Here is a 54,615-nt window from a genome sequence, read left to right on the forward strand (position 1 = left end):
TCGGTGATGTCGGCCGGTACGGCGAAGGCGGTGCCACCGGCCTCGTGGATCTGCGCTGCGAGCGCATCGAGTCGATCCTGGCGGCGGGCGACCAGCGCGACGGAGGCGCCGCGTGCCGCCAGCGCCCGGGCTGTGGCATGGCCGATGCCACTGCTGGTGCCGGTGACCAGCGCGACGGTGCCGCTGAGAGGGAATGTCATGGCAGTGTCCTGTTGGTATTGAGGGCTGGCAGAATCACGCGTCGTCGCGGGCCAGCGAGGAAGACAGGGCGCGATGCGCGTTGGCTTGATGCTGCAGCAGGTTTGCCTTGGCCTCGAATGCCTGCACGGCATCGGCGCCGGCGGCGAAACGAGCAGGTGGCACGTCGAGGCCCGCGAGTTGCACGATGGCATCGGCCAGCTTGGCGGGGTCCCCGCCTTGCTTGCCGTCCATGCCGCTCCAGGCTTCGACTGTCTGGCGCGTGCGCTCGGCATAGTCATCAATGACCGGCTTTGCGTAGGTGGTCGACTCGGCCGAGAGCAGCTCGGTGCGGAAGAAGCCAGGCTCCACCAGCATCGTGCGGACACCGAAGGGTTCGATCTCCGGCGCCAGCGACTCGACCCAGCCTTCGATGCCGAACTTGGCGGCGGCATAGGCGGTGCAGAACATGCCGCCTGCAATGCCTGCGGTCGACGAAATGGTGAGCAGCAGGCCCGAGCGCTGCTTGCGCATCACGGGCAGCACAGCACGAGCGACGTTCATGGGGCCGAACAGCAGCGTCTCGATTTGGCTGCGCACCTGTTCGGCACTCAGCTCCTCGAAGAAGCCGGCGTAGAAGTTGCCGGCGTTGTTGACCAGCACGTCGATCCGGCCAAACTTGGCAACGGCTGCCTCGACTGCGCCCTGCGCTTCATCGGGCCGGGTTACGTCGAGCTTGACCGCAAGCAGATCGGCGTTTGCGCCGAGCGCGGCCTCTACCTTTGCTGCATCGCGACCCGTCGCAACGACCGCATGCCCGGCGGCCAATGCCGCCTTGGAGATGTCCACGCCCAGGCCACGCCCCGCGCCGGTGATAAGCCAAACTTGTTTGTCAGACATGATGGTGATCCTTCTTCAATGTCTGCAAATTGTGCGCGCCAGGCCAGAAAACAGGCTGCACGGATTGCCGCATTTCTTGCCTGAAATGACGGATCTTCGTTGTGGTCGCTACAGCCGATCGCTGAACAGGGCTCAGACGGAGCGGCCAATGGGTGCGGGCCGGCCGCGACCCCGGCGACAACGATGGCGGCGGCGGTCTGTTCCCTATCGCGTGCGGGCGGGTGCCTGCTCGCCCAGCTGGACCCTGGCTTCCTGCAGCAGTTCTTCGCGGCTTTGTTGCCAGAAAATGCGGCCACGGCGCAGGAACACATGCTGGACAAGGTGACCGCCGCGGGCCTGGACCGCTCTAGCGAACGAGTCGGTCTCCGATTGCTCGAATCGGCTGTTGCCCGTGGTCACCAGCACCACCTCCTTGCCCGTCAGATCGGTCAGCGCCACGTAGGCCCACAGCGGTGTAGCGGGGCGGAACATCCAGGTCGGAGAGACCAGGTAGAGGCGACGAACCGGGCGGAGATCAAGTGGCTCGACCGTGATGTCGGGAAGCTTTCCCTCCGTTGCATCAGAGACCGCCTGGCGCTGCCCGGTCATGTCGCGCGGATAGTCCGCATCGATCCGGGCGATGGGCGCATTGAACAGGCGCGCGGCCTCGCGTGCGACGGCTTCGGAGTGGCCTGAGCGCGAGTAATAAACGACGGCGACCGCCTGGTTGGGCTCGGCCGTGGGTGCGAAAGTCAGGCTGGCCACATAGGTCCGGTCCTTCACGACCATGAGCGTGAAAGCCGCGATTCCGATGGCCACAGCGGTTGCAGCGCAAAACGCCGCGGCCTTCTTCCAGGTCACCATGCCCATCTCGCAATCAATACGTTCAGCCCGTGTTGAGGCAGGGGAACTATCCCGCGGTAGGCATGACGCTCGTGTTCAGGCACAACGGATGACCACTTTCCCGAAGTGCGCGCCGCTGTCGAGATGCGCGAAGGCTGCCTTGGCGTCAGCGAAGTCGAACACGCGGTCGATCACGGGTTTGATGCCAGCGACGTCGATCGCCTGCGCAACGTCAGTGAGCGACTCCCGGCTGCCCACGGTGATGTGCCGGAAGGTCGCGCCGCTCATGAACAGGTCGAGGTAGTTGATGTGACCACCCTCCGGGCTCACGAAGCCGATGAGTGCGACCTCACCGCCCGGTCGCACCGCGCGTAGGCTCTGCGCCAGCGTGCCAGGGCCACCAACCTCCACGATCCGTTGCACACCTTGATCTTGGGTCAACGCACGCACGCGGTCACCCCACTGCGGCTCGTCTCGGTAGTTCACCACCGCGTCAGCGCCGAGTTCCCGCAGCCGTTGCGCTTTCTCTGCGCTGGAGGTCGTGGCAATCACGGTGGCGCCGACGGCCTTGGCCAATTGCAGGGCGAAGATGGAGACGCCCCCGCTGCCCTGGACCAGTACGCTGCCGCCGGCACGAACAGGCGCACCCTCGTTCAGGGCCGTCCAGGCCGTCACGGCTGCGCATGGCAGCGTGGCGGCCTCTTCATAGGACAACGAGTCCGGCACCCGCACGAGCGCCTCCTGGCTAACGACTTTCTGTTCGACCAGCCAGCCATCGATGGCTGCGCCATAGCCGTATTGGAAGAGATTGACAGGCCTGCGCCCGGCGTACCAACGCGGATGGAACGTGCTCATGACGCGATCGCCGACCTTGAAGCTGTCGACGCCTTCGCCGGTGGCGATCACTTCGCCGGCGCCGTCACTGGCAGGGATCAGTCCCTTGGAGTGCGGCACGGGATACTGGTTGCGCACCATCGCGATGTCGCGGAAGTTCAGAGAGACGGCATGAACGCGCACCAAGACCTCGCCACGTTGCGGCTCGGGCACTGACTCGTCGTGCAGGTGCAGGTCGTTGATGCTGGTGAAGTTGTCTAGTCGGTAAGCTCTCATGACTTAGGTGACCTTTAGTGAATCGTAGAAAGAGGCGAGGAACTGGCAGCGCGCCCGAGTTGGTTTCCAGCTGTATCGCGGAGCTACCACCCAAGCTTGGCGGTCTTTCGCGCTCAGGCCTCCGCAGGTCATGCTCGGTAGCAGTCTGGTAGGCATCCCGCCAAAAATGGGTCAATCCACAAGCATGCGACCGTATACCTATCGCGGGTTGTCTGATCTGGGCGATTTCTTGCTTGATCCGACGATAAGCAGAGAGATCAGGCATGAGCCTTTGCGAATGAGCCGCTCCTGGCGTTCAAAGTAATGGTCGCGTGCAAGGCGTCGCACTAGTTGACATGAATGCCGAGGTGGATCTCGGCATTGATCAAGTCACCCCGGCCTTCTCCCATCGTCTGCTGGTGAGGTAGCGCGTGATAGCGCTCTACCCATGATGAGCCGACCTATTTAGTCGTTCTGATCCAACGCGAGATACGGATTGTCCGGCGGCACTTCGGCGAATGCCAAAGAAGCATCTTGAAGAAGATAGCCGTGCAACCGCCGTGACTTCCGCGGGCCCGTGACATTGCAGGTCCAAATGTTCAAGCCGCTGGGTTGTTTACGATGCAATTGAAGTCGCTCAAAGCGCTTCTGGACCCACTGCCAATCCGGCTGATCGTCCTGTTTTGCTAAGGAAGCTATCTGTGGGTGCTCTTGTGCGTATCGTTGAAAAACGCCCGGACTGACCAAGTAGGCGGTATTGCTGACGGTATGCACGAGTGCCTTAGCTTCGTTGATGATCAGGCGGCGCGCCGCAATCCCTTGTTGTAGCCATGAAATGAAATGCTCTCCGGAAGGGTGTGCTACCGAGGAAGTTTTCGTAGCCGCGGGCATAGACGACGAGTGTGACGGCGCGTGCACGGTTGGCACGGGGGGCTTGGCCAATCCAGGCGCTGAGTTTGAGGCGTCCTCCGGATCCTGCGGGATGTTAGGCGAATCGTCCATGCCCACCATCGCCAGCACGTCCTCCATGATGTCGGGTATCTCCCGTACAGCAGGCGATGGAGCCGCGACAGCTGCATCACCGCCCGCCCAGGCCAAGGGTTCATGGCCTTCTTCGGTTTGCTTGTTTGTGGTGATCGCCGGGGCCTCCGAAACATCGGAGCTCTTGTCAGCGGGGGATGTGTCGATCGCCACCTCACCGGCAAACGGTGTCGGCCGTTCCGCAGACTCCCAGATCAGCGCAGGGGACAATCGCAGCAGAGTGAACGAGTGGGACCAGCCAGTGAGACTGGTCACGGTCGCGCGCCAGATTGCCTTGCCGTCCGATGTGGGCTGCAGCATGCCATGGTCCTGAAGCACGTTGAACACTGCGGTGTTATTCGCAGGTATACCTTCAATACCTTGCGACAGTAGATGCGCGCGGAGTTTGTCGGAAACGGTTTTGCTTACCAGCCATAGAGTATCGTCGGTGAGCCATCCATCGGAGGCTTCAGCTTGGTTCAGCTTCAGATCCCCCTTGAGCAGATATCGCAGTCCGTCAAGCAGTTTGCGTTGCAACGCATGTTTGGGCGCGGCCATGGCGCGCGTCGGATCACCGCCCAGGTCCTGGGCCACGGAGGCGCGGTCGGCCTGCACCACAAGCTCGCCCAGTACTCCTGCGTGCTCGTACTGTCCAGCAAGGACATATAGCAGTGGTGCCCACAGGGACGGATATCCGCTGAGCCAATCCAGGAGATCGCGGTCCAGCAGTTGGCGGTAGAGCAAGCCTGTTGCAGCGCTGTGGAGCCGATATTCGCGGTCCTCGCGATAGCGGAAGCGGTAAGGCTGGCGCAGTGGGCCGTGCCACGGGTGCCAAGTGCTGCCATCGGCCAGCTCGACGTGCAGATCCACGGCCACCTTGCCGATGTCGTGCAGCAGGGCCGCGCAGGCGACGGCTGTGGTCCAAGCTTCGGACTGCGCGGCTTGGTCTTCGGGGCTCGCTCCGATGGGGAGTAAATGGGACTGCCGCAGCTTCAGACTGTAGGCAACGATTTCCAGGCCGTGGTCGAGCATGCCGCCGGGGTAGGCGTGGTGGTGCGCCTCGGAGGCTGGGAACGCCTGGACCAGCTCGGCGTAGCGCTCCAGCGGCAGGCGGTACAGAGTGGCGAACTGCCTGCGCGAGAGCGAGGTGCGTTGCCAAATATGCTCCAGCAGCTTCTGCCGGCGGGGGGTAGCCAGCAGCGATGCGGCCGACTCTGGCCGCATCAACCCTTTCGGGAGGTCGGTGACGGGTGCTGGCGACGGCGCGGCAGCGACTGGGAGCCGTTTTCGCTGGAACAAGGAGAGCATGTCGGTGTCCTGATGGCGGGTGGGGCGGGAGGCCTTTTGGCTTTTTCGAGGTAGAGCCTTTCCCCTTGCACCCCATTCCCTTGCCTTTTCGGCCCTTGCCCTTTCGGCCCTTGGCCTTTTACCGTTTGGATATACCGTAGCGCAGCAATCGTTTCGATCATCAATCCGGCATGCGGGTTGCCGTCAAGTTCGATCCCGTGCGACGGCCGATGTAGGAGGCCGCGTACTGCTTTGGCATTGCGCTCCAGGTTGGATGCTCAAATAACGCAATGGCTTTCGCGTAGGCTTGGCAACCGATGTGCCGCCGACATCCGCTAGCACGGTCCGAGGGTCGCCTGTACTTCGTTGCGGAAGCCTACGCACGAAGATTGGCGAATGCGGAGTCGAGCGCGTCTGCCTGCGCGGAAAAATCATGCGGCCTGCGCTTCTCAAATGTCACCAGGTTGGACAGCTTCCACCTAAGTGCGGGAAGTTGCTCTGCATGCTGGCACTGCAGGAGAGACCAATCTGGCTGGGCACGCGCCAGTCCTCGGAGAAAGTCTTTGTGCTTGGTGCTCAGGCGCTTCGGTAGCTCATGCCTCAACTGCTCGCGCGTGCTGATTAGCAGTTCCAGCGGACAGTCGAGTTCCGTCATGCCGACAAAGGCGCGTTCAAATTCACCCGCGATGTCTTTGTCGTTGCCGAACAGCACTTCGTGGATCGGGCGGTTGTGGCCTGCTAGGTAGACAACGAAGCACTCGAGCATCTCATCGGTGATTCCACCTCTGTCGAACAAGCGCCAGACGTCGAATAGATCCCGCGGGTGCTGACGGTCCAGGGCCGCGACCAGCTTGCCGGCATAGAGCTCGGCCACGTCCAGCGTAGGTGCGCAGAGCTCCACCCCGAATAGGTCACTGGTTTTGCGGCTCAAGGGGCGTTGAACAACAGGGAGGACGGTGCCCCGGAACACGACATTGACCTCCACCTTCACCTGACTGGTCTCGTCCTCCGCAATCAGCTTGGTGTCCCCCAGTTCCTTGCTGCGGATCAGGCGGGCTTGGATGCCCAGCGGTTCGACCCGTCGGGCTATTGCGGCCAGTTCTTCGTTGATCGCCTTCAATGCCTCGTCCCGGGGAAGCTGCCAGGGAAGATAGACCACATCGATGTCGACCGACAGGCGTGGCATGTCTTGTACAAACAGGTTGATGGCCGTGCCGCCCTTCATCGCGAAGATGTCGTTGGCGAACACGTCGGGGGTGATGTTCAGTAGGAGGCGAACAGTGTCCGCGTATTGCTTATCCATGGGGTTTGAGGCTCAGCAAGGTGCCATCATTCATGCGGCTCATCCAGCGCTTGGTGCTGCCGGCGCGCACTGGGTACTGCTGTACTAGCGCATCGACATCAACGACGCCGGTCTCACGAGCCCAGGTCAGAAACAGGCGTACGGTTTTTACGCTGGTGCAGCAGGTCAGGAGCTGGCCCAGAAGATCCTTGCGCGGTGAACGCAGGCCGTCGAAGAGATTGCGAACCTCTTCAAGGCTCTGTCGGGTGCCCGCTTCGTACAGCATCTCCAGTACGGCGCGTTCGGGCACCGCCACCTGCAGGCCCTTCGGCTGGCCCGGAGGCGTGTGGAGAGTCTTGTCGGCTAGGCCTGTGTCAGGCCAGTCGAACAGCCGCGCGTTGACGTACCTGGCAGTAAAGCGTGCACTGAACCAGGCCGGCAAGCTGAAACGCGCTTCTCCCCACAGCACCAAGGGCTCGCGTGTGCTCAGATTGTGCCGCACACCTTGCATGGCCAGGGCACTTTTGCCGCCCACGTGCAGGCCGGCGACCCGCTGCTGGAGGAACCGTAGCGCGCCAGTGACATCGAAGTTGTCATTGGGAAAGGAATAGGTTCCATGACCAAGGCGCACCAGCCAGCCGCTGTCCACGTAGCGAGCGGCAAGCTGGGGCGAGACCCCGAAGGTTTCGAGCACCTGCAGGTCGAACGGCGCACCCCGGGGGAGATCCGCTTGCAGATGCTTGATTACCTGATGTCTGGAAAATCCACTCATCAGATAAATATACGTAAAAATCCAATCAAGCGCCACCCTTTAACAGAAAGGTGCAGCAAAAGTAGCCTCTTGATTGAAATTGGCGTATAAATCTAATCGTGGGTGGCCTCTACTGCCCGCACAGCCTTGGCGCCTGAACTGCGTGGCGCCCGTACCGCATTGATGCTCTGCGCCGAACGGCGAGCAGGGCAAACTGGAGCAAACGTATCGCACACGACAGGTGATCGCCATGAACGCAAGGATCCATCGCAGCATCCCAGAACGCATCGGCCACGGGCTCGGACGAGCCTGGCGTGCGGGCGTGCGCACCGAACGGCGCGTATCGGCTTGGCTCGTGCGGCAGGGCATCCCCAAGGGTTTTGCTGTGGCGTTGCTGTGGGCGGTGAAGCTGGCTTGCCTGGGCGTCATGCTGTATGTCGCGTTTTGGGTCGCGTTGCTGCTGGTCCTTCTCTTGGGAGCTGCTCGCGTTGCAGGCGATAGCGCGTCTGGGAAAGAAGACGAGTGGGCCTTTCCGACGACGGATGAGCTGAGCAGAACGCCAGGCTACGATCCGGTCTTCCACAACGACGCCACGCATGTTGACTATGTAGAGGATGACCACCGAGCGTGATCTGGCGCCGAGTTCAGCTCATTTTTTCAAGGCCCCAGATACCGCTCCTGCACCCTTACCACCAGCATTTGCCCCATCTTTGGTGCCCTGAGACAGGCTGTTGGCAATGACGCCCGCCCGAATGCCAACCCAACCCAATGCTGCGACCCAGAACCCCGGTAGCACAAGGAACATCGACGCCATGACGAAGTTCAACAGCATGTCGCCAAAGGCATTGTTCAGCCCCATCACCGGATCGAAGTTCGAGTGCGGCCGGTTCCAGCCCCACCCCCAGCCGTAGAGTGCGTCGAGGATCGTGCTGTCGATCCAGCGGGCGAGCTGGAACCAGAAGTCCACGAAGAAGAGCGAGAACTGCACCACGCTGACCGTCACCACCGTCTTCAGGTCGTAGGTCCCGACCACCAGCACCAGCGGAATGCAGATGACCAGGGCCATCTTTAGCAGTGACAGCACCATAGGGAGCGCCTGGCGCACCACGTCCATGGCCGGGAAGAAGCCCAGCGAGCCCACCGCCAGGCCCACGTCGCCAGCGGCGCGGGTAACGATGTTCGGGAGGGTCTTGTCGATCTGACCGCCGTAGTCGGAGTAGACGGCGCCCTGGTTGAGCTTCTGCTGGCGCGGCGAGGCAATCGCACGGATCACCGAGTCGTCAACCTGGGCGCGGCTCAAGAAGCCGGCCCAGCCAGCCAGCCGATTCATCAGGGTGGGGTCGACTTCGGCAAGCAGCCGCGCACGCAGGCCATTGCCGCCATCGCTCCACCACTGGCTGCAGGTCGGGTAGCCGGCGCCGCTGGGCACCTGCGTCAGGCCTGCATCGCGGTTACTGTCGTAGGCCCAGCCATCGCGAGGTGCTTTGGCGCGGTAGGTGTCGTAGTAGCCACCGGTGTTGACGAAGTAGTTGGAGCCGATCCAGGTGACATCGTGCATCTGGGATTCGTCCAGGCTCGGGCGATTCATGAAGAGCTTGGCCCGTGCCGGCCCATAGCAATCATGGGTGAAGTCCGCGACCTCCTGGGCCAGCACCGGATCGTCGATGCGGGTGGCGTCGATCTCCATCCGCATCTGCCGCAGATCCGTGCCGCATGGAATGGCGGCCACCGACGCGCCGGTGACCGCGCGCGAGAGCGCATGGATGAAGGCCCACCAGACGGGCACTTTGGCACTCTGGTTGTTGAGGGTCGTGAAGGACTGGCTCCAGCCCGTGTCCGAGGGCTGGGGTACGCTCACCTGGCACTGCTGGGAGCGCGAATCGTCCATTCGGATCATGTTGAGATCCACGTCGATGAACGGAATGCCGGCGAACATCACCACGACGATTGCCACCCAGACGCGGTTCTCGATGCGCATCGACGACAACACACCCTTGTTGCCTTCGTCAGCGCCCTCGGCGCGGGCCTTCAACCATTCCTGGATGATGATGGCCACGAAGGGAATGGCGAACACGCCGCTGGAGACCAGGACGGACCAGATACCGTTGTGCACGATCCAGCCCACCAGGGTCAGGTAGTACTCGAGGTAGTCGGTGGTGAAGAGTGTCATGTTCTGGATCCCTCGCTACGCCTGCAGCAGCAGGCTGGCTTCCAGGGCAGCGATGGCGATCGCGCCTGCGATCTCCGCGCGCACCAGGCGGCGACGCGCGTCGGGCCCAGACTCGCGTGCAAGCAGGCGCCGACGCATCCACAGCCAGCCATAGACAGTGGCCGCATAGAGGCAAATCCGCCACGCCAGGAAGTAGCCGGCGGACGCCGACATCCAGCGTTCCCAGCCGGCCACGCTCCCGACCAGGTAAATGCCGGCCACATTGGCGGCCACCGCCAGGCTCAGCAACACCACGGCCCATGCCAGCGCCCTCGCGTTGCGCCGGCTGAACAGCCACCTCAGACGCAGCCACTGCGTACTCATGGCGTGCCACTCGGTGCGGGCCGTTGCAGACGGTTGAGACGGTCGGGCGTGGGGTCACCCTCGAAGACACCGCGTGAACCCGAGGCCCGGGTGCCATGGCGCTGGATGATGGCCATCGGCGAGTTGTTTGCCAGCTCGCGGCGCAGTTCGAGTTCGGTCTTGAGATTCAGGATCTCCCGATCGAGGGTGTCGCTCTCGTGGTTCACCGCTTCGGTGGCCAACTGGTTCGCCGCGACGTTCGGCTCCTTCTTGCCCGTGAGCAGGGTGCGCTGCAGCAGCAGCGCCTTCTCCAGCACAGAGGCCAGAGCTACCTCGGATGCGAGGCGGCGCGCGAGGATGTCTTGGTCCGGTTCGTCACGCAGCGCCTCGACAACGCCACGGGTGATCGGCAGCGAGGTGCTGCCGGCCGCCCGCAGGTTTTCCACGCTGGTGTTCCGGGTGCGGCTGATCAGCTCCTGCAGCACCTCCAGCTTTGTCTCGTATTCCTCCTGGATCAGCGGCGTCAACCCGATGCCCGGGACGGTCTGGGTCTTGGTGCAGCTCTCGCAGGTGCGCTGCTCTTTCTCACCCAGGACACGCGTCGCCCAGTCCGCCGCAGCTTGAGGTGTCGACCAGGTCGCGCAGGCGAGGCTGTTGCAGTTGGCGGTGGCGATCGACGACGTGTCGGTCACGCTGCGGCCGTTGACGAGGTTGTAGCCCGCGCGGGTCACGTCGCCGACCACCTTGATGGAGGCTTGGCCGGAGCCGCCAGCGTTGTTGCCTCCCACCCACGGCACACCGTCGTTGCCGCGGCGGCTCTCCGCCTGCTCGATGGCCGAGACCGCATCGGTGCTGGCAACCGCCTGGCGCAGCGCCATGCCTTCTGCGATCTGGTTCCAGCCGAGCTGGCCGCCGGCTGCGTCCGCCATCCGTTCTGCCATGGCACGGCAGGTCAGCTTGGAACGGTCGAAGTCCAGCCGTGCCTGCAGAACACCGTTGGTCAGAAGGTTGTACAGGCCCGGGTCGGCACGCTGGATGATCAGCGCGGGCAGCGACGCGACTGCGCTGGTCGCGCTCTGGATCACGTTGCTCATGATGTTCTGGAAGCCGTTCGTGAGCCCGTTGAGCTGGTTCTGGATCGTCGTGCTGATGCTCATGTCGCCGCAGATCAGATTGCTGTTCCAACCCACGCCCACACCGATCGAGCGCATACCGGCGGCACCGCTCATCGAGACGGCATTGCCGCCGCCGATCGAGTACATGACCTCATCACCGATCACGCTGCCGCTGTTCTGAAATCCGGCTTGCGCCCAGGTCAGCCCGGTTGCCAACACCAGGGCGCAGGCGAGCAGCGAAGGTTGCCAGCGCACAGGAAAACGGCGAGGCGGACGGACGTTGTCGTGGCGGTTCATGGTGGTGACCTCAGTTGAAATCGACGCTGCCAAGGAAGACCTGGCCCCGACGCTGGCAGCAGCTATAGGGGCGCCACAGCGCCCAGGCGTAGTCGCCTTGCTGGGCTTGGGTCAGCGGACCGTTGTTCGGAAACACCGCGCAGGACGACGACAGCCGGGGGGTGAGCTCCTGCCACTTGCCGGTCGACGCGTCACTTTCCACCAACGCGCCGGCCGGCCAGTAGCCGTCGCGGCTGTTGGCGAGGAGGGGCTGATAGACATGCAACTGGCCACGGCGGGTGACGACATCACCTGCGCGTTGTGCGACCACGGCACCGGACTTGTGGTCGTCGGTCTGGTGCAGGAAGCCACCGCGGGGATAGACCGCGCCCCACAGGTTCAGGCTGGTGCGTGCGCCGATCTCGCGCATGCCGGGGATCAGCGCTTCGGGATACACGGCTTCCGGCACGTTGTAGCGCCATGCGATCGTGTCCAGCGTGCTGAGCAGGTAGGGCATGAATGCCGTTCCCGCGCCCTCACACGCATAGCCCGACGAGCTCGCGAACTGGCTGAACAACTGGCCGCCGGGATGGCCGATGACATCGGCGTTTTTGAACTTGGCCAGGTTGTTCTCGTTGTCGTGGTTGGTCGTGCCATCCCCGCCGGCCTGCGCCGTCGGGTTGGACGTGCTCATCGCGCGCACTTCCGTCCAGGGGTTCTCGCCAGTCTTGGAATAGCTGGACACCACGGCGTCCGGGATGTAGTGCCGCACCTTGATCGAGGTGCGCACCGTGCACCCGGTCCAGGTACAGTAGAGCCAGTAGCAGATGCCGACCACCCGGTACTCCAGGCAGTCGGGCGAGAGCGTGGAGGAGACGATGGTTGCGGTGTTGAGCGCGAAGGTCGAGGTGGCGCCACACAGCAGCGCAGCCGCGGCGCCGATCCGCAGTCGGCGTGGGACACGGGTCATCATGGCTTGTCCTTGCGGTGTTGTGCGACGCGCGCCAAGGCTTTGTCGAGATCGGACTCGCCGTAGACCACGTAGCGTTGGTCCACGACGACGGCCGGGAGTGTGGTGATTCCGAGGCTCCAGGCGTCGGCCACGCCTTGGTAAGCATCGCGCATCCGCTTCTGCAGGGGCTGGCCGCCTTGCTGCAGGCGCTGCTGGACTAGCGCGGCGGCGCGCTGCGGATCGCTCGGCAACTGCGCGGCCAACTCAGCCTCGAAGCACTGCGGCATGTCCAGCTTGATGAGGCGGCTGACGGTGGCCTTGCCCGTCACCGGATTGCCCGAGTTGGTGACGACCCAGACCTCCTGGGCATTGGCCGCCACCGAGCCCAACGTCGCCATCCCGATCAAGGCTTGTCCGAGCAGAAGGCAGAGATTTCGCATGGCATGCGGCCCTGGAAGTGGAAGACCCCAGTAGTGCAACGCAAGGGGCCGCCAAGAGCCACGAAGAATGCGTACCGACCCGCACCCGCATTTTCCGGGCGGATGCGATCAGAGCGGCCATTCCCCAGCTAGGGCTGCGGTAAGGTGATGAAAGACAAACTTTGGAGAGACAGAACCTATGCCCTACGTGATTCAGCCGTGGGAGGCCATCGCCCCGAACTACCGAGGCACCGCCATACTGGGCAATGGCGCCAGCATTGCGGTCAGCCCCAGCTTTTCCTATGGCTCGCTGCTGGAGCATGCGCGAGCCAACGAGCTAATTGCCCCGGACGTCGAGCGACTGTTCGCGTTCTTCGGAACGACGGACTTCGAGCTGATCCTGCGCATCGTGTGGCAGGCATCGAACGTCAATCAATCACTGCAGATCCCGGACCAACGAACGCATGAGGCATACCTGAGGGTTCGAGACTGTCTCATCCAGAGTGTCCAGGACATCCATCCCGAGTTCGACCAGGTCAGTGGGCACTTGCCGGCGATCTACCGATTCCTCAAACACTTCGATACGGTTGCCTCGCTGAACTACGACCTCATCGTCTATTGGGCCTTGATGCATGGTTACGACCATGACGAGGAGCACGCCATCAAGGACTGCTTCGGCGCGGGCGGGTTGTTTCAGGACGATTGGCGAAGACTGAGAACGCCGATTCGGCGTCAGCGATCGACCACATTGGTTTTCTATCCGCATGGCAGCCTGGTGCTGTGCCGCAATCGCGTCGAGCAGGAGCGCAAGATCCACAACGCCGATGCCGGGCTGCTGGAGGCCATCCTGACGCGTTGGCGCAGCGAAGAGGTAGTGCCTCTGTTCGTGAGCGAGGGAACCTGGCAGCAAAAAGTGAGTTCAATCCAGAACAGCTACTACCTCTCCACGGTTTACAGGGAAGTGCTGGGCTCGGAGCGCGAGACGCTCGTCATCTACGGATGGGGGTTGGGAGAGCAGGACCTCCATCTGCTGCAGCGCATGCGAGGTACGGGCATTCGCCGCGTCGCAGTTTCGGTGCACGGCGCTGACCAGATCTATTGCAACCGGGTTCTGCCGATCGTTCAAGGAGCTCTGGGCGTGGTACCAGTAGAGTTTTTCGACAGTCAGAGCGCAGGCTGCTGGAATCACCAAGGGGCTTAGGATGAGGCGATGCGTAGCAGCTAGGGGCAGGCAAGTTTCCGCATCAAGGCATGGCGTTGCTGCGCTAGATGCCAGTTGATGCGGTCCGCCCAGCCCGAGCCGGCCAGATCGGGAAATGGGCGCTTTCCTTGGAATACCTTCCGTCGATGATCGCACCCTGGAGAGAGTGCCAACTCAGGCTATGGGAACGCACGCTACTTGGCATCTGCATTGAGCGCCTCTGCGGGCATCGGAGTTGCCTGAGCTTCATTAGATTGCTCGGAGGCGAGGTAGTCCAGGGCCGACAGCAAGGCATCACCCACAACAGGTCCAGTCAATACCATGGAGCGATCAGTAGCCTGATCGATCAGGCGAATCGAGGGGGTGGCATTGAGGCCATCTTTGCGCGCCTGATCCGCCTGCTGGCGAACCGCCAGCCCGGGACGTTCGCTGTCCAAACAGGCTTGCACCGCCGCGTCGTCTGGATACGCCGTGCCGGGCGGCAGCCCCTGGCCGCCGCCGCGCGTGTGTTGATACATCCAGGCGATAGCCTCCCAGAAGCGAGCATGCCCGAACGTCTCGCCCACGCACTCCACCCAGCGTGCCTCTTCGCTGGCAGCAGGCTCATGCATCGCGAGCGGAAGGTGATGCCACTGCAGATTGACGTCACGGTGCCCATCGACCCACGTTCGCAGCACCGGGGTGTAGGACTGGCAGAACGGGCATTCCAGATCGGCGTAGACAACGATCGTGAAGCGCGCTGAAGCTAGGCCGTAGCGCCAGGGTGGGCCGGCCGCATGCTCAATACCAGGCTGCTCGACAGCGACAGGATCTGCAGGTTGATGCGATGCGAAGAAACCCCACACCAATGCAGCAAGCGCTGCGCCGCCCGCAGCAAGCCACCAAGCGCGCCGGGACTTCTTGAGAACGGGCTTCGGTGTGGTGGTCATGATGGTTCCCCGGCGAACACGTCGTCGTATGGCAGCGGGTCGATGCCGCGGGCACGATCAATCTTTTCGGCGACCTTGAAAGCCGCTTCAAGTTCGCCTATACCGTGCTGCTGCATGAGCTGGAAGCGCTCAGCTTTCTCTTCAGGCTCCGTCTGTGCCAATGCCAGATAGAGGCTGGGCGGGACCGCGCGGAACAGTACTTCCATCGACTTGGAGAGGATCACGCCCTCGCTGAACTTGCCGGCCTCCTTGCGCGCCGAGAGCATCAGCGCCTTCTGCGCAGGGTTCAACTCACGAAAGCGCGCGATCTTCTCGACCTCATCCGGCGGCATCGACAGGCAGATCCACCACTCGATCATGTTGAGCATTGGCTCGGCGGACTTGGGCAGGTCGTCCACGTTCTGTGTGGCGAGCCAGAACCAGGCGCCCAGCTTGCGCCACATCTTGGTGATCTTGACCACGTAGGGCGACAGCAGCGGGTTCTTGGTGATGATGTGACCCTCATCGGTCACATTGACGATGGGCCGGCCCAGGAACTGGTCACGCTCTGCAATGTTGTTGACTGTGCTGATCAACGAGATGTAGGCGATGGACAGCTGGGCGTTGTAGCCCTCGCGGGCATAGGTGGCCAGGTCCACGATCGTGACGTCGGCCTCCGGCCAGGGCGTACCCGGCCGGTCGAACATCTCGCCGTCGGTGCCCTGGCAGAACATGTCCATGGCGTCGGCCATTTCGAGCAGCCGGGAGCGCCGCGTCTCGGGTAGGGTCGTGTCGCGGCCGCGCTCGCGCAAGGCATCGCGCACGTCGCGGGTCAGCACGGTGCGGTTGTTGGCGACACAGCGCTGCGCGGCCTCGAGAATGCACTGGCGGATCAGCGAGCGGTCTGCGCGTGTCATGCGCGCTTCTTCCTTGTCCTCGCCGCCGGTGATCATCAGGCGGGCGGTGATCTCCAACTCGCCGAGCACGTCGCGCTGCTCGTCGGCCTCATTGGCTTCGACCGCTGGCGGTTGCTCCTCGTCCAGCGCGTCAGCGTCGAGGGTCTGCACGTCGCTGGGCGTCTCGATCAGGCGTCGGGCGTCCGCGAAAGGCGCAAGGCTTACCCCGGCGCCCGGCGCGAGCTTGACCCGGTTGACCGTGAGCCCGAGGCGCTTGGCGAAGTCGCCAAACAGGCCGAAGGAGTTGCCTGCCTCGACGATGAACATGCGCGGGCGGTAGATCGCGGCGACCTGATTCAGGATGTTGTTCAGGGTCGCGGACTTGCCCGATCCGGTCGGGCCGAACAGGAACAGATGCGCATTCATCTGCCGGTCCAGGCGGTTGAAGGGGTCGAAGGTGATCACGCCGCCGCCACGGTTGAAGAACGTAATGCCCGGGTGCCCCGTGCCCTGGCTGCGGCCCCAAACCGGCGACAGGTTGGCCGCGTGCTGGGCGAACATCAGTTGGGTGTACCACTGCCTGCGGTCCGCGCCGGGGTTGTAGAGGCAGGGCAACCAGCGCAGGTAGCTGTTGAGCGGCGCAACTTCGTCTTCTTCGCGCACCGGCTGCAGGCCGGCATTGAGCATGACAGTGGCGAGCTGCAGGCCGCGCCTGTCGAGCTCGGCTTCATCACGCCCGCGCAGGTAGAACGACAGCGTGCCGCGGTAGAGCTTGTGGGAACTGCCGATCAGCGAGCGGGCCTCGTGCACATCCTTGAGCGTCTGTTCCGATGCGAGGGTCTCGCCCACGGCCTTCTTGGCGAGATGGTTGAGGTGGGCTTCGAGCACGTCCTGCGGCGTGGCGACCAGGGTCAGGCACAGCGTGGTGTCTTCCGGCATCTGGTCGAACAGGGTGTTGATCGCATCGCCCTTGCGCGTCTCCCCGGTGAGGTGGCCGGTGACCGGCGGCGTGCGCAGCCGGTCGGTCACCATGACCCGATGTGGCATGCCGTCGAAATACCACAACCCCTGTTCGACGTCCGAGCGCGGCTGGCCGAAGAACAGGCGCTGGCTGAAATCTGTGCCGCTGGCCAGCTCGATTTCGTCGATCTCGACGGTCTCGGGGTACGCTGCCAGCTGGTAGAAGCGCTCGCGGTCCCGCGCTTCAGAGCCCAGCGTTGTGGGATGGGGGTTGAACCAGCGCAGCAGCCAGCCATGGATTGCAGGTGCACCCAACCGGCGCGCCTGGATGCCGGCGTTGCTCAGTCCACCGGCCAGGCGATCGCACACGGTGTTGAGGGCCTGTTCCGGCGTCTGGCCGCGCCGACTGCTTTGGCCCATCGCGCGGCGGTACACCACCATGCGTACGCGCCGGCTCTGGCCGCGCCAACGCAGGCGCGTTACCACGGTGTCCTCGAACAGGCCACCTGGCTTGGCGACGGCGCGCAGATGGTGAGCGAAGAACTTCAGGTAGAAATCGCTGAAGCGGGAGCCCTGCGCACGCGGCTGGATGTAGCGGCGCAGCGCATCCAGGTAGTGGTCGAAGCTTGCTTCATCCTGGGCATAGAGCTGGACGACCCAGGGGTTCTCGTCGAGCTCGTCGAAGCTGTCCTGCAGCGCGTTCTCCAGCGCGTCGCGCGCCTGAGCGAGCCAGACTGCCTCACGGCCCTCGGTGCCCAAGGGCGTCAGCTCGAAGAACGCAGCCACCGATTGGCCGTCTTCGAGCAGCATGCACTGGGATTCGGGCAGGAATTCCACCCACGGCAGCAGTGAGACGAACGACGGTGCTACGTCGTAGAGGGCCTGCTCATCGGCCGTCGTCGCGGCGCGCAGCCTCTGAACGGCTTCTCCGGGCATCCGCACACCGGCATCACGCAGCGCCTGCACATGACGCTGCCAGCCATCGGGCTGTGCTTGCTCGGTGGGTGAGGCGCCGGGCAGTTTGCGGCGGCGCCACGGTAGCGTCCAGGCCATCAATAGTCCTCCACACGCTCGCCAGGCATGGCGTACTGGATGCGCTGGTACAGGGGAAACACCGTCGTGTAGCCCGGCACAGGCACCGGATCCGTGCCCGCCAGATGCGGGAACACGTACATCACCAGGTCAGGGTTCGGCAGCCGGTGGAACTGGCGGTAGATCTCGTTTGCCGCCGTGCGGGTATAGCGGGCCTGCTCGGCCGGCGCCGCGGCGATGTCCGCTTCGAGCAGCGGCCGGCGCAGCGTCTGGCGTGCATCGAGCAACTGGCGCCGGGACACCTGGCCCGTACCACCATCGCCACCTTCCTGCTGCCAGATGTCCTGCATGGTCCGTCCACCATGGGTGAGCAAGTCTTCCTTGTTGGTGGCGCAGCCGGTGAGTGTGCCCACCACGAGTGCCAGCACGAGGGGCTTAGTCCAGTTCGAGCGCATGATGGGCTTCTCCTGCACGGTGGTCGACCTTGCGGCCTTCGGGGTCGTAGTCGATGGCGAGCGGCTTCTCCAGGTGGATGGCAACCTTGGCGCCCGGCTGCACGTACACCGCAGCAAAGGCCTGCCCGTAGAGCTTGTTGACCCAGCTCGACATTTCCTGGACACCGCCAGCCAGGATCCGGCCCACGGCTTCCTGACCGGTGATGCCGACGGTACCGATCGAGCCATCGGCGCCGACGTAGGACGCCCGACCGCTGTCGGATTCGATCAGCGAGGCAGCGCCAGCGCCGGCGGCCGTGATCAGAGCCTGGGTGCCCAGGTACTGCTGGGCATTGCTGCGGCGCTCGCCACTGACGCAGGGAATGCCGTGCGGGTCGCTGATCCAGCCGAGGCCGTCCTGCTGATCGCTGTTCTGCTGGTTGCCGTCGCGGTCTTCGGGGATGGTGCGGATCGTGCCGTCGTTGAAGACAAAGGTGATGCTGCGCACCTGGCCGCGAACGCACGAGAGCGTCCAATCACCGGCTGCGGTACCGCTGAACACGGCTCCGGCCACATCCGGAATGTCAATGCCGTTGGCGGTCAGGTTGTCCGGCCCGACGAGCACTTTGAATGGGTACGGGTCGTTCACGGTGCCATCGATGGGAACGCGGCCGATCAGTGCCGTCATCGCCACCGAGCCCATCAGCGTCGAGTTGGTTGGCACGGTGTAGACCGCCTTGGCCTTGCTGACTCCTGCGGCCTTGGCGCCGGCATTGGCGACCGTGTCGGCAGTAGCTTCCAGTGTGCGTTGGGCAGGACCGAAACTGGTGGGGAAGCTGAGCGAGCTGCCGTTGCTGCGGCCCCGGCCATCGGTCTGCTTGGCATCGTCAGGTTCCACCCAGCGTACGCCGCCGGGCGCGCTCGCCATTCCGTCCCCATCCCCGTCAGTCAGGCCCAGGCCCACCGGCAGGTCGGCGTGGCCATTGCCGCGGCTGCCGATGCTCTCCAGGCGACGCTGCAGGTCTTGCAGTAGACCTTCGGTCTGCTGGCGTTCGCTGGCGATCTGCTCTTGGTCGCGGCGCAGAGTGGCGCGCTCGGACTCCAGGGCGGTGCCGATGCGCTGGTCGATCGCCGTTTCCCGCTGACGCAGGCGTTGGTTCTCTTCGCGCTGCGTCTTGTTGTCCGTGGTGGCGGTCTGCAGCTCGGTACGCAGTTGCTTTACCTGGGCGACGAGGGTGGCCACCGTGTCGCGTGGCGTGTCGCCCTGGATGCCCAGCGCCTTCATTTCATCCGGTGTGAGCTGGGCGCTGGCGTCGGCGCCAACGGGTGCCTTGCTCCCACCATTGGAGAACAGCCGGATGCCGAAGAACAGCACGACCAGGGCCACCGGAATCATCAACCACTTGAGTAGACCGTTACTGCGCATGGTCGTCTCCTTGGGTGGGGCTGGCTGGCTGGGGCAGGTTCACCGCCGGATCGAAGCGCTGGATGGCCGGAAGCAGGGACTGTGGCAAGCCATGGCGACGCGTCACCAGGTACACCACCGTGGTGTCTTCCGGCCGGCCTTGTGGCCCCAGGGCGGGGTGTTGGAAAGTCGCTGTCAGGATGTCGCCCTGCAACGTGCGTGGATCCAGGTCGATCCAGCCGCTGCTGGTGTTGGTCACGCGGACCGCCGTGACCCAGTGGTCCTCCAGGCGCCAGGCAGCAAGCGCGGTGACTTTGACTGGCAGGGTCGGCAGCAGCGTGTCGAGCACCAGGTTGCGCCGCAGGTTGACGCGCATGACGCCCGGGGCGGATTCGACCGTGCGCAACGGCGCGTAGAGATTCTGCGCCGCGTAGCGTGTCAGCACGACGGCAATCGGAGTCTCGCGCTTGCTCTGGGCGGCTTGGGTCTTACCGTCGGCTTCGGCATTGCCGATCCCGGCCGTCTGCGTGCCATAGCGCGTCGCAGCGTTGGCGCCATCGACGATGCGTACCGGTTCCAGCAGAGGTGCGCCTTCACGTGCAGGCTCGGCCGCGATGTCGAGCAGGATCAGGGTGCCGGTGTCGGCATCTTGCAGTTGCAGGCGTGTCGGCTCGATGGGCTCGCTGGCGCGCAAGTACACCGCGCCTCCCGCGCTCTGGATGCGCAGGCGCTCGCCCACATTGGCCGGTACGCCGACGCGCACATTGCGGTCAATGAACACGATCCGCTCCTGGCCGACGACCAGGGGAACAACCAGGGGCAGACGTTCCCAGCGCAGAATCTCCACCGCGTGAGCCAGGGGCGTGATCGCGACGGCCATGGCTGCACCCAGCCAAAGGGCGACTCGTTTCTTCATGGCGTTTCTCCTTGGGAGCCCAGGCCGCCGCGGGCGGGCGGCTGGGGTGGTGTCTCGGGTGCGGCAATGCGCTGTGGCGTGCCGTCATAGCAATCGAGCGCCAGCCCGAACGGATTCCGTGCGGGATCCACATCGGCCCGCACGACCTTGATCGGGTAGCGCACCAAGGCGCGTTTGACTTGCTCGGAGCTGTAGTACTCGTCCGCACTGATGTCCAAGGTCACCACCCAATCGCGGTCCGATACCACCCGTACGCGAGCCGCGGGGTTGTCGCCGTAGCCGCGGCCCGGAATTTCATAGATTCCGCGCACGCGTTGGCGCAATTCGCCCGCGTTGCGGCGATAGTCGTAGTCGGCTTGCAGGAAGGCCTTGCACGCGGGTGTGAAGTACGGCGAGAGCGCGTACAAATTGCGCGCATAGTCGTCCTCCCCGTTGGTGGGCCAGCGGTTGAGCTGCTGGAACACATAGAAGGTGAAGGCGTACACCGATTCCGGCGGCACCTCCCACCACTTGCGCGTACTGCCCGAGCGCAGGTCCGGTGGGACATGGATGGTGAGGTCGCGCGGTGCGCTCCACCATCCGCCGCCCATCACCAGCGCAAGCAGCAACAGGGCGGCAACGCCCCGGCGCAAGGTCTTGATGTGCGCCTGAAGGTGCGCGACCTCGTTCTTGAACCGGCTCATCGCGCCGCCCTCCGTGCTGACCAGTAGCCGGAGCGCGTGATCAGCCCGCGCCCGCCAATCCTGTCCGAGACGATGGGGTGATGCGTCGTCAACCACCATTGCAGATGGCGGTACAGCCAAGTGTCGGGGCGGCCGCGCTTTTGGCGGCGCAGGATGCCGCCACCAATGAACACACCGAATGCCACGCCGGCGACGATGAAAGTCGGTGCCAGCGCGATGGTCGAAAACACCCATGACAGCGGCGCGCCGATCACCAGGCCGGCGGCCCCGGAGAGGCCGCAGCAGATCCACAGTTCGTCCGCGGTCAGGCCGCGCACCACCACCGGGTGATGGTTGAGCCGGTGCGGCAGGAATGACACCGTGCCGTCCGCCCGGACATGCTGATGCTCGGACATGACCAAGCCTCCTTACAGGATGCCGGTGGCTTCGGTGAGCAGCCAGATGCCGATCACGAGCAGCACGGCGCCGATGGCCACCGTGAGGCCAAACTGTCCCCAGGTCTTGCGGCCGGTGTGGATTTCGGCGTACGTGCCGTAGGCGTGGTAGCAGACCCCGATGAACATGGAGGCGACCACGAGCAGCGCCACCAGCAGCACGATGTCGTAGCCGTAGTTGCGGATGGTCTCCATGATGCCGTTGCCGGTACCGCGCGATGGGTCCTCCAGCGAGGGAAGGCCCTGGGCGAACGAAACGGCAGGCAGTGCCAGTGTGGCAAGGGCCAGCGTCGAGCGGCGGACAAGTTGGGTGGGAGAGATGCGGGTCTTCATGGTTGGTCCTTTCGAAGTCAGGAGAGAAGGAAAAACGTCAACACGACGTACAGGGCAAGAAAACGCACGACGACGCCCAGGAACTGGCGCTGGTTGATTCGGTTCTCCGCCCAGCCCACATAGGCTGTGCGGATTGCCCAGGCACCCCAGAGCAGCAGCAAGGCGAACACCGCGCCCACGAGCACGGTGGCCATCACAGCGGGCGTGAAGCCGCTATTGGCCTGAAAAGCCGAGAGCTGGGCGCCATTCACGGCTTGGTCTCGGCATCGTGCGGTTGGTCGGCGGCTTGCTCGGTGCGGTACTGACCGGCAAGCTCGGCGGGGTCTCTGGGCTGTGCGCGCGGGGGGGTGAGGTAGTCCTGCAGACCAGCCCGCACACGGGCCAGGTCGGCGCGTAGCCGGGCGTAGTCGAAGTGGTAGCGCTCGCCTGGCGTGGCCGACGCGTTGGCCGCGCTGTGGGCGACCAGGCGTTCCAGCGAGTCAAGCTGACGTGCACCGCCGGCAATGTCCTGGCGCTGCGCCGGTGTGTCGGCGCTGGCGGTCAGAGGCAGGCCAGCCATCAGGAGGCCCATCAACAGAAGGGGCGCGCCGCAGTGCGCAGCGCGGAGACGGATTGGCAGCACCATCGCGCAATGTCCTCGTGAGATCGGCAATGGCGTGATCGTGGCGAGGCGGGCGTTCCTGGGCAGCAAACAATGGGAACTGGGTAGCGCCCGGATAGATGGAAGGAGGCTGTCTGTCGCAGAAGATCCAGGTGGTGCGGGATCGGGTTCGGCTCGCGCAGAGATGCTACGGGAGGGCGGCGGGCGACGCTGCGTGTCGCGCTCAGAGATACTTCTTGAAGCTTCCTGCGGTGAGGTTCGTGGCCAGCCCCAGCAGCGCTGCACTCGGGAGCAAAATGACTAGCGGGTGAATCGATATTGGTAGCGCCAGGTAGATCACCCACGGCAGGATTGCCAGCGGCATGAGAGATGCTTTCGCGCGGTGGTAGATGAAGCCGGACTCCCGGCCCGCGCCGAACTTGCGCACGTCGCGGCGCACCAGTCCATCCACGAATCCAACGAACGCCGCCATCATGAACAGCGGCAGGGTCAACACCAGCACGAGCAGACGCACCAGGAACGTGAGCGTCGTGAAGGCAGCGGCGATCAAGTAGCTCTCCGCCCACACATAGGCCTGGCTGATGAAGTAGCGGAAATCGCGTGTGGTGCCCTGACTGGGGGCCCGGGCGCGGTCGGCCGTCTGCTCCATGCGCGCCAGCAGGCCGGTCTTGACGAAAATCCAGCGGTAGCCTGTGTCCACAAGCTCATGGGCAGTACGCCCGGGCTCTTGCACGACGACGCTGCGCGTGAAGTGTCCCGATAGGTGCGTCAGCTCATACTGCAGCATGGCTTGGGAATGACGCCAGCCCTGATCCTTCCAGAAGAAGTGCATGCCCCCGCACTCGATCAAGATCGAGATCAGCAGGGAGCCAACCAGCACGCCCAACAGGCGGAACGGGGTGGTGATCAGGCCGACAAGCAGGCCTTCGCGGCGGGCCTCCTGGCGTTTGGCGGTGCTGGGCGCATCGCTCATGGCGGCGGCTCGGTGGTTGCAGCTTCGGGTGCGACACGGTCGTCAATCAGATCCTCGGGCAGGCCCTGCTCCTGCAGCCCGGGTGATCCGGTGTTCTCCCACCACTGGGCGGCGTCGCTGTAGCTCTGCCGCATGTAGCCGGCCAGTTGCTGCAGATCATTGGGCATGACCTCATCGGGATCGGGTGCCGGCAGCGGCATGCGGATCTTCCACAGGTTGCCTCCTTGCAGCAGCGCAAAGCACTGACCCTTGGGAAGTCCGACCACCTGCGACGGCTCGATCATCGGCACGCTGGACATGCTGATGCGATCCTGGGTGTTCGAAGTGAAGTCGGTGGCGCCACGGATGTCTGAGCTATCGGTGGCGCCGCTGACGATGGTCGTGGAATAGACCTCTACCTTCGGCAATTGCCGTGTCAGCAACTCGGCCGTGGCGGTCTCACGCACGCGCAGCATGAACAGGTTGTTGAAGTTGCCGACGACCTGGCCGGCCTTGGCCCGGTTGCCAATGCGTGCCTCGATGTCGCTGAGCGTCTGGGTGTAGGCGGTGACCTGGATGCCTGCACCACCGCCCTTGTTGACCATCGGAATGAACTCGTCTCCCATCAGTTCGTTGAATTCGTCGGCATGGACGTTGATCGGCACCTTTGCGCCCGGATTTGCGTCAGGCAAACCGTCGTCGATGCCAAACTTGTAGATGTGGCCGGCCACCGAGACCATGTCAGAGAACATCGAATTGCCAACCGCCGCAGAAACCTCTGCATCCGACAGCGCATCCAGGCCGACATAGACGATGGCGCGCTTGCGGATGATCTGCATCCAATCGAAGATCGGCCGCGGGTCGTCCAGATCGGAGTAGTTGGGTGCCAGCAGTTGAGCGATCTTGCCGCTGGTCAGCTTTTCCAGCAGTGGCAGCAGCGAGGCGACGATCTTGTCGAAATAGGTCTTGTCGTAGCGCACTGCGCTGCGCAGGCCATCCAGCACGGGATCGTAGTTGCGCACCTGGCTCAGGTACTGTTCCAGGGCGACAACGCGCTTCTCGCGCCCGATCATGTTGCGCGGGATGTTCTTGTCGTTCAGTCGGGCCTCGAGCTGGACGATGACCTCCCAGGCCTTGGGCTCGTGCTTGGCGAAGTAGTGCTGGGCGTATTCGATGAAAAGGGCATCGATGTTGATGACGTGACGTTGGATCAACAGGTAGTCCGGTCGCTGACCCAACTCGATGAGTGCCCTCGCGATGATGTTGACGAAGCGCCAGGCAAACTCCCTGAAGGCCGCACTGTTGCCTTCGCCAGAGAGCTGCCCTGCGATTCTGGTGGCGACCTCGGAAATACGTCCGAAACGACCCACCGCGTTGTAACGAGCGCTGATCTCGGGCCAGCCCAGGTGGAAGATGTAGAACTCGCCCTCGCGCCCGGCGCGCTTGGCTTCCACGTACATGCGTTTGAGCAGGTCGGCATCGCCTTTCGGGTCGAACACGATGACCACCTCATGCTCTCCGGCGGCGTTCTTGCGCCGGATGTCCTGGGTGATGAACAGCTCGGCCAGTCGCGTCTTGCCGACGCGCGTGGTGCCCAGTACCAGTGAGTGCCCGACACGCTCACCGAGCGGCAAGCTGACGTCGACCTCATCGGGCTCAATACCATGCAGGCGGGGCAGTCCGCCGACCGGGGGCAACGGGCGCACCGGATTGAGGGGAATATCCCAACTGGTGAGCTTGGCCAGGTGCGAGAGCGGGAACGGGGCGAACTCCAGGCGCTCCTCCATGCGCCGGGCCATCACGTAGGCCGGGGTGGGCTCAACATGGCGCCGGAACTCTGGGCGATAGGTTTGCATCAGCCGGTGCGTGTGCTTTTGCTCCCAGAGGAAACCTTTGCCGATGAACAATCGTTGCTGGCTGACCGGCACGTCCCGACTGGTCATGACATAGCGTGGCAGACGCCGGATGTTGCGGCGATAGCGAAGGATCGCGTGGGCCTGACGCAGGCGGATGGCGCCGAAGGTCAAGAAAGCCAGCGAGCTGCCGATGCCCATGGCTGGGCTCAGCGCGAGCGACCACGGGGCCACCAGGGACAGAAACGCGGCGCCGGCGCAAACCGCCACGGTATATAGCTCCACCGCTGGGCGCAGCAGGACTTCAACGGGCTGGGTTTGCGCCATGGGGTCATTGCTCGATGCCGGTGCTGGTGATCAGCACGGGGTAGTGCCGAACGCCAAGCCGGCCAGCCAGGTCGTCGCCGGCCACGGGTGCCAGCTGGACGCCGGGCACCAGCGCTCGCAGACGCGCGAGCCTCTGAACGGACTCGACGTTCACGACCAAGCCCACTGCGTTGCGCTCGCGCAGGGAGGATGCATGGCGGCGCAGCCAGGCATGTGAGGCTTCATCGTCACCGATCAGAAAAAACGGTTTCAGACCGGGCGCCTCGATTACCCGGCGCGTGACCGTTCCTGGCGTCAGCTTGGCACTGCGCACCGGGAGCATGTCCGCCTCACCGACAGCTTTGGGCGGCGCAGGCAGAGAGAGCGGCGGCTTCGCCATACCGGGTGTTCGCGGCAGCAGGTTGAGGGCTTCGTAGTACGGCAGCGCCGACGCGCCACCCCGGTCTTCGACGACGATCAATGGCTCGGCGGCGTGTAGCGGGCTGACCAGTGTGGTCAGCAGCAGGACCAGGCCGTGTGCGGCCGCAAGGTGGGAACGGTTCATGGTGGAGTCTCCTTTTGGACATCGGGGGCCGCGCGCGAGCGGCCGCGTACGCGGTCCAGGTGCTGGGCTACGCTGCGCCTGTAACGCGCCGCTGGTGCACCTCCTGCCGGCCGGTGATAGCGGCCAATTGCCAGAAGCCAGTCGTCGCCCGGCGTGTGCTGCTCGCGCAGGATCTCTGCGGCGATCGCTAGATTGGCGTAGGGGTCGAGCAGGTCGCAGGGGCGGCTGTAGCGGTGCTTCTGATAGCCGAGATTGATTTGGCCCAGGCCCGCGTCTACCCGCGTGGGAGGTACTTGGCGTAGTGCCTGATGCAGGCCGGCGCAAGCTTCGGCTCGGGTGGAGAAGCGCCGCGATTCGCCTGCGACATTGAGCGACCAGGGCCAGGGGACGGTGCGCCCGCCGCGGCGCATGCCGCTTTCCTGAAGTGCTACTGCGTACAACACCGCAGAGGGAATGCCGGCCTGTCGGGCCGCCAGCTGATAGGCCGGTGGCGGGATTTCTTGGGCCAGTGCCGTACCGCCGATCACGCCAATGACCAGCCACAGCACCAGGGCTGACCGGGCCAGGTCTACGGTTGGCGCTGCCATTGGCCATTTACCTGTCGCACGACGGCAGGAAGTTCGCCTGGCAGTCCCAAGGACAGCCAGCGACCTGCATCGTGATTGAGGGTGATCGTGCGGGAACGCACGCGGGCAGGGTCGATCTTGGTCCGGCGCGCCCAGTCGCGGATTCGCGCATCGTCGGCGCGGCTACCTACGACGTAGACGTCGAAGACAGATCCCGACGCTTGCAGTCGCTCGATGGCCTGGTCGCATGGGGCGCAGTTGTCGCGCACAAAAACGGCGGTGCGTCCGCTTCCCTGTACTGCCGTGTTGGCTTGGCGCGGGCCGGCGTCTGGCAGATTCACGCGCTGGGCATTCGGCTGAAGCCGTTGCCAAGCTTCGTCATAGGCGCGCTGGTAGGCCAGCAGCTTTTCCACGCGGCGTGCTTCTGCTTGTACCTGGAGTTCGGCGTAGCGTCGCCGCTCCTCGTCGGAGCGTGCTTCTGTGCCCAGTGCTGAGAGTGGGTCCAGGTTGGGCGAGTAGATGCCGAGAGGGCCAGCCATCAGATCCCGGTATCGCGTCCACTCTTCGGGGCGCAGTCCCCACTCCCGGGCGAGCTTTTCGTCCTGGCTACGCTCGATCTGGCTCTGCGCAGCACGTGACTGTGTGGCAGGTGTCTGCTGAGCCCAGGCTGAGCCGTGAAGTGCTGCCAGGAGCATTGCCGAGAGCAGGAGTGGCGGCTTCATGGGCAGGTCCCTCAAGGAATGGCCAGACGGCGGGTTTGCTCTCCGGCACGGAACACCGCAGTGCTCCGGTCGATGTCCTCCAAGCGCCATGGGCCCACGCTCTCGCCGGGCAGAACCACCTGAATCTGGGCGGCGGATAGCTCGCCACTTGCCGGCGCGATCGACACCGTGCGCTGTCCTGCACGCAGCTCCGACCCGATCACGCGGAACGGCATGGGAACTTCGACGGGCTTTGCCGTCGTCTGCCGCACAGCGCGGGGTTTGCTCGTTGCCTTGCTCCGAGTTGCTGTCTGGCGCACTTTGATTTGCTTCAGCTCCGCACGCAGTGCAATCAGGTCCTCCTGGGCGGCACGTGTGGCCAGTGACTGATCCAGTTGTGCAGCGCGGGAGTCCAGTGTTTGGCGCAGTTCCTGCAACGCAACGGCCGTCGCGGGCGCCGCACGTTCTTGCAGAGCACGATTGGCATCCGCGATCTCTGCCACACGTGACTCCAGTGCCTGAAGTCGCTGCACGGAGCTATCGAGCTGCGACTGTCCGGCGAGATCGCCTGTCACCTGGAACGCGACCAAGACCAGGGCCGTCAGTCCGACAAGCCACGCCCACAGCAAGATGTGAGCGACAGAAGGGGTGCGCGATGACTTGCCCGAAGGAATGGGGTGGGATGCGCTCATGGCTGGGTCCCGTTTGCAAGGGGGATGGCCTGAGCGGCCTCGACGGTCGGCAGGTCCTGAGGGGGTTGATCAGTCCTGGATCCGGGTCGGACAAAGCACACTTGCCGTGCGCTGTCATTCACCTCGACATCCCAGGCGGGGCCGACCAGTGTGAGCAGGGCATCCCGAAGCGTCATGGGCCCCAGTTGCAGATGGGCGGCGGGCATCGGGAGCGAATAGAGTTCAATGACGGTGTGCGCCGTCTCGCACATCTGGTAGCCGCTGCGTTTGAGCACGTGGCGCAGACCGTCTCCGACGCTGGCTCTCGCGTCTTCCGGCATCCTCACATCGATCACCTGCAGGAGCAGGTCACGCTGTGCGGTGGTCGGGGCGAGCTCGACGAGGGTGTAGCGGCCGTAGCGGACCACCGGAATGAGTTCCGGCTCCGCCTGCGCAGGAGCGATGACCACCTCTTCGATCAGGGGCGGCTCGGTGACGAGAGGTACTGAGTTGGAGGCGCAGCCGCCAACGAGGGTGGCGATGGCCACCAAGCCGCACCCGGCCAAGCGCGAGAAGGGACTGAGTGTTTGCATGGATCGGCTTCCTGTTGCAGTAAGCCGTTACCTTCGCCGGGTGCCCCAACCCGGTCAGCAAAGAATGCGCAATGGCGCGTGCCCAGTTTTTCCGAGATGTCGATCGACTACGTCAGGCAACCACCGTGGGCGAAGGCTTGCTGAAAGCCGATGCACTGGGATCTGCATACGACTCCTTCTTGACCCGTTCCCATTCCTCCTTGAGGATCTTCTGAGACTTGACGATCAGTTCTTGTCGAATCGCTCCAAAGACTTTCTGAATGTCTGCTGGCGGAAGCGAACTCGCTGTCCGCTGGAACAGGATGGTGGACGTCTCCAGCTCCTCCATGAGAGCTTTGAGCTCCTGATGATCAGATTCAGTCATGTTCAGCCGCAGTTCGATCCGCAATTGCAGTTCCAAGGCCTCCATGCACATTTCGGCGATCGGCTTCTTGAAAGCGTTGAGCGCTTGATCGGAGATTTCTTCGGTCCGCGGTTCACTCACAATGGCATCCCAGCGAAAGGAGATCTCCTGCCATAGCGACAGATATCTGGCGATGTCCTTGCGCAGCTCGTCAATCCAGATCTGTCGCTTCGCAGAGACGTTGGCGTTGGCGATCCGCCGGGACGCGAGCTCCTGCATGGAGAGCTGCTCGCTCAACGCTTGCTTCTGTTGAAGCGCTTGCTGGTCGGCCAGCCTGAGCTGAGTCTTGCGCTGACCGCGGGCCACCAGCATTTGCGTGATCGATGCGACGAGAGCGGCAAATACGGAAACAATGACCGCAGCGCCTGCGATCCAGACCTTATTGATGAATTCGGCGTTCTGCATCGCATCGTGCACGATCCTTTCGATCGCAGCTATATCATCAGGATTCACCCTGTCCTCCCCCTGCTATGAAAGTGGTTCCGTTATCAGGCTTAGGCTCAGCCTAAGAAGTAGCAATTCGGCCTGCGGCACGATCGCGTGAGATCTGAGCCGCTTGATGCATGGTGTCTAGGTTGTCGATGCACCAGAGGCCATCGACGCATCGAAACCGTCCGGCCAATACTGCTTCGAGCAATCCAGAAACCGTCGACGAAAAGAAGCCTGCGCCACTGATGGCCGGCTCGGGGTCCAGTTCCAATCGCGCGACAGGAATGTCGCTCAAACATGGTCCGAAGTGGCCGGCCGCGGGGAACTTTCCGCCGAACTCCGTGCGTAGCCGCTCTTTGCCCATGCTCTTGGTAAGCGTCAGGTAGCGATCGGAGCGCAGAAGCCAAAGTGCCTGGACACCTGCGGCGCTGTACTTTTCTTGGCGGTCGCGATAGGCACGCAACGACTGATAGGAACGCTGGATCTCAACCGCCAGCTTCACGGGTCCGCGCTCGGCCCACACATCGGCTTGCCATCTATTGGTTCCATGCTCGCCGGCCTTCTCCTCAGAGGCATTGCAGCCCAGGTCTTCCAGTACGCTGCGTATCAGCGTTTTCGCTGTCATGTGCCACAGGCTTTCCTCGGACGTGCTGCAGGAACCGCCGGCATGCGCGAAGAAGGGGCGGCCATTCGCGCTGAGCTTGGGTATGGCCGGGGCTGAGCAGCACGGCATAACCAGCTCGCCAACGCGGTACGAATCTTGAAGCGCAATCCACTGTGCGTGGCTCATGCGCAGCGCATTCGCAGAGCCACTGCCATCCAGATAACACGCCTCGATTACCATAACCACGATTCACCCCCTCATTAGCTCGCCTACTTGATTCAGTTTACTGATGGCCGATGGATTTGTCGGGAAACGGCCTACTCGCGCACGAAAAAAATGCCGACGCCCCGAAGGAGCGCCGGCATAACCAGGCCATTAGGCAGCGACAAGCTGCCTGGCCAAGACGACCTCGATCGAGTCGCCGTCCTGATTGAGCACGTCGAGCCCGGATTCCGGGACATCGCCTGAGGTGCTCTGGGACACCAGGATCTTCTTGGCCATCAGGGCCAGGCACGTCATCTGCGACGTGGCCGCGTACCCCAGATAGATCACCCGCACGTGCAGCTTCTGACCGATGCGCCACGAACGGCGAGCGGCCTGCTGCAACGTGTAGATGTTCCACCCCGACTGCATGAACACAATCGTGGGGAACTCCAGCAGATCCAGCCCCGTCTTGACGAGCTCGGGGTTGGTGATGAGGATATCGATCCCCCGGTCGAGCTGCTCTGCGATCCAGTCTTCGCGGCGGCTCGCATCGACGCTTGCGCGCAACACGGCCACCTTGAAGCCTTCCTGCTCCAACAGCCCTTTTAAGCGCGACGTGGTGTCGCGCGTACCGGTATAGACCGAGTACACCAAGGTCTTGCGACCCGCTGCCTTCTCCTCGCGGCAGATGTCGATCAGCTCACGCTCTTTCGGCATGATCTCCAGCTCGTTGAACTGAGCCGGTGTGAACGCCAGGACCTGGCGCGTGCGTGGGTGACGCACGGTTTCTGCACGGAAGCAGCAGTCGGACCAGGCCAACAGCACGTTGAGCACCACACCCAACAAGGTGGTATCCCGCTTGCGCAGGGCTTCCTTGAGTTCCGCGGTCAGGCGCGTGGCCAGGTCGCGGTAGGCGTGGGCCTGTTCGGCATCCATCGCGATTTCCCGGAACTCCTCGTCATACGGCGGCAGCATGCCCCCGATGTCGCGCAGCTTCAGGAAGATCGTGAAAGGCAGGACGCAGCGCAGGACACCTTTCGGGCCAAAGCCCGGTGCCTTCACCGTTCGGACTGTGATCTTCGAGCCTTTGGCCGTCTTGTGGGCTGGCCCGTCGCTCTCGGAGTAAATGTCCTTCAGGACGCCGTGATCCCGCATGAACGCCATGGCGGCCGCGTTCATGCTGCCGTTACTGCTGGGACGGTATCCGTCTTCGATCATGCGCGTGGGCAAAGCCCGGAACAGCAGATGAAAGAGGTCGTCTGCGTAGCCCCCCATGAGGGTGCCGGTGAGCAGCAAAGTCTTGCGGACCTTGGCTGCGATGACGCCCATTGCCTGGCCTTGCGCGGAACCGCCCGTCTTGTACTCATGGGCCTCATCGGCGATGAGCAGGTCGAAGGTGCCCTGCGGGAGATAGCGCTTGACGTACTCGGAGGCTTGGTAGCCGCCTTCGCCAAAGCCGAACTCCATGCTGGACATCGCGCGTTCCATGCGCTGTGCCTGGCGATCGGAAAAGACCAGTTCCCCCCGGTCGTCCATCAGGTTGATGAAGTTGTGGAGGTTGTCGCCGAGCATCGAGGCCAGGAAGCCATCTCCGAACGTCTTCATCAGCTTCTGCGCGGTGGCTTCGCCGATCGTCGGGATACGCTTCAAGGCCCGCAGCACGGCCGAGGACTGATCGCTGCCGGACAGGGTTCGCGGGCGAACCAGTGTCCACATAGCGGTGTGGCAGACGCCGCACCTGCGGCGCACTTCCTCCGCCTCCAGCTCCAGGGCATTGATCGGTTCGCCGTCCAGGTTGTTGACGACCATCCCGCAGTGCGGGCAGGCCCCCATGACGCCGTACCGGGTGCGCTTGCGTGTGAATGAAGGCCTCCAATGGAAGCCCATGCGCATGCGCACCCTGCCGATGATGAAGAATTCCTGGCCAGATGCCGGCACACCCAATTGCTCGCGCAATTTGATGAGCTTGAGCAGCGTGTCAGGGCCATTGAGCACCCAGACCTTCGCGCCTGCGACAGTTTCAAGAATCTCGCGTCGCCACTTGTAGACCAGGTGTGGCGGACTGAGGACGAGGGTGCGGCGATAGCCTTCGGCGTGGAGAACGGCCGCCAGCGCGATGCCGACGGTGGTTTTGCCCGTACCCATTTCGCCATTGACGATCGCCGCCCGCTCGCCATGGTTGGCGAGCAGCTCGGCGGCGGCATGGACGACTTCGGCCTGGGCAGGGAACAGCTTGCGCTTGAGACCGGCCAGCATGAGCTGACGGTGGGCGTGCGGCGTACCGCTGTAGACGGGTGGATTGGCCCGGTTGAGCGAGTCCAGCAATTCGTCGCCGAACTCGGCGACGAAGTCTTGCAGGCTCAGGGAGAGCTCGCTGGATGCAGGATCGAAAAGGTCGCCGGTCGTGGGCGAGGTGTCTGCGGCGGGCGCCGCTTCGAGTTGCATGGACATGGTGATGCTCCAAATAAAAGGGGCACGCACCGTCCCTGAGGGCCGATGAATGCCCCAGGGGGATGAAAGCGAAGTTGCGACCTAGGGCCGCCGTGGTTGGATCAGTACTCGTTGGGTAGCAGCAGCGTGGTGACGCTGCGATCCCACTCGGTGATGACCCAGATCTTCAGGTCGGTGGTGACCTGGTAGGAAGAGAACAGGCGATCTTCACCCGATTGCAGCGCGGCGTCGTTCTGTTGCCGGTCGCTGTCATCGAGATCGCCCCAGTCACCGCTGAGATGGCGGCGCAGGTACGCGGTGGGATTGAGGCGACCCTGACGGATCAGCGCATCCACGCCTGAGGTCACGACCATCTGGCCGGGGTTGAAACGCCGCGTGGGACTGGCGCTGAGGAAAACTGCTTCGGTTGCCATGGGGCCTCCTGGATAGGGAGAGCGGGGCCATGGCACCCCATCGGGGCGACATGGCCCCAGTGGATTGATGAATGGTGCGGGTCTACCGAGTCAGTTCTCGGAAGCCAGCACGATGTGGGTGGCACTGCGATCCGCTTCGGTGAAGATGCGGATGCGCTGGCCGTTGGTTGCAACATAGAACGATTCGAGCTTGGCCTCGGATTGGATTCCCACGATGTTCGCTTCCCATTGGTCAGCGGGGACATCGCCCCAATCGCCGCGGGCGTGACGCCGCAGAAACTGGAATGGTTCTTCGGTGCCGGCACGAATCAGGCGATCGACGCCTTGGCTGATGATCAGCGCCCCGATGGGGAACTGCAGTTGGTGGATGTAGGTGTCAATCCTGATCGACGCCATCGATAGTCCTCCTTGGTGATTTCATTGGGCCACAACAGCGCGAGCGATGTGAAGCGCGCCCGCCTTCGAGCGCGCTACAGCCTTGTGCTCAGTGGATGGTGATGACTTGCCCCAGTGAGGCAGAGTCGGGAGACAGGTCCCATGCGCGGATGACCGGCACGAACTTGTCCGTGAGGATGCGTGTCTCTGCGATGGAGCCGTCGTCGCGCTCGCGGTGCTCGACGGCGGTGGCCTTGCGCTTGTAGGTGTCGCCCTTGACGGCCAGGATGCGGCCGCTTTTGGACTGCACGACACCCGAGATGGCGCCAGCCGCGAGGGCCAGTGCCAGGTGCCAGTGGGACAGAGCACGTGCCGGGGCACGCAGGGATTGCTGGGCAGCACCAAGGTGTGTCTCGAATGCGGGCCAAAGGCCCTGCAGCCGGTTCACTTCCTCGGCGAACTGCGCCGGCTCCATGCTGATCCGGTAGAAATGCTCCGGCTCGACCGAGGTCGTGGGAACCACATATGGCAGCGATGTCCACTCGGACGGAAGTTCATCCGCCTCGACTTCACCTTGCCCGATCTGTAGCAATCGGGCCCGGACTGCCTTGGTGTCGTCACCTACCAGCTCGCGCTGGCGGATCCGACGTCCGAATACGACCACCTGCTTGAACTGCGTATCCACCGCACGGTGGATGCTCAGATCGATGAAGTGTCGCGTCAGCCACCCGACCAGTTCGGCGTCGAGCACATAGGACGGCACGATGAAAACCAGGATGCCTTCGTACTGCAGCAGCTGCAGCGTCCTCTGGTAGAACAGCTTCTCCAGCCTGGCGCGGCCCTTGCCTTCGTAGCCGATGTTGCCATTGGCATCCTTGGACAGGTCGCCGTAAGGCGGGTTAAGCCACAGCAGGCTGAACGACTGGCGCGAGACCAGCGTGTCCATGAGGTCACCGTGGATGCAGTGATCGACCAGAAGCCGTGCGTGATTGGCACGTTCCTGGTCGTACTCCACGGCATACGCGCGGACCTGCGCATGCCCGAGGGCATGCGCGGCTTCCGCGATGGCCACACCTTCACCTGCGCAGGGATCGAGGATGCACATCGGCCCATCGCTGGGTGCCAGTGCGCTGAGCGCTCGTTCGAGCGTGGATTCGTCGGTCGGGTAGTACCCGTTCTTGGCGAAATTGCGGGCGAGCCGCGGGAACATCAGTGCCATGGCAGTCTCCTGATTGGCGGGGGGATAAAGGTCGGATGCGCGCGCAGAGCGCACATCCGTGACGGGCGGATCAAGCCACCGCTTCCATTGGCAGCTCGGCGTGAGCCGTTACCGGGTAGGCGGTCAGGACGCCGCGGCGGATCAGTTCGCCCAGGGCATCGGTGAGAACCGGGACATCGAGCCCGATCCGGAATCCCTGCAGCGGACCGAGGGCCACCGGCAGGGTTTGGAGCATGTCGCGCTCGCGCAGCAGTGCCAGTACCGGTGCTTGCCAGTGGTCCAGCAGCGGCAGTGGACATGTGTCCTTGACCAGGTGCCACAGGCGCAAGGTGGGATCGGCCGAGGCACGCGGCAGCAGCGCGAGCGCGCTGGCCGTGGCTTTGTCCGGACGGGTGCAGCGCCGGTCGAACAGCCATAGATTGACCATCGAGCCGAACAGCGTGCGGCGATAGGAGCGTGTCAGGCGCTTTTCCAAGCGGTCGACCGATCCTACGAACACGGGGATGGAGCCCCCTTGATCGGTGATGAGGTGGAATTGCTCCAGCCCATCTTCGTCACGTCCCAGCGTCAGCCGGGCCAGGAACTGCTGGATCGCGGTATCCCGCGCCCAGATCGAGAGAAAGATCAGATCGCTCTGATCGCTGCAAACGCATGCATCGGCCATGAGGTCGCTGCATTCATCGATGCGGTACAGGGGGTTGGGAAATGAAGGTTCAGGCATGGTGGTGTCCTCGATGAAATGAGGGGCAGCACCGCCCGCAGGGGCAGTGATGCCCCGGAAGGGATGAAGGAATGCGGACTACTCCGGCTCGAAGTCCCTGGCGTGCGGGTTGAAACGCAATGCACGTCCTGGGGTACGAATCGGCGTGAAGTCCTGGTGGTACACGTTGATGAGATAGCGGTCGCGGTAGCCGATGGCTTCCCGCGCCTGTGCCTCGGTCAGGCCGGCCTGGATGAAGTCCTCAACCAGTTCCTCGTCTGAGGAAACCTCGTTGTTGGAAAGCTGGTCTTCGACCTGGCCCAGCAGCTCGGGCGAGAGGGATTGCAGCGAAGTGTCCATCGCGTCCCCCTTCAGGCCACGGCCAGTTGCGACGAAGCTGCCGGCCGGCGCCGCTGAGCGTGATAGGCCCGAACCTTCTCGCGCCAATCGGGCGAGATCTCTTTGGCCATCTCGAGATAGCGCAGCGGGCAGGTGTAGTAGTACGGTGACACGGACTCGTCCATGCCCTTGTACCCCCACTGACCGCCACTGCGTTGGAGCAGGTCGCAGCGGATGTAGCACATGGACTCGCCGGGCGCGAGATCCTGGTGAAAGCCTTCGGCCTTGGCCGTGATCTCGACAACGGACCACAGCACGTTGCCACGCAGCGTATGCGCGATGATGCGGACGCTGGCGCGCTCGCGGTCTTCGGGTTGGATGAGGTCCCGGATCAGTTCTGACCGGGTGCGTGATGAGAAAAGCCAGCCCATGATGAAGTTCTCCTGCAAGAAAATGCCGGAGTCCTCCCTGGCGGGACGGAGCCCCGGCGGGTGGATGAAGATGCCGCGGATGCGGCGAGGCAGATCAGGCGGCCTGTTGTTCGGGCCGGTTCCACTGCTGTGACTTGAAGTCGAGGGCGTAGCCCAGTTCGCCCAGCCGGGCGATCTGTGCACGCAGGGTGCGGCGGTCGATGGTCGAATCCAGTTTCACGGAGTCGCCCAGCGGCCACAGCAGGCCGAACAATGCGGCATCGTCACTCTCGGGGCCGCCGGAGGCAGCCACGGTCGCAGATGGCGCATCCACACCAAAGGGCGTGGTATCGATCAGCGGATCGGCCGAGGCCTGCACAGGATCGGCAGCAGGCTTGACCGCCGGCGTAGCCGATGGCTGAGCCACGTCCTCGTCCAGCGGATCGACCTCTTGCGTGGCGAAGCTGCGAGCCTCGTCCTTGCTCAGCCGGTCCAGTCCCGAGAGGGTCATGCCGTCCAGGTTGGCGCGGATCTCGAAACGCATTCCGCCGGCCGTGGGATAGGCCTTGGGATAGATGAAGCGGATGTGGAACTCCCCGTCGTACTTGCCTTCGGGGTACTGCTCCAGCTCTGCATCCTTGACCGCGAACTCACCGATGGCGGTGACCAGGCGGCCGACATTGAACCGGCCATTGCGGCCGTTGATGGTGCGCAGCGTGAGCTGCCCGGGGACGATGAGGGGTGCGCTGGACTTCGGGGCTGATTTGGCCGCCATGGTGTGCTCCTTCGATGATTGGGGGGATCGTGAGATCCAAGGGAAAAAGAAACGGACCGCGCCCGCGAGGGGCGTGGTCCGTGCGGCGCTAGGCCTTCAGTTGGCGCATGCCGTCGGCCAGCATCCACAACGCCCGGTTCAGGCGCAGGTTCTGGTCGATGCCTTGCACTTCGCGGGTACGCTGCCGGCGTCCATTGGACGTGCGTGCCGTCAGGCCACCCTTGACCATGTTTTCCTGGATGCGGTTGAACACCGACCATAGGTCCGGTCGTCGATCGTCGAAGCGCCGGGGCGCAAGCAGTTGAGTTTCCGTGACAGGCGCAGGCCTGGTCGGATCGTCGTACTTGAGCGCCAGTGCGGAGCGCGCGAGGATTTCCTCTTCCCCTGTTTCCAGGGTGATGACGCGCATGGCGTCTCGCGACGCCTGCACCTGCTCGAAGCCCTGGAGGACCTCGTAGGCGCCTTCGATCACCTCACCGGCCACGTCGCCCTTGTGGGGGACACGGATGTCGGCAGTGGTTTCACCGCAGACCAGGCCGTTGTGGCAGACGAAGCGGAACATGCCGGCCAGCATCTGATAGCTGCTGGTGCCGTCATGGCTATTGAGCAAGATGATCTCGTTGGCTTCCGAGCCATTGATCTGGCTCGCATGGCGCATGCGGATCATGTGCTTGGTGAACTCGCGCCGGTCCTCGTTGCGGACACGGGTCTGGCACACCATGAAGGGCTCGAAGCCTTCCTGACGCAGCTTGGTCAGCACGGTCGCGGTCGGTATGTAGGCATACCGCTCGGATCGGCTTCCGTGGGGAGCGTCAGCGAAGATGGAAGGGGCAACAGCACGGATCTGGTCGTCCGACAAGGGACGATCCGCGCGCAGCACCGGGGAACGATGGGCAAAGCGGGTTGCGAGAGACATGGCAATTCTCCTGGGATAAGACGTGCATCTGCCCGGGCCGGATGGCCTGGCCTGACGCTAGGGATGAAAAGCGCGAACGCGTGCACCTCCCCGAAGGGAGGGCACGGATCAGGTGGGAGAAACGGTCAGGCCCCGGAGTGGAGCCTGGCGTGGGTCAGAACGAAGCCGCCATTGCCGGTTCGTGCACGACCGCTTCAGCTTCGGGCTCGCGCGGGGCGGGCTCGGTGGGCTGGGCGGCGTCGCCGCTATCGGCAGTGCTGGCCTCGGTCGCTTGCGCGTCCGGGGTTGCAGGTGCTTCGGCATTGGCTGCAGCAGCCGGATAGACCTGCTGGCCATCGACCTTGATCAGACCGATGTGGACCAGCGTGGACTCCAGGCTCACGCCCGGCTCGCCGGCTCGTTCGCCCTTGGTGCGCACGTACGGGTCAGCCCGCATGTCGTTCAGCCGGAAGGCGATCAGGACCTTGCGTTCAGCCTCGATGGCCTGAACGCAGCGACGCACCAGATGCTGGGCGTCGGTGGTAGCGACGATGGTGTCGAAGTAGCGATACTCCGGTTCACCGACCGGGCCGGTCAGCGCTCCGATGGAGCACGACAGGAACGGATCGCGATCCTTGGGAGTGACCTCCTTCGGACGGCTCAGGTAGCCGATGCCGCGGGTGATGAGCTCGTGCTGCTCGATCGTTGCCAGTTCGGCGCGATCGATCACCTCGGCTTTCAGCAGGCGCCCCTTGAGGCTCGCTGCCACTTCACCCTGACGTTCACCGCTGGGGCGGATGAACGCATCGCCCCACAGGTCGCCGAGCCGGAAACGGACCAGCGGACGCTGCTTGGGATCATCGATGCCGACGTACGACTGAACCAGCTTCTTGGCCTCGGTGCCGGACACCTTGACGTCGAAGTAGCGGATGGACGGCTCCTTGGCGGAACCAACCAGGGCGGCGATCGTGCAAGCCAGGAACGGCTGTGCGCGGCGGCCTCCCTTGACGGGAACCTCACGGGCACGCTGCAGGTAGCCGATGCCAGAGGTGTGGAGGTCGAAATAGGATTTCTCGTTGGACGTGGTGCTCATGGTGAATCTCCATAGGAAAAGAGCGGAGACACACCAACCCCACGTTGCGGGGAGAGGTGCGTAACCCCGCGATGGGTTGAGAACGGCAAATGCATCCACCACCGGCGAGCCGGTGGCCGTTCGCGCATGGATGCGGTGCGAACTGGCGTGGTCACGCAGCAGGTGCTGCGCCGCAACCTCGAAGACCGATGGTTGCCTGGCATGTCGCTGACAACGTCAGCAAGCATGGGCGCAGCGTCACACCATGCGCGCCGGGCCACCACGACCAATAGGAAATGCCACGCGCCCGCTTTGCGCAGGCCAAAAAGAAAGAGCCTTCGACGGGCGAAGGCTCTTTGGGATGCAGGGTCAGTGGTCTGGTGCGGTGGGTGCCACGGCCTGCAGCGACAGGTGCGTGGGCGAGGCCGACAGCACCAGGTCATCGGTGCTGTTCAGGATGCGTGTGAGCACGCCTTCGTTCGGGTCGAAGAACTCGCCGAAGTCGTCGCCGCCCAGCTCGATGCGCGCCAGTTCCCACCAGTCATCGAACGGATCGACATCCGGGTCGCAGCCAACTGCATAGGCAATCAGCTTCTGGCGCTTATCGGGCCTGCGCTCGCCATGTTCGGCGAGCCAGTACACGCCCTGGTCCTTGACCAGGATGACGCGGCATTGGTTGGCGATGGCCTCGGCCAGAACAGGTCGGAGCGCACTGCCTTTGAAGAGCAGAGTCATGAGATAGTCCTTCACAGGGTTGGATGAGGCGCGAGCACGAGCCACCGCCAGGGCGGGTGGCTCGGTCGCGGTCCAGCAGTTAGTGGGAGGGGGCCTTGCGACCTGAGATGGACTGGACCTGGATGCGGCGCCAAGAGCCATCGTCGATCAGATGTGCCAAGGTGTCGCCGAGCATGTCGAAGTACACCTCGTCGCACCGCTCGACGCATTCGCCGTCGCGGTGCAGTTCGATGGCATAGACATCGTCGCCGCGCAGATACAGCACGCTCACGCGGCCGACGAACTTGCCGGTGGCCACGCTGAAACTGATCGTCGGCGGAGTACGGATGATGTTCTCCGGTGACGGGTCGAGCAGTGTGAAGTTGCTGGCGTGGGCATCGACCAACATGTGGCTGATGGTGCGATGCCGGTCCGGTGCGGGCATCGACTCCAATTGCTCGATGAGCTGCTGAAGTTCGAGGCACTCCGGCTTTACCACCGGCAAGAGCGCTGGTGCCGAACCGAGGACCAGGCGGGTGACCTTGTACGGCGTCCCGTCCGAAGCATGTTCCACGACCTCTTCCGGGGTGTCGGCGCGCAAGCCATCAAAGCGACGGCGTGCGTAGGGTTGGACAGCGACCTTGGCCCCTTCGACAGGGATGTCGGTGACCAATTCTCGGTCCAGCACCGCGAACTGCGTGCGGCCGGTCTTGACGACGATGACCTCGTCGGTGGTCGCAACGACCTTGCCCTCGAAGGGCTTGGGGTCGATGCGAAAGCCCAGGGCGGATTCCTTGGGTTGGCCGTCGAAGATGTTGAACTGGAAGCTACGTGCAGTGCGTGGCAGGTGGCCGGCGACCAACAAGGGAAGCTGCTGGCGAATGGCTTGGTGATCCATGGTGGAGTCTCCTGAAACAAAAACGGGACTCCCCAACCGCAAGGGATGGTTTGTCCCTTGGGGTGGATTGGCTGAACGAAATGCGTTCGGAGGATTGATGCAGCCAGTACGCCGATGGCGCACCGCGGTCTTGATGGCCTTGACCGCCTGGGATGCTGCCGGCTACGCCGACGAACACATGCGCAGCGTGACATTGGGCGGGGCCAGGCGCGCGGGCTAAACTGAATCTAGCGGCGACCGTATTGAATGGTGTTGGCCATCTCCTGGAGGCGCGTCGGCTCAGTTCAGGAGCGTGCTCGATCAGGCCTCATTCTGCTTAGACCAACAGCGAGCCTTGCACATGACAACAACGACAGACATCGGAGACCTGCAGGCACCGCAATGGGAAGTGCAGCGGCTATTGGGTCGATGCTTGCTGCGGATTCAGCAGTACGAGCGCCTGATGAAGGCCATCGTGGCGCACCATGATCTGTCCGGCCCTGCTGCAGCGCTGGAGGCCATTCGCGCTACCCGCATGCAGGATGTCGCGACGAAGACCCTGGGCGCCCTGGTCGGCCAGCTATTCGGCTCCTACGTCGTGACGGATTCGGGTCCAGAAGAGGATCTAGCTGATCCTGGAGATGGTGAGGTTGCGTCAGTGCGCATGCGGCTTCAACTGAGCATGGGCGCGGAAGACTATCAGCGCACGCAGGAAGATCTGCGCGAGCTGGTGGCGTTGCGCAATGGCCTGGTGCATCACTTCATTGATCGGCACGACCTATGGTCCGTGCAGGGCTGTCGCAGTGCGCGGGAAGCATTGGTCTCGGCTTACACCCGCATCGATCAGCACTTTGAGCAACTACGCGGGTGGGCCGAGCACATGGACCAGGCCCGGCGCCTGGCGGCCGAATTCGTGCAGTCGAGCGCCTTCCATGAGTTGGTGGTCAATGGCATCGCGCCAGATGGCTCCATTGACTGGGCGGCGTCGGGCATTATTCGCGCCTTGCGCGAAGCGATGGGCGAGCTTGCCGAAGACGGCTGGACGCCCGTTGCAATTGCTGGCCGCTGGGTCCAAGCCAGATATCCGGACCAAGTGCCAACCAAGTATGGCTGCAGTAGTTGGCGGCAGGTGGTTCACGAGTCACGCCTGTTCGAGCTTCGGTATCGGGATGTCGATGGTCGGCGCGCGGGATACTACAGGGCACGTGACGTCTACGTCCCCAAAGAGTGAGGGGCCTTAGTCCTTACAAAGAAAAGCCCCTCATGGTGAGGGGCGTGAAGTGGGGGTGATAGCTGACGCGGTAGCGGGGCTCTAGGCCTGCTCCTCAATGATCGGAAGACCCTCCAGAACTGCTGCGTCTGCATCGAGAACCAGCATGCGTACGTCTGCCTGGCCTGCCAGATGCAACAGGTCGATCAGTTCCTCTGGAACGCCCTTGGCGCGATGTTCTGCACGCAGCTCTTCAGTGGTGATGCCTTCGACGTATTGCAGATTCGTGTCCGTCCAGGGGGTGGCAATCAGCTTGATACCGACGGCCGGGCTGTATGGGATACGAAATGCCACGAAGAGAAACGCCGTCGGTGTTGCGATGTCGGCGAGCTCGCAGAGGAATCGGCCTGCTTCGTCGGTGATGTGCGCAGTGCTGATCTCCCAGCACCGGCTGTAGAAGCCGGTCTCGAATGTCAGCGTACGCACAACCTCCTGCGCAGATTCCCGGGTTTGGCTGTCGCCAACATGGATGAGCGAGCCTTCGACATTCCTGCCGTAGATGCTGTGGAAAACCGCCAGGATGGTTCCGCTGCCACCGCAGGTGGCATCCAATTCTTCGGATATCACCTGGCTGTCAGTGACCAGCGCATACTCCTCATTGAATATGCAGGCATGCAAGGCGACCTGGTCATCAGGTAAGTGGCGCTGAGACGGGTGCAGCGGAACGAAAGTTTGCGGATGGCGATCGTCATAACTGACCACCGCCACGCGTCGAATCTCGAAGCCGTAGTAGCCGCGAGCAAAGGGATTGATCTGCTGGATCATGGTGACATTCTCCGGTGAGGGTTGAAAAGGAGCCAACCCCCGCCGGGGCATGGCCCCGAGGGAAGGAAATGCACCGCGGTCAGGCGGTGCTTGAGGTGGATATTCAGCGCCGAATGATTTCGGCTCTACTGCAACAGTGCGGACAGCCGCTGTTGCGTTTGAGCACGCACCGATTCGTCCTGAATACCGGCAAGCAAGCGCTGAACTTCACGCGTGAAGTGGTTGGCGACAGCGTCCAGGTCCTGCTTGAGCAAAGCCTGCCGGACGGCATCACCGAATTGCAGGGCTTGGCTCGAAGCGCTGTACGCCTCGAACTCCTTACTGAAGAACTGAGCGTCGCCTCCGAAGTTGAAGAGGCGTGGTTTGCTACAGTGCCAGCAGCCCTCGAAGCGGATTTCCTGAAGGCCGTGGCCATCATCGAATCGGGTCGCGATCATGAACAGTGCATCAAGGTCCGCGGCATCCTCGAATTGATGGTGCTCGATGAGATGCGCCAGTGCTTCGTCCTGGTCGGCGCCGAAATGCAGGGACAGGCTCGCCAGCAGCGGTTCGACTGTCTGGGGATCGTCGGGTAGCGGCAGGCCAAGCGAGGTGGTCAGCTCCGACAGCCCTTCGCCGAGGTCTTCCCAGCTCGGGTTGTTGTCCTCGGCAACGAGGGCGATGTAGGCTTGCCCGTCGCCGGGGTGCGACGCGTCAAGTTTGAAGCCGCCGAACAAGGCGGTTATCACAGGGGTGACCCGATCGAGAACGAGAACGCCGGTGGCGTCGTAGTAGTTGTTTGCCATGACTGGCTCCTTGAGGTTGGGAGCGGAGCCAGCCCTTGCGGACATGGCATCCGCGAGGAAGGGCCTGATGCATGCCGCATCGGGCCAAGAGGTGGCAGGCGAGTCAGTCGCCGAAGTCGGTGGTGTCGCCCAGTGCCTTCTGCACTTCGATGAGGCCGCAGTTGGCAAGGACGTACATCTGGTTGTAGTCGTCGCCCGTCGGTGCCTGTTCCGCGTCGTTCAGGCGGGTGTCCAGATCGACGATTTCCTGGCGTACCGAGCGGGCCAAGGCCAAAGGCTCTGGCGCTTCGTCGGTGATCGACTCGCCCAGCGCCGTGAGCACGATGCGGGGAGACAGGGCGTCCGCGAGTGACTCGAAGACGGTCGGCGTTTCGCCGCGGCAGATGGCCTCGGCTGTGCTCTGACCGAAGGGAAACCGCGTGATTTCGTCATCGTCGGCGCCTTCGGTGTCGTAGTCCACGACAACAAATGGTGGCATCGGAAGATGGCGGGGCCAGTCTTGAACGACGATGGCCTGGACCAGGCCACCTTCGAGGACGACCGCAAAGGAGGGAGTTCGGGACATGGTGTTGCTCCTGTGAAAAGAAGGAGGGACACCGCCCCGAAGGGACGGATGTCCCTCATGGGTGTGAAAGAAAATGCGGAGGTTGGCCTGGTGGGGCTTACCAGCCGCTGTAGTTCAGCACCAGATCGGCGATGACCTGACGACGCTCCAGATCCAGGCCGCCGAGATCGGCAAGCCCTTCAAATCCACAACGGCGCAGCATCGCAGCACCCTCACGGGCGTTGTAGAAGCTGACCATCGCGGACAGGAACATGCGTTGACCGCTGCTCAGAACGCCGAGGGCATCGTTGAGCGTCAGCATGTTGGGACGGAGATCCCACTTGCTGGTGGCGTGCTGCAGGCCTTCGTGGGTACCGTTGCCGAACCACTCGGGTCCTGCGATTCCGGCACCGCGCTTCCAGGCTTGGAAGAATGCGTCCGGAGCGCATGCGAAATGCCGCTCTTCCCGCATGATCTGATCAACGACTTCCGGGGGCAGAAGCTGGTTCATGGTGTATCTCCTTGATGAGGGATCAGGGGTTGGGCAACTGGGTCCAGCCGCCTCTTTCGAGGGCACGCTGAGCGGTGGCCGCGCTTCGGAAGTACTCGTTCGATTCGCGAGATACGGGGCCTTCGCTGTCGCGGGTGCCGATGTAGTGGCCCGCTGCGCTTTGCATGACTTCAAGCGACAGGTATTTGCCGACGTAGACCAAGGCCAGATGGCCGAAAGAGGCGCGGTGAGACATGGACGACTCCTAGGTGACAGCGAGACGGCCGTGCCCCTGTCGGGATGGCAGTTCCCGCGGGGGTTGAAGAAAGGAAGATGCATCGACGCCTGAATGGCGTTCATCCGCGGACCGATGCGATGGCGGACTGGTGGATCTCAGGGAGGGGATTCCCTGCGCAGCCGGAGGATCCTTGCTGCTGGCATGGTGCTGACAACGTCAGCGACACATGCGGGAAGCTTTGCCCAAGCAGAGGGGGGAGTCAGGGAGCAATGGGAATCCGCGCTGTACCGGATTCATCGTGTGCCGTGGGCCTGAGCGGTCCTTGTGACCGCACAAAGAAAAGCCCCCGGAGATCCGGGGGCGTGGTGGTGGATGAAAGGTGGATTCAAGCCGTCACTGCGGCCAACTTGCCTTCCGCGTCGAAGGTCAGTTGAACAACGGCCCCCGCCAGCTTGGGCTGTGTCGAATAGCGCAACGTGCTGGGCAGCAGGGCCTGTACAACGCCGGCCGGGGACTGTGAGCAGCCCACGGCGATGAAGGTGTCGATGGTGCGGCCGTCTTCATCCTCGCGATCCTCGTCATAGCGATCATCGAAGACGTAGTCGGAGACCAGCGACGTCACGCTGCCGGCCTCGGCCGTGAGGAACAACGTCACACCTTTGCGAATGGCGCCGACCGCAACTTCCGGCTCGCCGTCGATGCTCACGTAGAGGCTGTCAGCCAAGGCGAGCCCAACTTCGTAGTCGGCCAGACACAGGCTGTCATCACGGTGCAGGATTGAGCCTGGTCGGACATGAACATCCTCCGGTGCAATTGGCCTCACGATTCCCAGCAGCCAGTGCCCGCCGTCGATCCTGCTCTCCTCGACCAAGAAGGCCTTACGAGCCTCCAGGTACACCTCGGCGGTGGGTTCGTCGTCGCCTTCCGATTCGATCCGCCAGGCGCCCGTTTCTTCCAGCATCTCGCGGGCCACGATGCCTTCGGACACGTGGCGATCCCAGTAGTGACGGAATCCTGCCGGTTCAAGGGCCCACGATCGGAACCAGGCTCTTGGAACGAAGGGGACGTCGTTGAGCAGGTCGGCGTTGGATGAATCCACGCAGATGCGCGCGTAATGCACGACAAAGTCGCTGGCCGAGAGACGCTCCTTGGTTTCGATCAACGCCTGGCGATAGGCACCGTCGACCGCGGCTTGGATGCACTTGTGGTCTTCCGCCTCGTTCAGCAGGTGCTGACGATCGGGAAGTCTGGCGAGTGTTTCGGCCGGCAACTGTACGACCTGATGCCTGCAGATCGATGGCGATCGACCGATTGGAAGGCCTTGGAGAATGCACCGCCACTGCGTGCGAGGAGCGGACAGATCGAGCAGGATCTTGCCCATGGGCGTCTCGCGCCATTGCAGCGCGGGGTCCGCCAGGGGCCGAGGCACCTCGTGGCCATTGAGCCAGACTGGAACCGGAAAGGCTTCGCACAGGGTGCGCAAAAGACGGTCAGCCCAAGCAAGAAGGGTCTCCCCCGGCTGCGTTGGCTGGATGCCATCCAATCGGATTTCGGTGCCTACAACCAGATCCCAGGGGAACACCTGAATCGGCTCGCCGCGGATGATTGCCGCCGTAGCGGCGCTGAATGCCTTGCCATCAGACCGGGCGGTCAGGCGTTCAGCGAAGTACAGCGTGGACAACACCCCCATGCCGAAGGCGTTCTCGCGCGTCTGGGTCTGTTCGTCCCAGCCGGACTCGGCAATGTGGATGAGGGTCTGCAGGTCGGTGATGCCGCTGCCGTCGTCACGGATGGTGAGACTGTTGTCTTCCACGGTGAAGTGGATGGCACCGGCTTGTGCTCGTCTGGCGTTCTGCAGCAGTTCCCCGAGCATCGAGCTTTGGTTGAAGGCATGACGCAGGTTGGCGATGAGACGGTTCTGGTTCGTCTGAAGACAGATGGTTCTCATGGAAAGCTCCTTGGATGGCTTTGCGTCCGAGGACGCGTGGATGGGTAGGTCGCCAAGAGGCGAACGAAGGCGCCGCGCACACTGGGAAGAGGTCGGCTTGGGCTTTGGATGGGCAGGTGCGCCCGAGGGATTGCGATGCATCGGCGCCCTGGCGGGCGTGCATCCGCGGCACGATGCGATGCGGATGGGGATGGTCGACACGCCTGGGCGTGGCGCAGCCTGGGGCGACCTTGGCTGCTGGCGGGTTGCTGTTGAAACAGCGAGCCTGTGCCAAGGATCTGGGTCGGGGTTGGTTCTGTCGTCAGGAAATGGGAAACCGGACGTTCCGCGATGGTGGGCGAATCTTCGGAGTGCGCTACATGCGCTGGTACGGCGCGAGAAGGTGCCGGAGGCCGTCTGGCCTCCGACTCAAGACAAGGTCACCACCCATGGGCTGCACAGGGTTCGGTCGTCGGTAGAACCGTCCACTGTTTCAGCATTCACACCCGACCCATATCGTGGCTGGGGTCGGTATTGCCTGGCGCACATCCGCGCACAAAAGGCGCCCGTTGATTCGCCGGCGGGCTCCGGCACTGAATACCGTCGACCTTGAGGGGTCTCCTGGTGGCTCGCGTAGCGCCATGCTTGCGAGGCACCAGGAGACCCCTCTCTGCGGACGGAAGAAATGCCGATCAGGAGAATGCGCAGGCGCGCGATTCGGGTAAAAGTGGCCTTCTCGCCTCGTGGACCAAAGGCGGTCCGCAGAGGCGCGCACACCGTTGCAGAAGGAGTCGCGCGCTGGTTGTCCCGCTGGGAGGCGGGACGGACTGCCATGTCGCCGGCTGCGGGCCGACATGGTGGTGGGATTCAGGGCACTTCAGGGTGCCTTCGGTTTGCTGCGCTTGCGCGTGCCGCCACGTGCGCCTTTGCCGGTCTCGACAGGCAGCGTGCCCTTGCAATCCGGATACCGGCTGCAGGACCAGAACGGCCCGCTCTTGCCGGTGCGTTGGCGCGTGGGGGCGCCGCAGTCGGGACACGCGGGCCCCTGCGGGACCTTGATTGCCAGGGTGGTGCCGCGATACTGCTGGATCAGCTGTGCGATCCAGGACGACTGCTTTTCTATGAACGTATCGAGGCTGAGTTGCCCCGACTCGATCATGTCCAGCGCCTGTTCCCAGATTGCTGTGGTTCCTGGATCCGCAATAGCCGCGGGCACGGTATCGATCAGGGTAAACGCCGCATCCGATGCGCGGATGGCGCGGCCTTTCTTCAGCAGATATCCGCGCCCGAGCAGCCCTCCGATGATGTTGGCGCGGGTGGCTTCGGTGCCAATGCCTACGGTGTCCTTGAGCTTCTGCTTCAGCCTTGGATCGGAGACCAACTTGGCCACGCCCTTCATCGCCTTGACCAACTCGCCTTGCGTATAGGGTTTGGGCGGCAATGTTTTCATGGCCTTGAGTTCGGCCTGTGCGACCCGGCACTGCATGCCGTTTGATAGTGTCGGCAGGATCTGTGCGCGCTGGGCAGGCTCGTCGTCCGGGGCGTCCGGACCACAGTTGATCAACGCCAGACGCCAACCCAGCACCACGACCTGCTTGCCCGTGGCCTGCATCGATTCACCGGCCGACGACAAGAGTGCGACGGTGCGGTCATATTCATGGTGAGGCATGAACTGGGCGAGGTAGTGGGCGCGAATCAGGCCATAGACTGCTTGCTCCTTCTCCGACATGGCCGAAAGCTTGGCTGGCTCCATGGTGGGAATAATGCCGTGGTGGGCAGTGACCTTGCCGTCGTTCCAGGCGCGGGAGACCTGGGCAAGATTGAGCTTGGCCACCATCGCGCCGAGAGTCGGGTCGGTCGCGACCAGCGCGCTCAGGACAGCGGGTACTTCGGTCAGCATGGATTCGGGCAGGTAGCCTGAATCCGAACGAGGGTAGGTGGTAGCCTTATGGGTTTCGTAGAGCGCTTGCGCGATATCCAGCGTTTCCTGCACATCAAGCCCGAATTGGCGAGAGCAGACCTCCTGGAGCGTGCCCAGGTCGAACGGAAGCGGCGGAGCCTCCCGGACGCGCTCGGTTTCCACAGAACTGACCTGAGCCGAGCCGGCCGAGCGGATGCGCTCCAGTGCTTTGCGGGCAACCGCCTCTTGAAGGCAGCGGCCGTTCTGATCACAGACAGCGGGCGGTGCCTGCCAATGGGCCGTGAAGGTGGCCGATGCAGCGTTGAGAGCTACCTCGACAACCCAATAGGGTACGGAGACGAAGCGCGCGATGTCACGATCGCGATCCACGACCAGTTTCAACGTGGGCGTCTGCACGCGCCCCACTGAGAGCACGCCCTCGTAGCCCGCTTGGCGACCCAGGACCGTGAACAGCCGGCTGAGGTTCATGCCGATCAGCCAGTCCGCGCGAGAACGCGCCAGTGCGGAGAAGTACATCGGCAGCGTGTCCGCCGATGGCTTGAGGGAGGACAGTGCCTTGCGGATGGACGCGTCATTGAGCGCCGATAGCCACAGCCGCTGGATCGGGCCTCGGTAGCCGCACAGTTCGATGATCTCGCGGGCGATCAGTTCACCCTCGCGATCCGCGTCCGTCGCAATGACCAGCTCGGTGGCCTGCGCCAGCAGGCACTTGACCGCTTTGAACTGCGTTGCCGTCTTGGGTTTGACCTCGACGCGCCAACGCCCGGGAATGATGGGCAACTGCTCGATGGACCAGCGCTTGAACTGCTCGCCATAGGATTCCGGCGGTGCGGCCTCCACGAGATGCCCAATGCACCAGGTGACGGTGACACCTGAACCGCTCAAGCATCCGTCGCCGCGCTGTGTGGCCCCCAGGATGCGCCCGATGTCTTTACCCTGAGAGGGCTTCTCGCAGAGAAATAGCCGCATGCTGCCTCACCCACATGATGTTGTTCATGGGCGCAAGCATGTCGAGAGATTGCGGTACGGGCAGCAAACAACGCGGATGGCGAGAGATCGCGTTGTGCCCGCAGATTGATCAGTGAATTCGCGCTTTAACTGCACGGCGACGAAGTCGCCGTGGCGCGAGGTCAGTTGCTGCGGTGGGCGAGGCGGTTCTGCAGCAGGAACCAGCACATGTTGAGTGCGAAGGATCGCCCCAAGCGGGCCATCTGGTTTTCGGGGATGCCGATGGGGCGATGCGCGCCCGGACTGAGGAAGCCAAAGACGCCGGCCAGGCCTTTCTCCTCCTCGATGGTGATCTCGCCGCTGTTGCGCAAGAAGCCGATGACCTCGCCCCACTTGGCCGGGTTGTAGGAGGCGGTCGCCTGCTGCTGATGAACGACATCCGCTGCGACATCCACCGCGAGCGATTCGAGTGCAACGCGCGCATTGGTCAGGGCGGCGTTGTAGTCGGGTTGCGCGGCACGGAATGCTTCGGCCGAGTCGTTGATCTTGGCGATGATCGCGTCCCGTTGTGGCGTGCCAAAGCCACGCAATGCGGTGATCAGGTCGTCTTCAACAGGGGCCGCGTCGGCGATGGAGGGGTCAGCCTGCAGCAGCTTCTTGTCCTGCGCGATGTAGCCATCGATCAGCAAGCACTGGGTGAGGTCGTGCATGCGCTCGTCGAAGACTGGCTTCGGAGATATTTTGGCGCGGAGATTGCCGGGCGTTGCAACAATCTCCTGTAGCACCAGTAGCAAGGTTCGATCGCCCTGGTCACGAACGACATTCATGATGTCCGTCAGCAACTGGGCTGGATACAGCGAGAGATGTTCGACGCCGTACTTGCCGAACAGTGCGATGGAGACAGAGGCTTCTTGAATCGACAGAAACTGGGCGAGCGAATAGCGGGTTCTATGGCTGATCACGGATGGCACCCTTCAAGTGAATTGCCATCAGTATGCCGATGAAGCCGAGGCCTATCGAGCAGAGTGGTCGTCATGAGGTGCTGATCCAGGGCGCGATGCGATGGCCGGGAGTTTTGCGGCGTCTTCAGGAGCTTCTGCTAGGCCGCCAAAAGATCCTCTGTGGACGTTGGTGGAGCTATCCCCAGGGGATAGCGTTGCTCCTGGGGATTGGAAGGACGGGAGCAGGCCGCACTGCACTGCTCCTGGTTGATTACGAGGCGTCGTTGTCCTGTTCGCTTGCAGGCTTGGCGCTGAGCCTCACCGATTCCACGCGGAACGGCAGGATGCCCACGCGCCGGGCCTCGATCTTGAACGTGGTGCGTTCGTTTTCGTCGGCATCCTCCCATTCGTCCTTGACCGTGCGGCCTTCGACCATGACGCGCATGCCTTTCTGGTACAGATCCTTCCAATGGTCGGCGTCGCGGTGCCAGATCTCGACGGGTGCCCAGAAGCCACCGCGATCCTCGAAGGTGCCGTCTTTCTTCGGCACCGGGTTGTCGAAGTAGACGTTCAGCCGCAGCAGGCGATTGGGCTCGTCGTTGCCGTTGGCGAACTCGCGGAAGTCGGGGGTGGAACCGATGTTGCCTTCGCCGTAGAAGTGGGTGCTCATATCGAAATCTCCTTGGTGGGTGAAGAGCCCGCCTGGCCCACGGCCAATGCGGGAGGGATGCTGGTGGTCAAGGTTGTGGCAGATGCCCTGACCGTGCGGTGGTCGTGGTTCCCTGGATCCGGCGCAGGTACGCGAGCTCGGCCTGGGCCATCTTGCCGGCGCAGTCCTGAGCCTGGCGGCCCAGTGTGTGCAGCAGGCTGATCTGCATGTTCAGCACGATGCGCTGCTGTTCCAGGGCATACAGGTCGGCCAGCAGGTTGACCGGCGTGGCGGTACTGGCGATGAGTTCCTGCCACAGCGCCACGCCCATGGCGGACCGGTCTGGCCTGCGCCAGCGCAGAAAGGTCGTGCCTGCGCCAGTCTTTTGCTGGGCCAGTTCGGCGGGCAGCAGTTGAAAGGGATGCCCGGTGGCTTGCCGCAGCACGCGCCGTTGCGCCAGGGCGATGAGTTGGTCCCTTTGCGCGTGACATCGGCTGGCCCAGTCTTCGAGAGTCCCCTTACCTTTAAAAGGTCTTAAAAGGCCTTTTAGATAGGCTGCCTGTTCCAGCTTGATGAAGTCCGCCTGTTCCAGCGGACGGAAATGGGCGTGCTGCCCCAGGCTCGGATCCGTCATGCTGGCTCGTCCTCGGCATCCGCGTCGGGTGCGGCGGGCGCTGGCGCAGCGTCGGTGCTCTTGGCTGCAGCGGTCTCGGGGGGCTTGGAATCATCGCGCTGTTGCAGGCCGCGGCGCGAGATCGGCGGCGCGAAGCGGGACCGGCGCGTGCCTTCGAGAACGTCCTGCGGCAGCTCGCCGTATTTTTCCAGGGCCGCGCGGGCTGCGGCATTCTTCGCCGCGAAGTCGTCGCGCGTCGTGCCCGAGTACCTGAACTGCTGCGCCAGTGAGAAGAGGCTGCGAAGCGCATGAGCGCCATCGTTGAGCCAACGTTCCAGGGTGCTGCGGTCGATCAGCGCAGTGTGGTGGGCCAGGATCAGCTTGCGGGCGATGTCGTCGTAGTCGGCCAGCAGGTAGACCGCAGCGAAGCCCAACTGGGCATTGACGAACAAGGGCAGCTTGACGGGCTGCACATTGAGGTTCTCGCCAAGGGTCAGTGCCGTCGGCACACCGGCCAGGGCCTGATCAACCTGCTCTCGCAGCGCCTGCAGGGTGGTCTTGGTCTGATCGAGCTTCTCTTCGATACGCAGCATCCACCAGTCGGAGTACGGGTCGTCCTGCTCGGCGCCGCGCTTCATCTTGTTCATGACTGAGACGTAGCCGTTGAGGCCCACGATGGCCGCTCGGCCGTCGCCTGCGGCGCGGCCATGCCAGATGCGGGAAGCATGATGGGTGTGCAGCGTCAGCGACATCGCGCTGCGAAGCGACCCGAGATTCAACTGCAAGGGTTCATTGATTGCCATGGTGTGGGCTCGCTGTTGGGAAACGAGCCGCCAGCTTCCCGGCGTTGGGGAAGCTCGTCAGTCAACAAATGGAACCTGGAGCCTTCCGCGTTCTCGGCGTGCGGCGGGCCGCTGCCAGCTATCCCCAGGGGATAGCTCCACTGACCTCCATCGAGCGTTGCAACCCAGCGGGCTACGATGACGCTCCGATACCGACAACTGATTGCTTCAATGATGGAGGGGCGGATGGGGAGTAGTGCGAAGCTGGTTTTGAATGGTGAGCAGCGATCTCACGCGGATGCCGTGCTGGAGATGCTCGAGCGTGCCCATCATTTCGAGTGCATGGTGGCGTTTGCGAAGGTCTCCGCGCTACCAGGGTTGCTGACACCGTTGGAGCAGGCGCTGGACCGTGGCATGTCGGCCCGGGTCGCGGTCGGACTGAGCTTCCATCTCAGTGAGCCGCAGCTGTTGCGTAAGCTGTTCGACCTGTCGAAGCGCAGCGCTATGCAGCTCTACTTGAGCACCGGCGATGCGACGTTCCATCCCAAGATCTACGCGACCCAGGAGCCCAAGCGGTGCACGGTGATCGTGGGGTCTGCCAACCTGACGGCTGGTGGTCTCGGCGACAACCACGAAGCTTCGGTCTTGGTCGACGGTCCGGACCCCACGTTGTTTGCGGAGGTCCAGGCGCACTTCGATCTGCTTGTCGCCGAGGAATCGATTGTCCTGGCGACCAAGAAGAGCATTGATCCGTACGCCGTCGAATTTGCGATCCACGATGCTTGGCGCAAGATGGCAAGGAAGCGGGCCGATCGCGTTGCCCGTGATGACTTGCGGGACCTGACGGTGTTGGCGGACCAACTGGCGGAAATGAGGCGCGACGGTTCGTCCCATGGGTTTGCCGCTCACCAGGTACTGCGCAAGTCCAAACTGAGGTTGGCGCGGCAGCAGATCAAGGCCTTGGCCACACCCGTCAAGGGCGGCGCTCGGGGTTTCCTTCCGCGCTATGAAGCACTGATCAACACATTCCATTCGGGGGGACTGCACCGCGCCAAAACCCGCGTTGCCAGAGCGCCTGCGCGATTCCTGGCAGCCATTGCAGATATTGCTGGCCAGCCCGGCCTGGCGCCGGCCGAGGCCTTCGAGCTGTTGCACGCGCACTTCGAGAACATCACTGGGGCTGGTATCAACCTGTTGACCGAGATCCTGCATGCGCTGGACAACCGGCGGTATGCGGTGATGAACCAGAATGCGGTGACGGGCCTTGCGGTCGCAGGGTTCGGTGGCTACCCGGACCACCCGACGAAGTCCAACGTCGATGGCGATCTCTATGCGCGCTACTGCCAGCACGCTCGATCCGTCCAATCAGAGTTGGGACTGGCCAATCTCACCGAGTTGGACGCCTTGTTCAACTACGTGTATTGGCAGGAGGAGCCCGAGGCATAGGCGGAACAGAGACCATGACAGCTATCCCCAGGGGATAGCTCCATGGACATCCAAGGACATCTGCGAGCCGGGCCTCAGCTCTTGCTCAGCAAGTTGCGCAGCCGCTCGATATGTTGGCGGGCCACTTCCGGCGGAACGACGTTGCGCGGCTCCTGCGTTGGCGTCGGAGCAGCAGGAGCCGCGGCCGGCTTTGCCTGACCCGCCCACGCATTGAACTCGCCTCGGATGGCGCGCTGGACGATGCCGAACAGATAGCCTGCCGGGTTGCGGATCGAGCTGCCCTTGCAGCGGGCGTCCCATTCGTCCAGGACGGCCTGGCGCATGGACTCCTGAACCTGTTGCAGTGCCACCATGGCCCCCGCTTGCTGCTCGGGCTTGAGGTCGGTGAAGCGTTTGGGCATTTGCAGGCCGTTCAGCGCATGCGCCCGCGCGGTAGTACGTACTTTATTAATACTTTCCTTACGTACTGTACGGTCCTCCTTCGGATTCCGAAGAGAGGCGTTTTGCGCGGGTTTCGCCCCTGCTTCGGATTCCGAAGCAGGGGCATCGACATTCCGAAGTGGGCGATTCGGCCCTTCTTCGGAATCGTGGCGGGTGTCGTCCTGTGGATAACTTTCAGGGAGCCAGCCGCCCTCGGCCATGCGGCGCGTGAGTACCTGCAGGCGGGTCGGCAGCGCGCGGCCGCTGAGCATCGGGTCTTCGGCAATGTCCTTGAGAGTCTGGATGCCGACCGCTTGAATGGCCTTGGCGGAATGGCCCAGGGCATGGCTGACCAGACCCAGGTAGTCAGGATCCAGTTGCATG

58 protein-coding genes and 2 pseudogenes (2 of these 60 only partly in view) are annotated in these 54,615 nt (G+C 63.4%); 4 read left to right on the top strand and 56 right to left on the bottom strand.

Annotated features, from left to right (window positions below):
- The 8 genes and pseudogenes from AC3WJE_RS03465 to AC3WJE_RS03500 form a co-directional block, all read right to left on the bottom strand.
- Nucleotides 1–200, bottom strand: the 5' end (the start) of a protein-coding gene (locus AC3WJE_RS03465) for an SDR family NAD(P)-dependent oxidoreductase (RefSeq protein ID WP_493729380.1). Its footprint begins 562 nt before the window's first position; the window shows 200 of its 762 coding nt (coding positions 1–200); its start codon is at nt 198–200; the stop codon falls past the left edge of the window.
- Nucleotides 201–234: 34 nt separating this feature from the next.
- Nucleotides 235–1,077 carry an SDR family oxidoreductase gene (locus AC3WJE_RS03470; RefSeq protein ID WP_493729381.1) on the bottom strand — a complete coding sequence of 281 codons (843 nt, stop codon included), beginning with the start codon at nt 1,075–1,077 and terminating at the stop codon, nt 235–237.
- Nucleotides 1,078–1,281: 204 nt separating this feature from the next.
- The gene (locus tag AC3WJE_RS03475) at nt 1,282–1,926 is read right to left on the bottom strand and encodes a flavodoxin family protein (protein ID WP_493729382.1); all 645 of its coding nucleotides are present in this window, start codon (nt 1,924–1,926) and stop codon (nt 1,282–1,284) included.
- A gap of 69 nt (nt 1,927–1,995) precedes the next feature.
- The gene (locus AC3WJE_RS03480) at nt 1,996–3,009 is read right to left on the bottom strand and encodes a zinc-dependent alcohol dehydrogenase family protein (protein ID WP_493729383.1); all 1,014 of its coding nucleotides are present in this window, start codon (nt 3,007–3,009) and stop codon (nt 1,996–1,998) included.
- Nucleotides 3,010–3,453: 444 nt separating this feature from the next.
- Nucleotides 3,454–3,849 (bottom strand): annotated as a pseudogene (locus AC3WJE_RS03485) (conjugal transfer nickase/helicase domain-containing protein); the annotation flags it as partial.
- Nucleotides 3,850–4,175: 326 nt separating this feature from the next.
- Nucleotides 4,176–5,316, bottom strand: a pseudogene (mobH, locus tag AC3WJE_RS03490) (MobH family relaxase); the annotation flags it as partial.
- Between the two features lie 355 nt (nt 5,317–5,671).
- Entirely contained in the window at nt 5,672–6,598 is a 927-nt protein-coding gene (locus tag AC3WJE_RS03495) for a nucleotidyl transferase AbiEii/AbiGii toxin family protein (protein WP_493729384.1), read from the bottom strand.
- A complete protein-coding gene (locus tag AC3WJE_RS03500) occupies nt 6,591–7,349 on the bottom strand; it encodes a type IV toxin-antitoxin system AbiEi family antitoxin domain-containing protein (RefSeq protein WP_493729385.1) in 759 nt (252 codons plus the stop codon). Before AC3WJE_RS03500 ends, AC3WJE_RS03495 begins: the two co-directional genes overlap by 8 nt.
- A 229-nt stretch (nt 7,350–7,578) precedes the next feature.
- Between AC3WJE_RS03500 and AC3WJE_RS03505 the strand changes: the two genes are divergently transcribed.
- The gene (locus tag AC3WJE_RS03505) at nt 7,579–7,959 is read left to right on the top strand and encodes a DUF3742 family protein (RefSeq protein WP_493729386.1); all 381 of its coding nucleotides are present in this window, start codon (nt 7,579–7,581) and stop codon (nt 7,957–7,959) included.
- A gap of 18 nt (nt 7,960–7,977) precedes the next feature.
- Here AC3WJE_RS03505 and AC3WJE_RS03510 read toward each other — a convergent pair whose 3' ends face one another.
- From AC3WJE_RS03510 to AC3WJE_RS03530, 5 genes are read right to left on the bottom strand one after another with little or no spacing between them, the layout of a single operon-like run.
- Nucleotides 7,978–9,498 (bottom strand): conjugal transfer protein TraG N-terminal domain-containing protein, encoded by a 1,521-nt coding sequence (locus AC3WJE_RS03510; RefSeq protein ID WP_493729387.1) that lies wholly within the window; start codon nt 9,496–9,498, stop codon nt 7,978–7,980.
- Nucleotides 9,499–9,513: 15 nt separating this feature from the next.
- A complete protein-coding gene (locus tag AC3WJE_RS03515; RefSeq protein WP_493729388.1) occupies nt 9,514–9,861 on the bottom strand; it encodes a hypothetical protein in 348 nt (115 codons plus the stop codon).
- A complete protein-coding gene (locus tag AC3WJE_RS03520; protein ID WP_493729389.1) occupies nt 9,858–11,252 on the bottom strand; it encodes an integrating conjugative element protein in 1,395 nt (464 codons plus the stop codon). Before AC3WJE_RS03520 ends, AC3WJE_RS03515 begins: the two co-directional genes overlap by 4 nt.
- 10 nt (nt 11,253–11,262) lie before the next feature.
- Nucleotides 11,263–12,204: a TIGR03756 family integrating conjugative element protein gene (locus AC3WJE_RS03525; RefSeq protein WP_493729390.1), complete on the bottom strand. Its 942-nt coding sequence runs from the start codon at nt 12,202–12,204 to the stop codon at nt 11,263–11,265.
- Nucleotides 12,201–12,623 carry a TIGR03757 family integrating conjugative element protein gene (locus AC3WJE_RS03530; RefSeq protein ID WP_493729391.1) on the bottom strand — a complete coding sequence of 141 codons (423 nt, stop codon included), beginning with the start codon at nt 12,621–12,623 and terminating at the stop codon, nt 12,201–12,203. The genes AC3WJE_RS03525 and AC3WJE_RS03530 overlap by 4 nt, the downstream gene beginning before the upstream one ends.
- 178 nt (nt 12,624–12,801) lie before the next feature.
- Between AC3WJE_RS03530 and AC3WJE_RS03535 the strand changes: the two genes are divergently transcribed.
- Entirely contained in the window at nt 12,802–13,803 is a 1,002-nt protein-coding gene (locus AC3WJE_RS03535; RefSeq protein ID WP_066267412.1) for a DUF4917 family protein, read from the top strand.
- Nucleotides 13,804–13,997: 194 nt separating this feature from the next.
- Here AC3WJE_RS03535 and AC3WJE_RS03540 read toward each other — a convergent pair whose 3' ends face one another.
- From AC3WJE_RS03540 to AC3WJE_RS03690, 31 genes are all read right to left on the bottom strand, one after another.
- On the bottom strand, nt 13,998–14,732 hold the full coding sequence (locus AC3WJE_RS03540; protein ID WP_493729392.1) for a DsbA family protein: 735 nt from the start codon (nt 14,730–14,732) through the stop codon (nt 13,998–14,000).
- Nucleotides 14,729–17,620, bottom strand: coding sequence for a conjugative transfer ATPase (locus AC3WJE_RS03545; protein WP_493729393.1), 2,892 nt, complete (start codon nt 17,618–17,620; stop codon nt 14,729–14,731). The genes AC3WJE_RS03540 and AC3WJE_RS03545 overlap by 4 nt, the downstream gene beginning before the upstream one ends.
- Nucleotides 17,620–18,054, bottom strand: a complete 435-nt coding sequence (locus tag AC3WJE_RS03550; RefSeq protein WP_493729394.1) for a TIGR03751 family conjugal transfer lipoprotein — start codon at nt 18,052–18,054, stop codon at nt 17,620–17,622. Before AC3WJE_RS03550 ends, AC3WJE_RS03545 begins: the two co-directional genes overlap by 1 nt.
- The gene (locus tag AC3WJE_RS03555; RefSeq protein ID WP_493729395.1) at nt 18,035–19,459 is read right to left on the bottom strand and encodes a TIGR03752 family integrating conjugative element protein; all 1,425 of its coding nucleotides are present in this window, start codon (nt 19,457–19,459) and stop codon (nt 18,035–18,037) included. Before AC3WJE_RS03555 ends, AC3WJE_RS03550 begins: the two co-directional genes overlap by 20 nt.
- Entirely contained in the window at nt 19,449–20,354 is a 906-nt protein-coding gene (locus AC3WJE_RS03560) for a TIGR03749 family integrating conjugative element protein (protein WP_493729396.1), read from the bottom strand. Before AC3WJE_RS03560 ends, AC3WJE_RS03555 begins: the two co-directional genes overlap by 11 nt.
- Nucleotides 20,351–21,037: a PFL_4703 family integrating conjugative element protein gene (locus tag AC3WJE_RS03565; protein WP_493729397.1), complete on the bottom strand. Its 687-nt coding sequence runs from the start codon at nt 21,035–21,037 to the stop codon at nt 20,351–20,353. The genes AC3WJE_RS03560 and AC3WJE_RS03565 overlap by 4 nt, the downstream gene beginning before the upstream one ends.
- Nucleotides 21,034–21,432, bottom strand: coding sequence for a TIGR03750 family conjugal transfer protein (locus tag AC3WJE_RS03570; protein ID WP_493729398.1), 399 nt, complete (start codon nt 21,430–21,432; stop codon nt 21,034–21,036). The genes AC3WJE_RS03565 and AC3WJE_RS03570 overlap by 4 nt, the downstream gene beginning before the upstream one ends.
- 12 nt (nt 21,433–21,444) lie before the next feature.
- A complete protein-coding gene (locus AC3WJE_RS03575) occupies nt 21,445–21,804 on the bottom strand; it encodes a TIGR03745 family integrating conjugative element membrane protein (protein ID WP_225231460.1) in 360 nt (119 codons plus the stop codon).
- Between the two features lie 17 nt (nt 21,805–21,821).
- Entirely contained in the window at nt 21,822–22,055 is a 234-nt protein-coding gene (locus AC3WJE_RS03580; RefSeq protein WP_493729399.1) for a TIGR03758 family integrating conjugative element protein, read from the bottom strand.
- A complete protein-coding gene (locus AC3WJE_RS03585; protein ID WP_493729400.1) occupies nt 22,052–22,429 on the bottom strand; it encodes an integrative conjugative element protein, RAQPRD family in 378 nt (125 codons plus the stop codon). The genes AC3WJE_RS03580 and AC3WJE_RS03585 overlap by 4 nt, the downstream gene beginning before the upstream one ends.
- Before the next feature lie 199 nt (nt 22,430–22,628).
- Nucleotides 22,629–23,378, bottom strand: coding sequence for a TIGR03747 family integrating conjugative element membrane protein (locus AC3WJE_RS03590; protein ID WP_493729401.1), 750 nt, complete (start codon nt 23,376–23,378; stop codon nt 22,629–22,631).
- The gene (traD, locus tag AC3WJE_RS03595) at nt 23,375–25,537 is read right to left on the bottom strand and encodes a type IV conjugative transfer system coupling protein TraD (RefSeq protein ID WP_493729402.1); all 2,163 of its coding nucleotides are present in this window, start codon (nt 25,535–25,537) and stop codon (nt 23,375–23,377) included. The genes AC3WJE_RS03590 and traD overlap by 4 nt, the downstream gene beginning before the upstream one ends.
- A gap of 4 nt (nt 25,538–25,541) precedes the next feature.
- Nucleotides 25,542–26,081 (bottom strand): integrating conjugative element protein, encoded by a 540-nt coding sequence (locus AC3WJE_RS03600; RefSeq protein WP_493729403.1) that lies wholly within the window; start codon nt 26,079–26,081, stop codon nt 25,542–25,544.
- Complete coding sequence (locus AC3WJE_RS03605; RefSeq protein ID WP_493729404.1) at nt 26,078–26,668, bottom strand: transglycosylase SLT domain-containing protein; 591 nt, start codon at nt 26,666–26,668, stop codon at nt 26,078–26,080. Before AC3WJE_RS03605 ends, AC3WJE_RS03600 begins: the two co-directional genes overlap by 4 nt.
- Nucleotides 26,650–27,369, bottom strand: coding sequence for a TIGR03759 family integrating conjugative element protein (locus AC3WJE_RS03610; RefSeq protein ID WP_493729405.1), 720 nt, complete (start codon nt 27,367–27,369; stop codon nt 26,650–26,652). Before AC3WJE_RS03610 ends, AC3WJE_RS03605 begins: the two co-directional genes overlap by 19 nt.
- An 11-nt stretch (nt 27,370–27,380) precedes the next feature.
- Nucleotides 27,381–28,040, bottom strand: coding sequence for a hypothetical protein (locus AC3WJE_RS03615; RefSeq protein WP_493729406.1), 660 nt, complete (start codon nt 28,038–28,040; stop codon nt 27,381–27,383).
- A complete protein-coding gene (gene pilL2 / locus AC3WJE_RS03620; RefSeq protein ID WP_493729407.1) occupies nt 28,037–28,612 on the bottom strand; it encodes a PFGI-1 class ICE element type IV pilus protein PilL2 in 576 nt (191 codons plus the stop codon). Before pilL2 ends, AC3WJE_RS03615 begins: the two co-directional genes overlap by 4 nt.
- 112 nt (nt 28,613–28,724) lie before the next feature.
- Nucleotides 28,725–29,468 carry a hypothetical protein gene (locus AC3WJE_RS03625; protein ID WP_493729408.1) on the bottom strand — a complete coding sequence of 248 codons (744 nt, stop codon included), beginning with the start codon at nt 29,466–29,468 and terminating at the stop codon, nt 28,725–28,727.
- A gap of 52 nt (nt 29,469–29,520) precedes the next feature.
- Nucleotides 29,521–30,234 (bottom strand): competence protein CoiA, encoded by a 714-nt coding sequence (locus AC3WJE_RS03630; protein ID WP_493729409.1) that lies wholly within the window; start codon nt 30,232–30,234, stop codon nt 29,521–29,523.
- A 189-nt stretch (nt 30,235–30,423) separates the two neighbouring features.
- Nucleotides 30,424–32,703, bottom strand: coding sequence for a DEAD/DEAH box helicase family protein (locus AC3WJE_RS03635; RefSeq protein ID WP_493729410.1), 2,280 nt, complete (start codon nt 32,701–32,703; stop codon nt 30,424–30,426).
- A gap of 101 nt (nt 32,704–32,804) precedes the next feature.
- Nucleotides 32,805–33,116, bottom strand: a complete 312-nt coding sequence (locus tag AC3WJE_RS03640) for a hypothetical protein (RefSeq protein WP_493729411.1) — start codon at nt 33,114–33,116, stop codon at nt 32,805–32,807.
- A 90-nt stretch (nt 33,117–33,206) separates the two neighbouring features.
- Nucleotides 33,207–33,512, bottom strand: coding sequence for a hypothetical protein (locus AC3WJE_RS03645; RefSeq protein ID WP_493729412.1), 306 nt, complete (start codon nt 33,510–33,512; stop codon nt 33,207–33,209).
- Between the two features lie 88 nt (nt 33,513–33,600).
- The gene (locus tag AC3WJE_RS03650; RefSeq protein ID WP_493729413.1) at nt 33,601–34,764 is read right to left on the bottom strand and encodes a DUF6094 domain-containing protein; all 1,164 of its coding nucleotides are present in this window, start codon (nt 34,762–34,764) and stop codon (nt 33,601–33,603) included.
- Nucleotides 34,765–34,780: 16 nt separating this feature from the next.
- Nucleotides 34,781–35,431 carry a hypothetical protein gene (locus AC3WJE_RS03655; protein ID WP_493729414.1) on the bottom strand — a complete coding sequence of 217 codons (651 nt, stop codon included), beginning with the start codon at nt 35,429–35,431 and terminating at the stop codon, nt 34,781–34,783.
- A gap of 78 nt (nt 35,432–35,509) precedes the next feature.
- Entirely contained in the window at nt 35,510–35,770 is a 261-nt protein-coding gene (locus AC3WJE_RS03660; protein WP_493729415.1) for a hypothetical protein, read from the bottom strand.
- Nucleotides 35,771–35,781: 11 nt separating this feature from the next.
- Entirely contained in the window at nt 35,782–36,180 is a 399-nt protein-coding gene (locus AC3WJE_RS03665; RefSeq protein ID WP_493729416.1) for a hypothetical protein, read from the bottom strand.
- A gap of 94 nt (nt 36,181–36,274) precedes the next feature.
- Nucleotides 36,275–36,934, bottom strand: coding sequence for a DUF3275 family protein (locus AC3WJE_RS03670; RefSeq protein WP_493729417.1), 660 nt, complete (start codon nt 36,932–36,934; stop codon nt 36,275–36,277).
- Nucleotides 36,935–37,022: 88 nt separating this feature from the next.
- Entirely contained in the window at nt 37,023–37,850 is an 828-nt protein-coding gene (locus tag AC3WJE_RS03675; protein ID WP_023098625.1) for a DUF932 domain-containing protein, read from the bottom strand.
- Nucleotides 37,851–38,004: 154 nt separating this feature from the next.
- A complete protein-coding gene (locus tag AC3WJE_RS03680; protein ID WP_493729418.1) occupies nt 38,005–38,922 on the bottom strand; it encodes a DUF3577 domain-containing protein in 918 nt (305 codons plus the stop codon).
- 348 nt (nt 38,923–39,270) lie between these two features.
- Nucleotides 39,271–39,636 (bottom strand): DUF3085 domain-containing protein, encoded by a 366-nt coding sequence (locus AC3WJE_RS03685; RefSeq protein ID WP_034021249.1) that lies wholly within the window; start codon nt 39,634–39,636, stop codon nt 39,271–39,273.
- Nucleotides 39,637–39,715: 79 nt separating this feature from the next.
- Nucleotides 39,716–40,513, bottom strand: a complete 798-nt coding sequence (locus AC3WJE_RS03690; RefSeq protein ID WP_493729419.1) for a DNA-3-methyladenine glycosylase — start codon at nt 40,511–40,513, stop codon at nt 39,716–39,718.
- A 340-nt stretch (nt 40,514–40,853) separates the two neighbouring features.
- On the opposite strand from AC3WJE_RS03690, the gene AC3WJE_RS03695 reads away from it, so the two are divergent.
- Complete coding sequence (locus tag AC3WJE_RS03695; protein WP_493729420.1) at nt 40,854–41,723, top strand: OST-HTH/LOTUS domain-containing protein; 870 nt, start codon at nt 40,854–40,856, stop codon at nt 41,721–41,723.
- An 81-nt stretch (nt 41,724–41,804) separates the two neighbouring features.
- Here AC3WJE_RS03695 and AC3WJE_RS03700 read toward each other — a convergent pair whose 3' ends face one another.
- The 11 genes from AC3WJE_RS03700 to AC3WJE_RS03750 all read right to left on the bottom strand — a co-directional run bounded on the left by AC3WJE_RS03700 (nt 41,805) and on the right by AC3WJE_RS03750 (nt 52,386).
- Complete coding sequence (locus AC3WJE_RS03700; protein ID WP_493729421.1) at nt 41,805–42,527, bottom strand: DUF5983 family protein; 723 nt, start codon at nt 42,525–42,527, stop codon at nt 41,805–41,807.
- Nucleotides 42,528–42,652: 125 nt separating this feature from the next.
- On the bottom strand, nt 42,653–43,312 hold the full coding sequence (locus AC3WJE_RS03705) for a hypothetical protein (protein WP_493729422.1): 660 nt from the start codon (nt 43,310–43,312) through the stop codon (nt 42,653–42,655).
- A gap of 103 nt (nt 43,313–43,415) precedes the next feature.
- On the bottom strand, nt 43,416–43,877 hold the full coding sequence (locus AC3WJE_RS03710) for a hypothetical protein (RefSeq protein WP_493729423.1): 462 nt from the start codon (nt 43,875–43,877) through the stop codon (nt 43,416–43,418).
- A gap of 97 nt (nt 43,878–43,974) precedes the next feature.
- Complete coding sequence (locus tag AC3WJE_RS03715) at nt 43,975–44,367, bottom strand: hypothetical protein (protein WP_493729424.1); 393 nt, start codon at nt 44,365–44,367, stop codon at nt 43,975–43,977.
- Nucleotides 44,368–44,389: 22 nt separating this feature from the next.
- The gene (locus AC3WJE_RS03720) at nt 44,390–44,602 is read right to left on the bottom strand and encodes a hypothetical protein (protein WP_342099445.1); all 213 of its coding nucleotides are present in this window, start codon (nt 44,600–44,602) and stop codon (nt 44,390–44,392) included.
- A gap of 367 nt (nt 44,603–44,969) precedes the next feature.
- Nucleotides 44,970–46,532, bottom strand: a complete 1,563-nt coding sequence (locus tag AC3WJE_RS03725) for an ATP-binding protein (protein ID WP_493729425.1) — start codon at nt 46,530–46,532, stop codon at nt 44,970–44,972.
- A gap of 856 nt (nt 46,533–47,388) precedes the next feature.
- A complete protein-coding gene (locus AC3WJE_RS03730; RefSeq protein ID WP_493729426.1) occupies nt 47,389–49,401 on the bottom strand; it encodes a DNA topoisomerase III in 2,013 nt (670 codons plus the stop codon).
- A 161-nt stretch (nt 49,402–49,562) separates the two neighbouring features.
- A complete protein-coding gene (locus AC3WJE_RS03735; RefSeq protein WP_493729427.1) occupies nt 49,563–50,342 on the bottom strand; it encodes a hypothetical protein in 780 nt (259 codons plus the stop codon).
- 250 nt (nt 50,343–50,592) lie between these two features.
- Complete coding sequence (locus tag AC3WJE_RS03740; protein WP_342099449.1) at nt 50,593–50,991, bottom strand: single-stranded DNA-binding protein; 399 nt, start codon at nt 50,989–50,991, stop codon at nt 50,593–50,595.
- A 67-nt stretch (nt 50,992–51,058) separates the two neighbouring features.
- Nucleotides 51,059–51,604 (bottom strand): DUF3158 family protein, encoded by a 546-nt coding sequence (locus AC3WJE_RS03745; protein ID WP_493729428.1) that lies wholly within the window; start codon nt 51,602–51,604, stop codon nt 51,059–51,061.
- Nucleotides 51,601–52,386, bottom strand: a complete 786-nt coding sequence (locus AC3WJE_RS03750; RefSeq protein WP_493729429.1) for a PFL_4669 family integrating conjugative element protein — start codon at nt 52,384–52,386, stop codon at nt 51,601–51,603. Before AC3WJE_RS03750 ends, AC3WJE_RS03745 begins: the two co-directional genes overlap by 4 nt.
- A 177-nt stretch (nt 52,387–52,563) precedes the next feature.
- Here AC3WJE_RS03750 and AC3WJE_RS03755 point away from each other — a divergent pair, with 177 nt between their 5' ends.
- Nucleotides 52,564–53,811, top strand: coding sequence for a phospholipase D-like domain-containing protein (locus tag AC3WJE_RS03755; protein ID WP_493729430.1), 1,248 nt, complete (start codon nt 52,564–52,566; stop codon nt 53,809–53,811).
- Nucleotides 53,812–53,885: 74 nt separating this feature from the next.
- Here the strand turns inward: AC3WJE_RS03755 and AC3WJE_RS03760 are convergent, their stop codons facing one another.
- Nucleotides 53,886–54,615: the 3' portion of an STY4528 family pathogenicity island replication protein gene (locus AC3WJE_RS03760; RefSeq protein ID WP_493729431.1), read on the bottom strand. The gene runs 458 nt beyond the window's last position; 730 of the gene's 1,188 nt are visible here — the last part of the coding sequence; its start codon lies beyond the right edge, outside the window — the gene reads right to left on this strand; the stop codon is at nt 53,886–53,888.

The sequence above is a fragment of the Pseudomonas sp. GW821-FHT07E12 genome (assembly GCF_058986605.1).

Bases quoted from the DNA above. Each gene is read 5' to 3' on its own strand.
- AC3WJE_RS03725 (WP_493729425.1), bottom strand. From the start codon at position 46,532: ATGAGAACCATCTGTCTTCAGACGAACCAGAACCGTCTCATCGCCAAC.
- AC3WJE_RS03475 (WP_493729382.1), bottom strand. From the start codon at position 1,926: ATGGGCATGGTGACCTGGAAGAAGGCCGCGGCGTTTTGCGCTGCAACC.
- AC3WJE_RS03530 (WP_493729391.1), bottom strand. From the start codon at position 12,623: ATGCGAAATCTCTGCCTTCTGCTCGGACAAGCCTTGATCGGGATGGCG.
- AC3WJE_RS03680 (WP_493729418.1), bottom strand. From the start codon at position 38,922: ATGAGCACCACGTCCAACGAGAAATCCTATTTCGACCTCCACACCTCT.
- AC3WJE_RS03480 (WP_493729383.1), bottom strand. From the start codon at position 3,009: ATGAGAGCTTACCGACTAGACAACTTCACCAGCATCAACGACCTGCAC.
- AC3WJE_RS03720 (WP_342099445.1), bottom strand. From the start codon at position 44,602: ATGTCTCACCGCGCCTCTTTCGGCCATCTGGCCTTGGTCTACGTCGGC.
- AC3WJE_RS03575 (WP_225231460.1), bottom strand. From the start codon at position 21,804: ATGAAGACCCGCATCTCTCCCACCCAACTTGTCCGCCGCTCGACGCTG.
- AC3WJE_RS03520 (WP_493729389.1), bottom strand. From the start codon at position 11,252: ATGAACCGCCACGACAACGTCCGTCCGCCTCGCCGTTTTCCTGTGCGC.
- AC3WJE_RS03665 (WP_493729416.1), bottom strand. From the start codon at position 36,180: ATGGGCTGGCTTTTCTCATCACGCACCCGGTCAGAACTGATCCGGGAC.
- AC3WJE_RS03710 (WP_493729423.1), bottom strand. From the start codon at position 43,877: ATGTCCCGAACTCCCTCCTTTGCGGTCGTCCTCGAAGGTGGCCTGGTC.
- AC3WJE_RS03660 (WP_493729415.1), bottom strand. From the start codon at position 35,770: ATGGACACTTCGCTGCAATCCCTCTCGCCCGAGCTGCTGGGCCAGGTC.
- AC3WJE_RS03565 (WP_493729397.1), bottom strand. From the start codon at position 21,037: ATGAGCCGGTTCAAGAACGAGGTCGCGCACCTTCAGGCGCACATCAAG.
- AC3WJE_RS03615 (WP_493729406.1), bottom strand. From the start codon at position 28,040: ATGAGCGCATCCCACCCCATTCCTTCGGGCAAGTCATCGCGCACCCCT.
- AC3WJE_RS03535 (WP_066267412.1), top strand. From the start codon at position 12,802: ATGCCCTACGTGATTCAGCCGTGGGAGGCCATCGCCCCGAACTACCGA.
- AC3WJE_RS03470 (WP_493729381.1), bottom strand. From the start codon at position 1,077: ATGTCTGACAAACAAGTTTGGCTTATCACCGGCGCGGGGCGTGGCCTG.
- AC3WJE_RS03700 (WP_493729421.1), bottom strand. From the start codon at position 42,527: ATGATCCAGCAGATCAATCCCTTTGCTCGCGGCTACTACGGCTTCGAG.
- AC3WJE_RS03750 (WP_493729429.1), bottom strand. From the start codon at position 52,386: ATGGCAATCAATGAACCCTTGCAGTTGAATCTCGGGTCGCTTCGCAGC.
- AC3WJE_RS03690 (WP_493729419.1), bottom strand. From the start codon at position 40,513: ATGGATCACCAAGCCATTCGCCAGCAGCTTCCCTTGTTGGTCGCCGGC.
- AC3WJE_RS03555 (WP_493729395.1), bottom strand. From the start codon at position 19,459: ATGCGCAGTAACGGTCTACTCAAGTGGTTGATGATTCCGGTGGCCCTG.
- AC3WJE_RS03675 (WP_023098625.1), bottom strand. From the start codon at position 37,850: ATGTCTCTCGCAACCCGCTTTGCCCATCGTTCCCCGGTGCTGCGCGCG.
- AC3WJE_RS03515 (WP_493729388.1), bottom strand. From the start codon at position 9,861: ATGAGTACGCAGTGGCTGCGTCTGAGGTGGCTGTTCAGCCGGCGCAAC.
- AC3WJE_RS03585 (WP_493729400.1), bottom strand. From the start codon at position 22,429: ATGGTGCTGCCAATCCGTCTCCGCGCTGCGCACTGCGGCGCGCCCCTT.
- AC3WJE_RS03695 (WP_493729420.1), top strand. From the start codon at position 40,854: ATGACAACAACGACAGACATCGGAGACCTGCAGGCACCGCAATGGGAA.
- AC3WJE_RS03740 (WP_342099449.1), bottom strand. From the start codon at position 50,991: ATGAGCACCCACTTCTACGGCGAAGGCAACATCGGTTCCACCCCCGAC.
- AC3WJE_RS03600 (WP_493729403.1), bottom strand. From the start codon at position 26,081: ATGAACCGTTCCCACCTTGCGGCCGCACACGGCCTGGTCCTGCTGCTG.
- AC3WJE_RS03550 (WP_493729394.1), bottom strand. From the start codon at position 18,054: ATGCGCTCGAACTGGACTAAGCCCCTCGTGCTGGCACTCGTGGTGGGC.
- AC3WJE_RS03540 (WP_493729392.1), bottom strand. From the start codon at position 14,732: ATGACCACCACACCGAAGCCCGTTCTCAAGAAGTCCCGGCGCGCTTGG.
- pilL2 (WP_493729407.1), bottom strand. From the start codon at position 28,612: ATGCAAACACTCAGTCCCTTCTCGCGCTTGGCCGGGTGCGGCTTGGTG.
- AC3WJE_RS03730 (WP_493729426.1), bottom strand. From the start codon at position 49,401: ATGCGGCTATTTCTCTGCGAGAAGCCCTCTCAGGGTAAAGACATCGGG.
- AC3WJE_RS03500 (WP_493729385.1), bottom strand. From the start codon at position 7,349: ATGAGTGGATTTTCCAGACATCAGGTAATCAAGCATCTGCAAGCGGAT.
- AC3WJE_RS03715 (WP_493729424.1), bottom strand. From the start codon at position 44,367: ATGAACCAGCTTCTGCCCCCGGAAGTCGTTGATCAGATCATGCGGGAA.
- AC3WJE_RS03505 (WP_493729386.1), top strand. From the start codon at position 7,579: ATGAACGCAAGGATCCATCGCAGCATCCCAGAACGCATCGGCCACGGG.
- AC3WJE_RS03610 (WP_493729405.1), bottom strand. From the start codon at position 27,369: ATGAAGCCGCCACTCCTGCTCTCGGCAATGCTCCTGGCAGCACTTCAC.
- AC3WJE_RS03670 (WP_493729417.1), bottom strand. From the start codon at position 36,934: ATGGCGGCCAAATCAGCCCCGAAGTCCAGCGCACCCCTCATCGTCCCC.
- AC3WJE_RS03510 (WP_493729387.1), bottom strand. From the start codon at position 9,498: ATGACACTCTTCACCACCGACTACCTCGAGTACTACCTGACCCTGGTG.
- AC3WJE_RS03495 (WP_493729384.1), bottom strand. From the start codon at position 6,598: ATGGATAAGCAATACGCGGACACTGTTCGCCTCCTACTGAACATCACC.
- AC3WJE_RS03685 (WP_034021249.1), bottom strand. From the start codon at position 39,636: ATGACTCTGCTCTTCAAAGGCAGTGCGCTCCGACCTGTTCTGGCCGAG.
- AC3WJE_RS03640 (WP_493729411.1), bottom strand. From the start codon at position 33,116: ATGGCAACCGAAGCAGTTTTCCTCAGCGCCAGTCCCACGCGGCGTTTC.
- AC3WJE_RS03645 (WP_493729412.1), bottom strand. From the start codon at position 33,512: ATGGCGTCGATCAGGATTGACACCTACATCCACCAACTGCAGTTCCCC.
- traD (WP_493729402.1), bottom strand. From the start codon at position 25,537: ATGGCGCAAACCCAGCCCGTTGAAGTCCTGCTGCGCCCAGCGGTGGAG.
- AC3WJE_RS03525 (WP_493729390.1), bottom strand. From the start codon at position 12,204: ATGATGACCCGTGTCCCACGCCGACTGCGGATCGGCGCCGCGGCTGCG.
- AC3WJE_RS03705 (WP_493729422.1), bottom strand. From the start codon at position 43,312: ATGGCAAACAACTACTACGACGCCACCGGCGTTCTCGTTCTCGATCGG.
- AC3WJE_RS03630 (WP_493729409.1), bottom strand. From the start codon at position 30,234: ATGAGCCACGCACAGTGGATTGCGCTTCAAGATTCGTACCGCGTTGGC.
- AC3WJE_RS03570 (WP_493729398.1), bottom strand. From the start codon at position 21,432: ATGTCCGAGCATCAGCATGTCCGGGCGGACGGCACGGTGTCATTCCTG.
- AC3WJE_RS03655 (WP_493729414.1), bottom strand. From the start codon at position 35,431: ATGCCTGAACCTTCATTTCCCAACCCCCTGTACCGCATCGATGAATGC.
- AC3WJE_RS03755 (WP_493729430.1), top strand. From the start codon at position 52,564: ATGACGCTCCGATACCGACAACTGATTGCTTCAATGATGGAGGGGCGG.
- AC3WJE_RS03545 (WP_493729393.1), bottom strand. From the start codon at position 17,620: ATGGCCTGGACGCTACCGTGGCGCCGCCGCAAACTGCCCGGCGCCTCA.
- AC3WJE_RS03560 (WP_493729396.1), bottom strand. From the start codon at position 20,354: ATGAAGAAACGAGTCGCCCTTTGGCTGGGTGCAGCCATGGCCGTCGCG.
- AC3WJE_RS03605 (WP_493729404.1), bottom strand. From the start codon at position 26,668: ATGGCAGCGCCAACCGTAGACCTGGCCCGGTCAGCCCTGGTGCTGTGG.
- AC3WJE_RS03745 (WP_493729428.1), bottom strand. From the start codon at position 51,604: ATGACGGATCCGAGCCTGGGGCAGCACGCCCATTTCCGTCCGCTGGAA.
- AC3WJE_RS03635 (WP_493729410.1), bottom strand. From the start codon at position 32,703: ATGTCCATGCAACTCGAAGCGGCGCCCGCCGCAGACACCTCGCCCACG.
- AC3WJE_RS03590 (WP_493729401.1), bottom strand. From the start codon at position 23,378: ATGAGCGATGCGCCCAGCACCGCCAAACGCCAGGAGGCCCGCCGCGAA.